Genomic DNA, 57671 nt, shown 5'->3' on the forward strand with positions numbered 1-57671 from the left:
TTACTCACCAGTTCGCCACTCGTCCCCAATCCAAAAATCATTTATGCAAGCATAAAATCAAATTGGGAGGACTCGTTCGACTTGCATGTATTAGGCACGCCGCCAGCGTTCGTCCTGAGCCAGGATCAAACTCTCATCTTATAGATGAAAAGCTTTTAACTAGCTCATCAAATTAATTGTTTTTTATAAGCGAATTGACTTCGCTGTGTTTAATTGCTTACAATCTAAATTGCAAGTTCCTTACACATCATCGATTATCAATCTTGTTCAGTTTTCAAAGATCTACTTATCAGTTAACTRCTTTTATGAAGCAGCTTTTTAATTATATCACGTCATCAACTTGACGTCAACAACTTTTTTATAATTATTTTTTAAGTTGATATGTTGTCGTTTGTCATATCAACAACGCAACATTGATTATTATGCCATTTTAATAAGTGAAAGTCAATAACTTTTTGTAATTATTTTTTAAACACTTTGTAAATTTCGTTACTAAAATGACAACAGAAATAATAATATCAATAATAGTAAGCTGCGTCAACAAAAAAAGAGAATTAATTTAAAATTAATTCTCTAAGCTGTCAATACTATTTAATTCTTGCTAAGAAATACTTTTTCTTTCCTCTTCTAACTACAACAAACTTACCATCAAAATTAGCGGTTGGATCAATTTCTGCATTAACATCATCAATCTTATCTCCATTAATTCTAATTGCACCATTCTTAACATCTTCACGTGCTTGTCTTCTGGATGACTCAATTTTAGTATCATCAGCTAACCATTCAACGATATTCTTTTTATCAGCACTAACTTCCATTGATGGCATATTTTTAAAACCAGTTTCTACTTCATCAACAGTTAAATCTTTAATGTTACCTGAGAATAACGCATTAGTAATATTTTCGGCTTCCTTAACAGCATCTTTACCATGAACAAATTCAGTAACTTCTTCAGCAAGACGACGTTGGGCTTCACGTTTCCATGGTTCATTTTTAACTTTATCTTCTAAAGCTTCAATTTCATCCCTATCTAAGAAAGTAAAGTATTTCAAATATTTAACAACGTCACGATCATCAGTATTAATCCAGAATTGGTAAAATTCATATGGAGTAGTCTTTTTAGGATCAAGCCAAACAGCTCCACCAGCGGTCTTACCAAATTTAGTACCATCAGCTTTTAACATCAACGGAATTGTTAAGCCAAATGCTTTTGCATCTGCACCTTGTGTTTTATGAATTAAATCAATACCACCAGTAATGTTACCCCATTGGTCAGCTCCACCAATTTGTAATTGAACATCATGTTTCTTGTATAAGTGTTCAAAATCCATTCCTTGGAGAATTTGGTAAGTAAATTCAGTATATGAAATACCAGTTTCAAGACGACTGGATACAATTTCCTTATTTAACATGGTATTAACATTAAATAGTTTACCGTAGTCACGTAAAAAATCTAATAGTGAGAATTTAGATAACCAATCATAATTATTAACAATGGTGAATGAACCATCTTGACCAAATAAGCTTTCCATTTGTTTGGTTAAGCATTGTTCATTGTATTTAACTTGATCCATTGTTTGTAACTTACGTTCAGCCTTTTTTCCAGATGGATCACCAATTGAACCAGTTGCTCCACCAATAATAATGTATGGATGGTAACCAGCTAATTGGAATCGTTTTAAAATCATAAATGGAATTAAATGTCCCACATGCATACTGTCACCAGTAGGATCAATTCCAGCATATAATCCAATCTTCTTTTCATTTACTTCCTTGTTTAAGCCTTCAGCATCGGTTTGTTGATTTATGGCACCACGCCATTTTAAATCATCAATAATGTTCATATTTTTCCCTCCAAATAAAAAAGTCCCTAACAATGTCTTAAGACATCATCAGGGACGAAATTGTACATTAATCCGCGTTACCACCCAGGTTATCGCTATTGTGCGATCGCTCAAAACCATTAATAACGCAATGACCCGTCAATATCAAATTGAACAGAGCTCCATAGGTGTAATTCTTTAAAATAACTGCTTAGTTCTCATCACCACTAAGTTTCTGCATTCTCAAATTATTTTAAATACTAGTAACTACTTCTTAGCTTGTTATTTATTATAATAATCAGCCTTGAAATAATTGTCAATACTATTTAATTTTACTTAGTTCTTGTTTTAATTGAGGCATAATTTTACCCATTGATTGTGCCTTCATTTGATTTTGAAAATCTTCAGCAGCTTTTTTAGATAATTTTGCTTGGGTATCTTTGCTCATTTTAGGATCATTTTTCATTGCTGTTATCATTTGATCCTTAACATAATTTTCAGCTGCACTCTTCATTTGTACCTTTGAAGCATCCGTTTGCATTGAAGCTTGTAGTTTATTAATAATCCTTGGTAATGCTTTCGCTTGATTGGTAGTTAAAGTTAACCAATCCTTAGGCACATAGAAGTAATTAACCGTTTTTACACGCGTTGGCTTTTGAGCTAAGTCGAACCAAAATTTACTAAATTTAGAATTATATTCATAACGAGTAGTTTTAGTAACTAATTTAGCTTCTTTAGCATTAGTAATGATGTGGTTAGTATTCTTATCAGTTGAAGTCGTACTTGGCTTTTTCTGATCATCATTAGTTTTATAAATAACAACATTATCTTTGCCTGAAGTACCAATTGGTTGGTAAAGAAGCATCCCCATTTTGTCACTGCTAGAAGTTAGTTCACTATTTTCAGTTGTTGTTACTTTATGCATCCCATAATGGTCATGAAAGTTTATAGTAATTAAAATTACTGAAAGTACAACTAAAACAAATGATACAACACTAGTAGTAAAATGTAGCATTCTGTTTTTAACTAATAAGGTATTGAATAGGAAGAAACAAAAAGCTGAAACAATTAATAAAATTAATATCATTAGTTATTTTCCTCCTTTATTGTCTCTAACCCAAAAGGTTGCAATAATTCCAATCACTATAAAAATTGCTGCAACCCAAAAGGCGGCATGATAACCAGTCAATGTGGCAGATAAAGCAGAATTACCATATGCCAATGGATCTAGTGTCTTCAAATGGCTAGCTGGCATATTATTTGAAGTAACATTAGATAATATTGATACTAAGACTGCTGTTGCAATGGAAGAGCCAACTTGTCTAACAGTGTTATTAACTGCAGTACCATGATTCATCATATCTGTAGATAGAGCATTCATACCATAGGTAGTAGCAGGCATCATTGCCATTGCCATTCCAAATGTTCTAACAGCATATAATATTATAATATATGAGATTGAAGTATCTTCAGTTAAAAAGGCAAATGGAATAGTTCCTAAGAATAATAGTGTAAAACCTGTTACTACTAAATTCTTAGCTCCATACTTATCAAAGATACGACCCGCAAATGGTGACACAATTCCCATCATTAAAGCACCTGGTAACAGTGTTAATCCGGAATGAAAAGCATTCATACCACGAATAATTTGTAAGTACAATGGTAAAACCATCTCAAAGCCGACTAATGCCATCATCATAATAGATGATAATAAAGTAGAAATTGTAAATCTACTATTTTTAAATACTTTAATATTTAAGAATGGTTCTTTCATCACTAATTGACGCCATACAAATAGTGCAATAAAGATAGCTCCAATAATTAATGTGCTAATAACTACATTGCTTCCCCATCCGTAAGTACCAACTTCAGAGAAACCATAAAGTGCACTACCAAATCCAATTGTCGAAAGAATTAAAGATAAAACATCAATTTTGGATTTCTTGGTAGGAAGAATAGGACGCATAAACCACAATCCTAGTATAATCACTAACGCAACAATAGGAATAATCATTCCAAATAAATCACGCCAAGTAAAATTAATTAAAATCCAACCAGATAAAGTCGGACCAATAGCTGGCGCTAACCCAATAACAATTCCTGAAAGACCCATTGCTGCTCCACGTTTTTCTGGTGGAAAAATTGATAACATAATTGTTTGTAGTAAAGGCATAGTAACTCCAACTCCAGCAGCTTGAATTAAGCGACCCGCAAGTAAAAAGCCAAAGTTACCGGCAAAGAAGGACATAATAGTCCCCACTTCAAACACCATCATCGCACCCAAGTACAACCATTTAGTATTAAATCGACTGGATAACCATGCACTAACAGGAATAGCAATCCCATTAACCATCATAAATCCAGAAGTTAACCATTGAACTGTGGAAGTATTAATATCAAAAGCCTTCATTAATGTTGGAAAAGCAGTTGATAGAATAGTTTGATTTAAAATAGTACAAAAAGTACCAACAAGCAATAATAAAACTAACATTGTTTTATTATAACTTTTACCATTTGCATCTACGTTCATATCGCAACCTCTTTTCTAATTTTAGTAAATCGACTCTTCCTAATATACAACCAACAACAACCATTGTCAACTTATTTGACAATGGCATTAAATAATATATAATTATTCTAAGTTATTTAAACATTTTTGATGTAGTTAATAGGAAGTGATATTTTGGCAAATGAAATAAAAAAGGATGAAGTAAAAGAATACTCACATCGCTTATATAAAATTATGAAAGATATTGATTTATCAGTTGGCATTGGTGGATTATCTAAAACATGTAATGTACCACAATCTAAAATTAGATATTGGGAAAAAAAAGGATATATTCAATCTATATGCGATGACAAAAATAAGAATCATCGTTATCCATATCATGCCATCATTAAAGTTGAATTAATAAAATCATTTTTAGAGTCTGGATACACTTTAAATACAGCAGCAGACAAGGCTAAAGTGTTTGATGAAACGGGAAGCATTATGAGAAAAATTATTAATGCACGGTTTAATGGATTAGAAATCATTAATAATAAGCCATGCGTTAATATGGGAAAAATAGATGGTAAAGACAATAAATCCATATATTTTTTTGAAGACAATAATCAAATCAAGGCTAAAGTTATAGAAAATAGTAAAAGAAATTAATCAAATCACCACTCCATTATTCAGTTGGGATGGTGATTTTTATTATGTGGTATTATAATCTTATAGTATTTATTATTAGTAACTTTGATATATACTAACAAGTACTTTATAATTAATTTAAATAAAGTTAATATATAGGTTGAATGTTATTAGATTGATGATAATAATGATATTCACTTAAGGAGGAAAACATATAAATGGGATTTTTAGATATAATCAACGATTTTATAATCGGCTATCCGATTGTTGTTTCAGCAATTTGGATTGTTGGTTCTATCTTTGAAAGCATGTATCGTAAGCATGAAAATTTCGTTGATATTTCTGGAAACGATTTAGTTTCTATTATAGTACCCTCTCATAATGAAAGTGATACTTTAAGAGAAGCTATTGCTTCCATCGCGGAGATCGATTATAAAAACTTTGAAGTTGTATTAGTCGATGATAAAAGTGATGATGACACTTTAGACATTATGTATGAATTGCAAAAAAAGTATAATAAACAATTCAACATTAAAATCGTTCCAATTGATGTAAACCAAGGAAAGGCTAATGCTATGAATCAGGGCTTTGCTGCTTCCGAGGGTAAATACATAATGGGGATTGATGCTGACTCATTGATTGCTAAAGATTCAGTTAACCAGATGGTTAAAACATTAGCAACTGATTCAAGCTTAGGAGCAGTTGCTGGTAAGCCAGTTGTAAGAAATAGAACTACCATTTTGGGACGTCTTCAACTGCTAGAATATATCGGTGTAATTGATATTATTAAGAAAGCACAATCATTTTTATATGGACGTATCAATACTGTTTCTGGAGTAATGGTTGGATTTAGAAGAGAAGCAATTAAAGATGTTGGTGGTTGGCACACTGATGTAATTACCGAAGACATTGATATTACTTGGAGAATGTATCGTAAACACTGGCGTGTTAGATATCAACCAGCAATGTTATGTTGGATTTTAGTTCCTGAAAACACTCGTAGCTTAATTAAGCAACGTCGTCGTTGGGCTCGTGGTGGTATGGAAGTATTAGTCAAAAACCATGATTTTCTAATTCATAGTGATATTTCTAGAAAAGCACTATTATATGAAACAATTATCAGTAATACTTGGGCCGTTTTAACTGCATTAAGTACTATCTCTTATGTATTTAATTTATTGTTAATTCATGAAGTGCAATTAGATGGTGATGTATTATTAATGCTAATTATTATCAGTATTGTACAATTTTGTATTGGATTCTTTGGTTCTCGTGCTAAAGCATATCTACAATTACGTGATTTATTACTAGTTCCTGCATACATTGTTTATTACTGGATGATTAATTTAATTTCATGTATTACTGCCCTTATTTCATTCTTCTTAGATCCAGAAAACGTGGGAACTTGGAGTAGTCCTGATCGGGGGGTTAAATAAAATGAAAAATGAAGTAGATAAATTCGTTATCAGAAAAAAAATTAGCCCTTTTAGAGCAATTTTTCATTTTTGTTTATACGCTTTCCTATGGTTTTATGTATTTTTCGTATTAATTGTTAATTTTGCATTTTTATTTGGCTATTATAGTGATGACTTTGTTAGCTTCTATCTATTATTAAACCTAAATTATGGATTATACATTAAATTAATCATAGGTGTGGTTGCATTAATTATTTTAACAGCAATTTATTCTATTTTTAGATTGCATCATTTACGGAGGTTAAATAGCAATGTCCAGAAAGACTAGAAAAATCATCGTTGCTATTGTAGCAGTGATTGTTGTGATTTTAATGTCATTTACTGTTAGAAAAGCAATTCAGTATGATAAAGGTAGTAGTGAAAATTATGCTCTTGATAAGCAAGCAGAAAAGCAAAAAAATGGAATTCTTATCTTTTGTTATCACCGTATCCTAAAAGACAACTTGGGTGTTAATATCTCAAGAACTCTTTCTACTAATTCACAATTACATGATTTCAACGTTCCAACTAATGAATTCAATGAACAAATGGAATTCTTGCATAAGAAGCATATTAAAGTAATATCAGGCCAAGAAATGGTCAAAATGACCAATTCTCACAAGCCTATTAAAGGTAAATATGCTGTTTTATCATTTGATGATATTGATCGTACAACTATTGATAATGCCATCCCAGTAATGAAAAAATATAAATTCCCATTTACTACATTTATAATTACTGGTAACACTGGAAGATATCGTGAAGGTACTCAATTAGCAACATGGAATCAAATTCATGATGCTAAAAAATATGCTGGTAATTTAATGACTATTGGATTGCATACCCATAATATGCATTATTTAACCTCTAAATTAATTCCTATCTTTAATTTACCGCAGAACTACAAACGATTTACTAAAGATTTTAAACAATCTAGAGAAGACTTATATAAACATACCGGATCATATGGAGATGCATTTGCCTATCCTTATGGTGGTGGTACTCGTCAAACCAATGATTTCTTACACACTCAACACTTAGGCTGGATTGCTACATTAGATGGTGGTGTTATCTATAACCATGGTAATGGTGACCATCTAGACTTACAATATGCTCCCAGAATGATTATTAATACTAACAGTTGGCCAAGTATTAAACATTGGTACTCAACAAAATAATTAAAATAAAAAGCAATCGGAATTTTCCGATTGCTTTTTTTGGTTTAAAATTATTTATCTAATTTTGTTTTGTTTTGTACTTCTAATTTATCATTAAAGTCATAAACAACTGGTTCACCAGTCTTCATTTCAAGATCCATGATATCATCATCAGAGATTCTTTCAATGTACTTACTCAAAGCACGTAGTGAATTACCATGAGCAGCAATAATAACATTCTTGCCATCTAATAACTTAGGAGCAATTTGATCTACCCATAAAGGAATTACACGTTCTAGGGTAACCTTTAAGTTTTCTCCACCTGGAATAATATTAGGATCTAAGTCTGCATAACGACGATCATTAACAGCTGATCCTTCATCATCAGCACTCAATAATGGAGGTAGAGTGTCATATGAACGACGCCAAATATGAACTTGTTCATCACCATATTTTTCAGCAGTTTCTTTCTTGTTTAGACCTTGAAGACGACCATAATGACGTTCATTTAATCTCCATGTCTTAGTTTCAGGAACCCATAATTGATCAGATTCTTCTAAAACATAGTGTAGAGTTTTAATTGCACGAGTTAATACTGAAGTGAAAGCATAATCAAATTCTAGACCAGCTTCTTTTACTAATTTACCAGCTTCTTTAGCTTCTTCAACACCTTTGTCACTTAAGTCAACATCTTCCCAACCAGTGAATTTGTTTGATAAGTTCCATTGACTTTGTCCATGACGGATTAATACAAGTTTTGACATAGGATTGAACCCCTTTCAAGTTATAAATATCATTTTAATTTTACACCAAATGGCAATAATTTTCAGCTTATTTCATAATTCTCTTCATTTTTAAACCTTTTTTATTATCACCTTTAACGCCAATAATTTCTAGGAAGAAAGTAAGAATTGGTACCGAGACAATTAAGCCCCAGCCACCAAAAATTTCTTCACCAATCATCAATGCACAAAATGTGTAAAAAATTGGTAATTCGGTTCTGGAAGACATTAACTTAGGATTTAAAATATATGCTTCCAAGAAATGAACAACCATAACCATAATAATTAGGTAGATAATATATTTTATACCACCTACAGAATAACCTACGATTGATAAAGGAATCAATGATATAATTACCCCCGCTACTGGGACTAAACTTAGGAAGAAAACCATAATAGCCAGGATAAATAATTGTGGCATTCCTAAAAACGCCATTATTAAAGTTGTAAAAACAGTATTGAAAATAGCAATCAAAAATTGTGCTTCTAAAACAACACCAAAGGTTTTAGTAAATGTTTTAGCAAAGTAGTAAACATCTTGAAAGAACCAATCAAATTCTGAAGTTAGAAAACGTTTACTAAATTCTGCCATGGATTTTTCTTCTAAAGTAAAGAAAAAACTTAAAATTAATGATAATAAGAAGGTTACTCCCATTTGACCAATACTAGAAACATATTGTAATAAGAAATCTAAGCCACCCTTAACTTCTGTTAAGAAATTAGAACGATGAATAAATGAACTAATCCAATCTTGAAATTGGTTAGCACCTTCCATGTTATTAGGATCATCATAAAATTCGATTATGTGTTTCGAGGCAGTTACTGCTTGATCATAAATTACTGGAGAATAAACTGCAACGGCCGTAATAATTCCACCAATAAATATAATATATATTAGTACAACCAATAACGGTGATGGAATTTTAACGTATTTTCTAATAAAGTTAACTAATTTGGTCACTAAAAGTGAAAAAATGAAAGTTAAAAGTAACATACTTATCATGCTACGCATTAAATATAAAATCGCAATTAGTACTAATAATACGCACCAACGACGTAGTTTTACATTAGCGACAAATTTTTCCCAAATTTTCATATATACCCCCTACTAACTATTTACTGGATATTTTATTATAACATTTAATTAAATGAAATTAATTAATTTCATAATAACAATCACTTACAAAAAATAGTCACTTAAGAGTATAATTGTCGATGTGATTATTATTGAAAGAAAGGACTGTTCACATGTTTGAAAAAACATTTTATAAAACATTTTTTAAGCACGGATTTAATGAACCAATCCAAGTAAACTATTGGGACGGAAAATCTGAAAAATACGGTGATGGTGAAACCAAAGCAGTTATCACTATGAAGGAACCTATCCCTATTAAAGACATCAGAAGCAATGCTTCAATTGCTTTAGGTGAAGCTTATATGGACGGAAAAATCGAAGTTGAAGGTAGTATCGAAGACTTAATTGTATCTGCATATCAAAAATCAACTAGTTTCATTCGTGATCACAAATTCATTAACTTCTTGCCTAAACAAAATCATAATGAATCCACTAGTAAGAAGGATATTCAAAGTCATTATGATATTGGAAATGACTTTTACAAGATTTGGTTAGACAAAACTATGACATATTCTTGTGCATACTTTGAAAAACCTGATGATGATTTATATGATGCACAAAGACAAAAAATGCATCACATTATCAAAAAGTTAAATCCACAACCTGGTCGCACTCTTTTAGATATTGGATGTGGTTGGGGAACTCTAATGTTAGCTGCTGCTAAATATTACGACTTAAAAGTGGTTGGAGTTACTCTAAGTCAAGAACAATGTGATTATGTAAATGCACAAATTAAGAAATTAGGCTTGGAAGATAAAGCTGAAGTTCGTTTACAAGACTACCGTCAATTAGGTGACGAACAATTCGACTACATAACATCAGTTGGAATGTTTGAACACGTTGGTAAAGAAAACTTAAATGAATACTTCTCATGTGTTGCTAAGTATCTAAAAGAACATGGAGTTGCTTTAATTCACGGAATTACTAGACAACAAGGTGGAGCATACAATGGCTGGATTAACAAATACATCTTCCCTGGTGGTTATGTTCCTGGTATGACTGAAAATCTTGATCATATTACTAATAATGGCCTTCAAATCTTTGATCTTGAATCATTACGTCGTCATTATCAATTAACCCTTGAAAACTGGGATAAGAATTTCAATGCTAATATTGATGAAGTTAAAAAAGTTATGGGTGATGATGAACGCTTCTTAAGAATGTGGGACTTATATCTTAAGACCTGTGCCGGATCATTCAAGGCTGGTAACATTGACGTTATGCAATACTTAATTTCTAAGGGACCTTCTGGACAAGAACTTCCACTAACTAGAGATTACATGTATAAATAATTTCATTTAAATTAAAAGGAGCAGTGATTTTTAATCACTGCTCCTTTATTTTTATATTATAAGTGAAAGTACAATTACTGAACCTAGTCCTAAAATAACTGACAAAGCCATCGAACGAGTCCAATATGAAATTATAAATACAAGCAAAGCAGCAATTAATTCGGCAGCTTTACCATCAACTGACAAACTGTAAGAAGATGTAATAATTAAATCCTTAACTACCAATGATGTAAATAAAGCAATTGGTACATAAGACATCCATTCATTAAACCACTTTGGTATTTTTCTTGTTCTAAAAAAAGAAAGAGGAACAAATCTTGGTATTAGAGCTACAAAAAAGCATAAAATAACTAACCAAAAGTGTTGTGTAGAATTCCACTCCATAAAATATCTCCTAATAAACTATTTATTTTCTTCTTCAAATTCTTCATCGTCTTCTTCAGGTGTCCCAGCAGGATTCTTAAAGGAATGTAAGAATATATTCTTACGATAACGTTTATAATGAGCACGAATATAAGATTCGACCATAAAACCAACAAAAGATGCTAGTAAAGTTGCAACTACTAATCCTAATGTTGATTTCATTATCATTAAGAAAATAATTGATAATCCAATAGTTAAAAGCATTACCAAAACTTTAAGCAATGATTTAATTTGCATAACAACCATATAAATGAATAAAGCAGTTAATGCAAAATGCACTACTGTTAAATTAATGCTGATAGCTGATCCTATCAAACTACCTATAATCGTACTAAGTGTCCAAACAAATAAAGCATAATGCTCAATCTGTAAAGCATCACTCGGTGTAAACTTTTTATCAGTAGACAGCTTTAAATAATTTACAGCGTAAGTTTCATCATTTAAAGAAAGTGCAAATAGAAAAGTAAATAAATTAGACTGCCCTTGCAGATATTTAGAAATACTTGATCCTAAAAGTGCATATCTTAGTTCCAAGAAAAATAACATAATTACAATTGATAATAAAGGTGAATTAATTACTAACATAGATGCTATTAAAAATTGTGCACCACCAGAAAAAACCAATAATGAAACCAGTCCCGTAAGAATGGTATTAAATCCAGCCGCATGTAGCAGAATCCCACATGCCAATCCGATTGGTACATAACTAATATTCAAAGGCATCGCAGTCTTCAAATTCGTTAACCACCTAGGCTCGTTTGGATTTGGTACTTGCTTTGTCAAAGACTATTCCCCCGTAATATAACGTTCGGTAATTTTAAATTAATTTTTCGATTGCTAGAATTTAAGTAAATAAACCTAAACTTTATTACTATTATAATACAAAACTAGGTCAATTATCTAATTTTATTTCAACTTAATTAAAAGATAAAATCAACAACCATCTAAAATAGCGACATGACGCTACGCCACATTCTTACAAAAATATTAGCTTTATCATCATCTTTACTTGCTGATAATTTAACATTGCTATCAGTAATATACTTGATGCCTTTAACTTGAGCATTGGCCACAACTTCACCTTTATCGATTGGTGCATTAAGTCCACCCTTATATTTAAGGTTACTTAGTGGTTGAATCTTTTGTAGATTAAATTTTTGATTGTTGTATAGCCAAATATCTTGTTTATCAGCAAAGGATAAGCTTAGATTTTCATCCTTGCCATTAGGGACATAAATATTTCCATCATTGCGACCTTCAGTCATTTCACTGACTGATTGGTTAGGTGCTAAATTAACATGATGGTATTTAGCATATACATATTTTAATAATTTTTGAGTTTGTACGAAACGAGAAGGATCATATTGTCCACTATGATGAACCCCCATCACAACTGTAATTACACGATGATTATCTTTCACCGCCGTTCCTGTGAAACATGCACCGGCTGTATCAGAAGTCCCAGTTTTTAAACCATCCACTTTAATGTCGGGTAAAGCTTCACTACGACCTCTAATCATCCAATTCCAGTTCAGCATAGTATTATTTTCAAATTTAGTAGTGTTAGCAGCGGTATCTTTCAAAATATGAGGATATGTTTTCAAAATATTCATTGAAATAATGGCCATATCAGTTGCTGATAATTTATTTTCAGCATTAGCATCCACGTCTTTAAAACCTAGGGAACCAACTTCACCATTAGTTAATCCACAAGCAGTATAAATTTGGGCATCATTAATACCTAAATCTTTAACTGCTTGGCGCATCTTCAAAGCAAATTTTTGGGTACTACCGGCAACTCCATAACCCATCGCCATTGCTCCAGCATTTTCAGAATAAATGGCTGCTTGATACAACTGTTTAATTGTATATTCATGACCTGCTTTTAATTCAACATTAGCATACTCAGGATTAACACTTAATGCATGCAAAGCAGGAGTAATTTTAACTTTAGTATTCCAATTAATCTTATGTGATTGAATTGCTTGTAAAGTCACATAAATACTTAATAACTTACTCATCGAAGCCGTTGGTAACGCTTGATCCGCATTCTTGGCATACAAAATTTGCCCAGTTTTTGAATCAACTGCTAGTGCTGATTTCGCCTGTAAATCTAAAGGTAAATTATTTTTAATTAAATAATCAGTTTGTTGATCTAATTGTTGACTGTTTTTATCTTGTTTACTTAAATTTTTGCTTACCTTTTGAGTTTTAATATTAGTTTTATGATTACTAGCCGTCACTGCTAATGGTGTACTAATGGTAAATACAGCCATCACAATTAAACAGACTTTTTTGAAATGCTTAAAAAACATTTTAAATGATCCTTTCGAATTAAAATATAGTTATGTAAAAATAATGTATTACATTCAAATGTTACAACAATATTTCAATTAAGTCATTAGAAAATAAAAAAAGTACTAAAATAATTTATTTTAGTACTTTCAATAATTTTAATTTAATTAGTTTTATTTATAATTAGGAGCAGCTTTAGTAATTTGTACATCATGGGGATGTGATTCTGCTAAACCAGCGTTGGTAATTTGGACAAATTGAGCATTTTCAATCATACTATCAATATCTTTGGAACCTGTGTATCCCATAGCAGATCTGAGTCCACCTGTCATTTGAAAAACAACATCCTTAGCTGAACCTTTGTATTCAACACGAGCTTCAATTCCTTCAGGAACTAATTTCTTAGCTTCGTTAACTTCACCTTGGAAGTAACGATCAGCTGAACCATGTTCCATGGCACCAATACTCCCCATACCACGGTATGCTTTGTATTTAACACCGTTTTCTTCAAAGACTTCACCAGGTGCTTCATCAGTACCTGATAACATACTACCAAGCATTACGGCATTACCACCAGCAGCAATTGCCTTAGCAACATCACCAGAGAATTTAATTCCACCATCAGCGATGATAGGTTTATGCCATCTTCTAGCAACTTTTGCTGCATCATAAACTGCAGTAATTTGAGGAACACCAACACCAGCAACTACACGAGTGGTACAAATTGAACCCGGACCAATACCAACTTTTACAACATCAACTCCAGCTTCAAATAGAGCATTAGTAGCTTCACCAGTTGCAACGTTACCAGCAATTAATGTCTTATCAGGATAAGTTTCACGGATTTCTTTAATTTTTCTAATTACACCAGCAGAATGACCATGGGCAGTATCAATGATAATTGCATCAACACCAGCTTTGAATAATGCATCTGCACGTTTGAAAGTATCAGATGTAACACCAACGGCAGCCGCACATAATAAATGATTATTAGCATCAACTGCAGCGTTTGGATATTTATCAGCTTTTTCAACTGCCTTAACTTTAGCAACTTCTTTGGCTTGGTCATCGATTAACATGTTTTTTGGCAATTGCTGTATTAGATTCAGTAACTGTATCCATACTAGCACTTAAAAATGGTACATTAAGTTTCAAATTGTCAGCTAATTGTACTGAAGTATCCACTTCATTTGGTAAAACGTGACTTTCTGCTGGAATAAGTAAAACATCATCAAAGGTAATCCCTTGTTTTGCAAATTTTGTATCCCAATTAGACATAATCAATAACCCCTCTTATTTTTTTATCTTCTAATATACAAAAAAAAACACCAAAGGTCAAATTTACCTTTAGTGTTTTTTATTTATCTACGACGATTTGCGTTAGGTGTAAAGAAATTAACCGTAATGGTATATTTTCTGTATACATAGATAGCAAAACCAATTGCAACCGCTGCAATGACAAAGTTAACGTAGAATGGAACTACTGGATTAATAGCTCTTGGAATGGACATGGATAGTGTAAATGATAATACCCAAGCAATAATAATTAATAGCATGAATAATGCACGCATCCAACCACTATAAGTATGTTGGACATTCGAATCTAACATTCTAGTTAATAGTGGCATGATAATTCCTGAAAGCATTGATAGTACGATAATTGAAACAATTCCAGCTGATTGTTCAACTTGACCACCCTTAGAAATAAGTAATGTAATTCCATAAAGGATATTAAAAATAATACCAAAGAATAACATATTATAAACAGCATTTGGCCAGAAATTGTCCATTAACTTAGTAGGTTTCTTAGGTGGATTCATAATAAAATCAATTCGTTCTTCCACCGTTCCATAAAGATTTCTAGCAGTTGCTCCGTGTTTTTGTTCAACTAATAGTTGATCTTTCATTTGACTAATAATTTCTGATTTACGATCTACACTTAAATCAGTACCTCTTAAAGCACGATTAAAACGAAACATATAGTCAGCATTACGTTTAGTTAGACCAATATTATCGAACTGCGAACGTTCTTCTTTATCTTTATCATGGTGTTTTTGTTGTACATGTGCATTTCGTTTTTCTTCCGTCATATAAAAGCTCCTGTATTAAACATTGAATCTAAAGTTAACGATGTCACCATCATTCATAACATAATCTTTACCTTCAACACGTAATTTACCATCATCTTTAACCGCTTGTTCACTCCCTAATTTATCTAGGTCATCAAAAGCCATTACTTCAGCACGAATAAATCCACGTTCAAAGTCAGAATGAATGACACCGGCAGCTTGAGGAGCTTTAGTCCCCTTCAAGTAAGTCCAAGCCTTAGTTTCCTTACCACCAGCAGTAAAGAATGTTTCTAGTCCTAGTAATTTATAAGAAGCTCGAATTAATTTATTTAACCCTGGTTCTTCAACTCCTTCAGCTTCTAGGAAAGTTTTCTTATCATCATCATCTAATTCGGCGATTTCTTCTTCAGTTTCAGCAGCAATGCCGATAGCTTGAGCACCTTCATTAGCAGCATATTCTTCGACTTGTTTAAAGTATTTAGAACTTTCAGGATCTGCCATGTCATCTTCAGCAATATTAGCTACATATAAAACTGGTTTTGATGATAATAAGAATAAACCTTTAACAATCTTTTGTTCATCTTCATCAAAATCAATTGAACGTACTGGTTTACCAGCTTCTAGGACTGGCTTAATTTTTTCTAAAACTGCTAATTCAGCTAAAGCATCTTCATCTTTACTCTTAGCAGCACGTTGAACTTTACCTAAACGCTTGTTAACAGCATCTAAGTCAGCAATACTTAATTCCAAATTGATTGTCTCAATATCATCAACTGGATCCACCTTACCAGTAACGTGGGTAATATTGTCATCATCAAAGGCACGGACAACATGTACGATAGCATCCACTTGACGAATGTTTTCTAAGAATTTATTTCCTAAACCTTCACCTTTACTAGCACCCTTAACAATTCCGGCAATATCAGTAAATTCAAAAGTAGTTGGCACAATCTTCTTAGCTGGAATAATTTCTTGAATACGGTCTAAACGACTATCTGGAACTTCAACCATCCCAACATTAGGATCAATTGTAGCAAATGGATAATTTGCCATTTCTGCTCCTGCTTTTGTAATTGCGTTAAATAGTGTTGATTTTCCAACATTAGGTAATCCGACGATTCCTGCTGTTAATGACATATCTACAATTCACTCTTTTCTAATTATTTTATTTATCTGAGTCTGCTTTTTTCAAAACTTTCTTCATTTTCTTTTCGAATTCTCGACGCGATAACATCACAACGTGTCCACAATTTTGACATTCAATCTTAATGTCAGCACCCATTCGAATGATTTTCCATTCATTGGCACCACATGGGTGTTGTTTTTTCATCTCAACAATATCATTTAGTGCATACATATAATATTACCCCTTTACTAGTCTAAATTAATATCTAAAATTTGCAAAATACGATTCAAGTCTTCATCAGAAGTGTAGTTAATTTCTAATTTACCACTGCCCTTTTTAGAACGACTGCTAGCAATATTCACGTTGGTCCCAAATTTATCTTGCAATTCATCTTCATAAGCACGTAAAAATGGTGATTGCTTAGTAGAACGACGTGGCTTACGTTTCTTTTTAGGCTTAGCAGTTAATTCATCAATCGCTTTACTTAATTGACGAACCGTTAATGTTTCATTATAAGCTCGTTTGGCTAGTTTAATTAAGTTTTGTTTATCTTTAACTGACAGTAAAGTTCTCGCTTGTCCCATTGATAGTTGATTTTTGGTCAACATCTCTTTTACTACAGTAGGTAAACCTAATAACCGTAAGTAATTAGCAATGTATGGACGTGACTTACCCAATCTTTTGGAAACTTCGGCTTGAGTAATATCTAATTTAGTCATCAAGGTATTGTAAGCTTCAGCTTCTTCAATGGGGTTCAAGTCTTCACGCTGCAAGTTTTCCAGCACTGCAATTTCCATCATTTGTTCATCAGAAGCATCCCTAATAATAGCTGGAATGGTCTGCTTATTAGCCATCCGTGAAGCACGAAAGCGACGTTCTCCTGCTAAAATTTCGTATGAATCTTCCTTGCCAGATTGTTTTCTAACAATAATTGGTTGAAAAACGCCAGACTTTTTAATGGATAAAGTTAAATCTTTTAATGCTTGCGTATCAAAATGTGTTCTAGGCTGAAATGGATTGGGGGATAACTTGGCTAAAGATAAATCAATAACTTCTTCTTGATCTTCTTCAACATCATTATCAGCAAATAATGCTTCAATGCCACGGCCTAAGCCCTTATTATTCGCCATGATTTGCTAACACTTCCTTTGCTAATTGCATGTATAATTCAGATCCTTTAGACTTTGGATCATAATCAATAATTGGTAAACCATAACTTGGTGCTTCTGATAAACGAACATTTCTGGTAATTACTGTCTGATAAACAGTGTCACCAAAGTAATTACGAACTTCAGAATTAACTTGTTGGCCTAATTTAGTTCTAACATCGTACATCGTTAGAAGCACCCCTTCAATCTTCAAATCTGGATTGAAGTGTTTTTGCACTAATTTAACAGTGTTCAATAGTTGGCTTAATCCTTCCAAAGCATAGTATTCACTTTGGACTGGGATTAATATTGAATCACTAGCAGTAAAAGCATTAATTGTAATCAATCCCAACGAAGGTGGGCAATCTACTAATATGTAGTCATAATTATCTTTAACGGCTTTTAATGCATTCAACAAACGCGTTTCACGAGCCATTTGAGGGGTTAGTTCAATATCAGCACCAGATAATTGAATGGTCGCTGGAACAACATCTAAATTATCATGCACTGAATGCAAAATGGCATCGTTAATATCTTCTTCATTTACTAAAATGTCATAGATATCCTTTTTAATAGAAGACTTTTTAATTCCTACCCCAGAAGTAGCATTTCCCTGGGCATCGGCATCAATTAATAATACTTTTTTACCATTACTAGCCAAATCGGCACCCAAATTAACGGAAGTGGTAGTTTTACCAACTCCACCTTTTTGATTGGCTAAAGAAATTACATATCCCATATTTAAACCTCCTTATAAGTTATTTTGCTGATTCACCAATTGGTTTCTTGTTTGGTGTTCCAGCTTTTCTTGGATATTGTTTAGGTGTCTTTTTAATCTTMTTTAAGATAATAATATGTCTTTTATCATCTGATACCGGCAATGAAAATTCTTCATCTGCAACCACTTGACCACCTAAAGTCTTAATTGCTTGATTACCATTCTCTAATTCAGTTTCAGCTTGCGCTGCCTTTAAGGCAATCATCTTACCGCCCACCTTAACTAAAGGTAAACATAGTTCAGATAATACACTCATCCGAGCCACTGCACGAGCAGTTGCTACATCATATTTTTCGCGATGCTTAGACTTTTTGCCACCAAATTCTTCTGCACGAGCATGATATAATTCAACACCATCTAAACCTAACGCATCAACCAAATTTTGTAAAAAAGTAATACGTTTATTTAAAGAATCGACAATTGTTACCTTTAAATTAGGAAAGATAATTTTCATTGGCAATGATGGAAAGCCAGCACCCGCTCCAACATCACATAATGATAAATGATCATTTTGTAACGACAAATCATAAAATGCCGGCGTAATGGAATCATAAAAATGTTTTAAATAAACCGCCGATTCATCTGTAATCGTTGTCAGATTAACATGTTCATTAGTTTCAATTAACATCTGGTAGTAAGTGTTGAACTGCTGCATTTGATGGTCAGATAGTTCAATCCCCATTGATGCCAGTTGTACTTTAAATTCTTCTKGATTCATTTTGATTCTCCTAATGTGAAACTATCAATTTGTTTCACGTTTATCTCTACTTTAAATGAAAAATTTATATTTTACAATATGTAAGTATACTTATTTATTATAACGAATAAGCCCCTAATTAGTCATTAAATATGCTAAAAAAAAGACAGCCAATAGCTGTCTAATTTTTTGTATTTATTTTTTACCAAACGAATAGGCCCACAATACCAGCAGACATTAGTGAAACTAAAATTCCTGATAGTACTAAGTAACCAACATTTTTGGAAATAATATCATTTGATTTTTTGTCAACGATTCCCTTAAATGCACCAATAATCATTCCAACAGTCGAAAGGTTAGCAAATGATGTTAGAAAGACAGTTAATTGAGCACGGAAATGAGGAGCGAAAGTATTGATTTTGCTGGAAACGCCACCCATAACAACAAATTCGTTGGTAACTAATTTAGTTCCCATGTATTGTGCAAATTGGAAAGCGGTATGCACATCAGAACCCATTAACCAAGCAAATGGGAACATGATGATACCTAGAATGTGTTCTAGTGATAATGAAGGATTAATCAATCCTAGAACTTTATCAATCAATGCAGCTAAAGCAACGAATGCGATAACGTTAGCAACAATGATTAAAATTAATTTACCTGCACCTAAAATTGAATCACCCAAGAATGAGAAGAAAGGTTCACGTTCAACCTTTTCACCAATTTCAGCGGCTTCTTTGTTTTCTTCATTGTTATTACTACCGCCCATTTTAGCGATAGTATCTTCTTCTGGGCTGACATTAGTAGGCATTAAAATACTACTAATGATGACAGCATTTAAAATGTTTAATGGTACGGCAGTTAAAACGAATTGACCGGGTACCATTTGTGTGTACGCACCAAGAATAGATGCAGTGACACAAGACATTGACATCATCGCAATGACGACATTACGTTGAGCAGAAATACGTTTAATTTGCAAAGTTGAAACAGCAAGTGCTTCTGTATTACCTAAGAACATCATTTCAACAGCAAAGAATGATTCAAATTTAGGTTGGCCTGTTATGTATGCCAAACCTTTTCCGACCCATTTAATAATAAATGGTAAGATTCCAATATAAGTTAAAATATCAAAGACTGGCACAATCAATAGAATTGGCATTAAAGCTGAAGTCACAAAGTCCATTTGTTTCATATGAACCCAACTTGGTAATGCGAATGCAATTCCTTGATAAGCAACTTGAACTAAAACTGCGAAGAAGTTAGCAGCAGCTTGTACTGCCGCACGACCCCAAGCAAATTGAGTCAAGCAGTAAGCAATTACCATGTTTAAAATCAAAACAGTGATTACTGAACGCCATTTGATATTCTTTTTATCTTTTGAAAATAAAAATGCAATTCCTAAAAATACTAAAATTCCTAATATGTTAACTAACAAATACATGTAAAACTAATCCTTTCTCTACTACAAAATAATTTATACGACAATAGCTTATTTTAGTTGCGCATCACCCCTTCCAATTGATTACAATTAAAGTACTTCATTTAAAAAGTTCGGTTTTAAATCACGTTTAATATCATCAATGTCAAAGTTCTGCACTAATGCATTGGAAATAGCTGCACTACTGCGTTTAATTCCCAATGATTTACCATTTCGATTTAAAGGATTATAAACAATCAAAGGTAAGTATTCACGGGTAATCGATTCATTAACACTTGGATCATTTGCAAATGTTGAAGTAATGATTAATAAATCATCTTCTGATAAATCTTCAATGATTCCAGGTAATTGTGCATCAATATTGCTTAATTGATCAGCATAGGAGTCAACATCATCTTCATCAGAAAATCTTTTCAATAGTGGCGGCTGACAGTAAATTAAGCCATCAAATTGAACATCCATTTGTGCTGATAATTCAACAAAAGCTTTGCTATCATTAGGAACTTGAAGCGAAAAATTATCGTCTTGGTTTTCTAAATAACTAGCAAAGCTTGATATCATTGATATATTTATATGTTTTTCAGACATTAAATCCATTGTAGATAACGTACGTAAGCTAGTATCAAAATCAAACATTTCGCGTAAGCCTGCACCACTACTTTTGGTATTAATGCGATTAACCATTTTACCATAAAAGGCACTAGGATTAGTCACTTGCGGAATTGCATCAATTTCATGATCCCATCTAATGTTACCTAGTCCCATTTTAATTAAGTTAGGGATTTCAAGTTTATTACCGGCATGTTCAACCACATGTCCTAACGTATCAACACCAACAGAATTAAAGCGATTAGCATCGGGAGCTTCCCCAATACCTAGGGATGCTAAATCTAAAACAATAATTCGTTTCTTATTCATGATCCATTACTTCCAATCTGTTAGTAGTTTTATTTAACTAATAATTCTAGCAGAATTCTAATGCATGTCAATAATAAAAAGCACTGCTAATATAAATTAGCTAGTGCTTTGTTAAGAAGTATTGTTGCCCCTGCCAAGGAACTATATTATAACACTATTCGTAATCATGTTATTATTTATGCAGAATCAAGAAAGGAATCTTATTATGAAAATTGCATCGATTGGCGATTCAGTCACCAAAGGATTTGATGGCTTTAAAGATATCACCGAAAACTATCCATATTATTTAAGTCAAATTATGAATTGCCCTGTTGATAATTTTGGCATTAATGGTGCCACTATTAAAGATGATTTAGCTAATGAAATCAATGGTGTGAATTGGAGCACATATCAACAATGTATATTATTTATGGGTACTAATGACTATGGTCATAATGCAGACAATCTGCAAAGTGTAATTAATACATTAAAAAATTGTCTAACTTTTATCTTAAAAACTAATCCAGATATTAAAATCACTGCTATCTTGCCATTAACACGATACGATGAACATCAAAATGCAGCTGAACAAGTTCGTTTTGCTAGCTACACATTTAATGAATTACTAGATGCCTTAGCTCAAACATATAAGAAATACAATATCCCTGTGCTAGACTGGCGTATTCTTTACCCTAATTTTATCAATGACGATAATTATCAAGTAAAATATAATGACCAGCATGTCCATCCCACTGCACAAACTTACTATCAAATTGCAAAGAAGATTGCCGAATTTATCAAAAAACAATAGCACTCTTAAGCTTTATGTGATATATTCTATAATTATCGGCTTAAGGAGGCGCCCACACTTTGCTGAGCAGTATTGACAAAGCTCCAATTAATCATAGCAATAATATTAAGTACGTTAATTTTAAAGATTTAAGATACTCACATATTATAAGAAAGGTTAAAACACACAAGCCAAAATGGAATAAAGTAATAATGCTACTGGATTTTAGTGAACATAGTAAACGCTACCCCACTTTAATTATTGAAGAAAATCAAGGGTTTTATCTGATTGAAACATCAATTAATGTCATCATTAATCAAATGCTTGAAGAAAATAATGTCACTAATAAACAACTAATAGATCATTTTTGCGAATGTCTTGGTTTAAAACATACATATCCAATCTTAACTGCACATTCGTCATTTATTGCTCTACCTAAATTTAATCGTAATAAATGTAATCATTCATGGATCAATGTTGCCTTTTTAAACCATTTACCATCATTAAAGAATCGTAAATATACTGATTTTATGCTTAAAGAAAATCAATTTATCTGCTTACCCATTAGTGAAAAATACGTTAATAATAAACTAGATGATTTAAATAAATTAATAAGTTATTTTAATGGCGAATGGTTACAACTATGCCAAATTTTAGCAATCCTTTTTAAGGATGCTCAATTATATAATGGCGAAAGAGTTACAATTAAAGATTGTTTAAATCAATGGTCATTAAAAAATAAACCTAAATTGGATGACTAAAAAAGAAGCTGCTACTTAGCAGCTTCTTTTTATTTACGATTAATTAATTTATAAGACAACATGTAAACAAAGAATATCCAGCTAAATAAACATATCCACATCATCGTCTTCCATAAATTACCAGCCAAATATTTAGTCGTTAAAGTATTATTACCATGTTTAGAATGTACAATAATTGAACCAATTTTTCCAATTTGTACACCCTTTTCCTGACCATTATAAATAACTTTAGTATTCGTATATTTTATCATTGGTAATTGAGTTAATTTGTGGTGATATGGGCTATGCCACTTCACCGTCAGTGAGCCATCCGCATTCACCGTTTTAACAAAGTGATAAGTTTTAGATGCATTTTTCTTCACTAATTGTTTATGTGATTTATGGTATGGATGCAAGTTATTATATTCAACCGGTTCTAATTTAGAACGTACTGGTAAATAATCAGGCACGGCTTTCGTAAAATCATTAATCAATCCACTTAAATTATTACCGTAAAAGTCAGCCTTAATTTGATCTGGTTTACGTTTATCATTCATGTAAACATGCGTTAAATTCACGGTCGTTTGATTATTAACTAAATGAATGGATTTTAAACTTTTAAAACCTTCTGCCCATAAGTTAATCCCTAATCCCAAAAGGATTGCTAAAATTAGACTGCTGATTTTCAACCAATGATAATCATGTTTAGCCATCTTTTGAGTCATCATAATACCAGCCACTAGCGGTAAAATCACAAATGGTAAGACTAAGAAACGTTTGGGAAATTGTAGATTGTATGCCAAATGTGGATATACTTGCATCGCTTTATCCCAGGGAAATAAATAAGTTGATAAATAAAAGAAAACTAAGCCTGTAATACTAAGCGTTTTAACCTTTATATCCCAATGCTTAAAGTGACGAACCAACATATATAAAACCCAGATAAACAACGCAAAATCGGCTGGCTTAATCAAACTGGTCCAAGAATAAATTGAAAATTTAAAAGAGAAAAAGGTCATCGATGGCACTGGATATACTGGCATCAAAAAATTATTGTGAAATAACTGTAATAATGATCCCCAAATATTAGACGTCATTAGTAAACATAAAATGGCAGCTAAACAAACTCTTTTAAAGTAAATCCATTTATAATCAGTCATAAAGAAGCCAGCAATGAACATTGGCACTAAGCTGATAAAACCAATTAAACTCGTCATTAAATGCGTTTGAATCATTAATGCCATCGCTCCAGCTAAATAAATTATACTAAAACGATGGCCTTTAAAAAATTGCGTCCCAGCTAGAATTAATAATGGCATAAAAGCAGCCCCAATTCCCGTAAACTGTTGCGTTAACAACCATGAAACGACAGGACAAGAGTACATATAAAAAATAGCTAGCAAGATGGAATAACTACGTTGCACTTGATTCTTAATCAATAATAGATACATCGACATCCCAGCAATTACCAGAATCAACAGTGTTTCTAAAACTTGGAAATGAAACCAACTACCACTCAGTAATAATAAAAGACCACTGAGATATGAAATAAATGGTCCATAAACGGCATTAATAACCCGTCCACTTTGTGAAAAACCATAATTCATTTGGAAATAACTAAAATGACCATGCTTAATTTGCATGGCAGAATCATAAAAACGGTTAAAGTGAAAAATTGAATCCATCCCTAAAAAAACAGAATGGGTATAAATTTGGCGGCTTAGTAGAACTAAGGCCATCACTAAGATTAATAAAAAAGGAGTCATCTTAGCGCGCAATAGTCGTCGAAAAAGATTTTTTATTTTATTCATTACGAACCTTCTAATTATTAAATTATGTATATTTATTATCTTAAACTTGGCGTTATCTTTTTTCAATTTGATACCCTTAAAAATATAACTACCAATAGTATTTATATATGATAACATTAATATGAAATTATATTGATAGGAGTATTTATGAATGAGTAAAAATTTAAAGCATCAAAAGTACCGTTATCATCGTCTAATAGCGGCAACCGCCATCACCCTAGGGATTTCTATTAGTGGCCTTATGTTAAATCATAATGTCCATGCGGCAATTAGTCATAATAACCAACCAGTAAAATATACTAAGCAATACGTGCAAAACGTCAATGGTTATTTAACTGCTGATACTTGGTATCAACCAAAGAAAGTCCTTAAGAACGGAACCCATTGGGTAAATTCTAAACATAATGATTATCGACCAATTTTAATGTATTGGTGGCCTAATAAGAGTATTAAGGTTAACTACATAAATTACTTTAATCAAAATGGCCTAGGTAATAAGCACCAAAAAGTCACTCAACATAGTAGTGATAAAACTTTAGAAAAAGCTACGAATAAAATTCAAAAAAAGATTGAACAAAGAATTAAGCAACAACATAGTACCAAATGGCTCAGAACTACCATGAATAAATTTATTAATCGCCAAGCCATGTGGAATATTAAAAGTGAATTTCCTACTTATGGTTGGGCTAACCTACAAGGTGGAAGCTTTAAGTTTGTTAATAATAAATTAACACCTAATGCTAATTCTAAATATCGTTACTTAGGTCGTGCTTTCACTCTACAAAAAATTGAAAATACCAAGAACTATGAATTACTTTTAGCTAACGATGTGGATAATTCTAATCCCGCCGTCCAAGCTGAAGACTTAAATAATCTTCATTACCTAATGAATACTAGTTCTATTTTGGGTAAGGGAGCCGATGGTAATTTTGATGGTGGTCGTGAAGATGCCACTGGTAGTTTGGATTATGATGTGACCCAAATTGCTGAACAATATTTCAAAGATCATTTCAATATGACCAATGATAAAAATAGTAATAATCATTTAAACTTACTTGAAGATGGAGTTAGAGGCTCTGTGAATGCCACTACTCGTGACCATTTTGGCGCCTTAACGCATGACATGAACTTAACGAATGCTTTATTGAATACGTTTACTAAACCTACTCGACAAAGAACATCCCTTCAATCATTAATTGATACAGATTGGGTAAAACGTACCAGTGATTATACTGAAAATGACAAAGTTCCTAATTATTCATTTATGAACGTTCATGACGGTGTGCAAAGTCTGGTGGGCAATGTCATTAGTAGCATCTCCAAAGAAAACCCTAATGCCCCTACTCATAAAACATTGCAAAAAGCCATTCAGATTTATGACAATGACATCAAAAAGACCAACAAAAAGTATGCTGGATATAACATTCCATCAACCTATTCACTATTGTTAACTAATAAAGATATGGTTCCACGTGTCTATTATGGTGATTTATTTGTTGATGGTGGTCAATACATGGCTAACAAAACCATTTATTATAATGCAGTTACAGAATTATTAAAGGCTAGAATGAAATACGTTGCTGGTGGTCAAGAAATCAGAATGCATGATAATGGTAAGATTATGTCATCAGTTCGTTTTGGTAAAGATAATTTCAAGCCTACTGATGAAAATAGCCGGAACTCAGGAATTGTCACCGTGACTTCTAATCAACAAAACTTAAAATTAAATAATAAATTAGTAGTTGATTTAGGTGCCGCTCATAAAAATCAACAATTCCGCCCATTGTTAATGAGTAAAGCAAGCGGTTTAAATATTTATGACAATGATAGTGATGCTAAAGATAAAACTGTTACTACCAATGATCAGGGGCAATTAATTTTAAACGCTGAACAAGTACAAGGTGTTAAAAATCCGCAAGTTTCGGGTTACCTATCTACATGGGTTCCAGTGGGTGCTAAAGATAACCAAGATGTGCGTACCCCAGCTTCTAGTGCCCCAAGTAAAGATGGTAATGTCTTCCATGCTAATTCAGCATTAGATTCCCATGTCGCATATGAAGGTTTCTCATCACTCCAACCTAATCCTACTAATAACAGTCAAAAAACGGATGTTAAGTTAGCCCAAAGTGGTGACTTCTTTAAATCATTAGGGGTTACTGACGTTGAATTTCCTGGTCATTACATGTCAGTAAAAAATGATCATTCATTTGTAGATTCATTGGAAAATAATGGTTATGCTTTTAATGATCGTTATAATTTAGGAATGAATGGTCAAAGTACTAAGTATGGTACTGTTGATCAAATGATTGATGCTAATAAAGCACTACATCAATCAGGGGTTCATACCATGGCTGATTATGTAATGAATCAATTATATGGCTTGAATGGTCATGAACTAACTGCTGTTAAACGTATTGATGGCTATGGTCGTTACATGAAGAAATCACATATAAAAAATGATTTATATTATGCTAAAACTAAGAGTTCTGGCAAAGATTATCAAGCTCAATATGGTGGTAAATTCTTAAGTGAATTGAAAGCTAAGTACCCTGACCTCTTCACACAAATCCAAACTTCCACTGGTAAACCAATTAACGCTAATGAGCATATTAAACAATGGTCAGCTAAATACTTGAATGGAACTAGTATTCAAGGTCGTGGGATGGGTTACATTTTAAAAGATGGTAAAACTAACCAATATTATAGTTTAAATCATGATAATAAACATAACCTTAAATAAATATAAAAGCCCTTCACTTCATGTGAAAGGCTTTTTTATTTAAAATTTAAATATTAACTTAGCACCTAAATAAATAATCATCAATAACCAACTGATTAAGAATACAATCATTAATAAATTAAATTGTTGATTATTAACATATTTAATGGTCATTGTGTTTTTACCGACTTTAGAGTGCGCAATAATTGCTCCAATTTCAGTGGTCTTAACATTGGCATTGGTTTTACCATTTAAAGTCACCTGAGTATTTGCATATTTAACCACTGGAACTTGGACATTTTTACTAGTCAAAGCTTTATTCTTCCAACTCACAGTCAATGAACCATCAGCATTAACTTGCTTATTAAAATCATTATTAAAGTTAGGGATGATTAATTGATAATGGGCTGTATAGTAAGGATGCAATTTCGTATAATCATCAGGTTGCAAATTAGACTTAACTGGTAAATAGTCCGGCGTGGCTTTATTAATGTCACGGATTAAATATTGCCAGTTATCACCAAAGAAATCTTGCTTAATCGTATGATGATTGTGTTTTACATACATATAAGCATGGGCAATGGGTGCCCATGGGTAGTGATTAGCCACCATCTGATTCGACTTATCAACTTTAAAGTCCATGTTGTAACCATTTATTCCCATGTTAACGCCAATTAAAGCAAACAATAAAGCATAGCGGAACAACTTAGGTTCATTAAATGCACGTAAAGTTAAAACATGATGATCCGCCGTTAAAATCTTCCCAAATACTAGTAGCAACATCACAAATGGAATCACTAAGAAACGTTTAGGAAATTGTAAATTGGAAGATAAAAATGGAAATAACTTTTGGAGCGTTTGCCATGGAAACAAAGTGGTTGAAGCTAATAAGAAGAAGGCTCCAGTAAAGGTCAACGTTCTAGTAATCAAATCAGAGCGTTTAAAATGACGTATAAAGTAGTAAATCACAAATAAAAATACTAACATTTCAACCGGTTTAACTAGACTAAACCATGAATAATGATCAAATCTAAAAGCATAATCTTCCATATTATCTACTGGGAAAACTGGCATTAAATAGTTGTTGCCAAATAGTTCCAATGCACTACCCCAAACATTTGCCGTTAAGGCTAACGTAATGATCGCCGCAATGAAAGTATGTACAATCATTTTAAATTTATGATTAGTGTGCAACAACGCAACTAAAAACAATGGAATAACGGCAATAAAGCCGATAATTGTACTCATAATATGCGTTTGAATTAATAAAGTCATTGCTAATGCCAAATAAGGAATTGATATCCGCTTTTTCTTAATAGCTTCCGTTCCAGTTAATACTAAGAGTGGTACTAACATGGCACCGACACCCGCAAATTGCTGTGTCGTAATCCAACCCATTAATTGAGATGAATACATATATAAAATACCAATCACCATGGCGTAACCACGAGATACATGATTCTTAATACATAACAAATACATGGTCAATCCCGCAATAGTTAGAAAGATAATTGCTTGTACCGACTGAAACATGTACCAATTACGACATAGAATTAATAAGGCTCCACTAAGATACGATACGACCGGTCCGTAAATGGCATTGACGACTCGACCAGTTTGATCAAAACCAAAATTGGACTGAAAATAATTAAATTTACCCGTTTTGATCTGCATGGCAGCATCGTAAAACCGATTAAAATGAAAAATGGAATCAGCACCTAATAAGACTGAATGGGTTAATAATTGCTTACTCATTAGTGCGATTGCCATTAACAAAATAACAATAAATGGGGCCAATTTAGAACCCCACCACCGTTTAAAAAAATGTTTAAAGGAATCCATAAAATAATAACCTCATTTTAAAATTTTTCTTAATTTAATTATAAGTTTGCACTTTAGCTTTTTAAACCCAAATTTAATTAAAGTTTAGTTACAATTTTACTAAATATGAAATATCCCAGAATGCTTAACCAACTCAACATACAAATAACCATCATTAATCGAGTCATGAAATCTCGTTGATATTGAATTGTGACTCGGTTTTTGCCAGCTTTGGCTTTCACAATCACGGCACCTAAATTAGTAGTATGCACTTTTTTCAACTTGGTTCCATTTAAAGTTACCTTGGTATCAGCATACTTAACTAATGGAACTTGGGTCCATTTCGCTTTTTTACTATGCCAAATCACTGAAAGCCCACCATTACGCCAAACTTTATGTTTAAAGTGAGATACTGCATTTTTACCAATATATTGATGATAGTCTAGTAAATATGGATTAAACGCATTGTATTGTTTAAAGCCTTTGATTGAGTGCTTCACTGGCACATAATCAGGAGAAGCCTTGATTACATCATGAACCAAGTAGCCCAGATGAGAACTATCAATATCCAATTTCACATTGCGATGATGTTTACGGAAGTAATAATATATCGAACTATCATGATAATTACTAATATTATGGCTGTTAGCAGTTTGATCATAACGATAGATACGTCCATTCATAGAGTAAAAGTCTAACCCTAGACTCCCCACAATAATCACGGCAACTAATAATAACCGCCACCATTGCTCACGGTGAAAGAATTGATGATTGTTAGCTTGTTCATAAGTCATAATCATCCCTAAAGCCAGTAATATCATAATAAATGGCAAAACTAAGAATCGTTTAGGAAACTGTAAGGTATAAGTTAAACTGGGCATGATTCGTTGAATAATGCCCCATGGAAAATGGCTCCACGATACTAACATAAAACCTAGTCCGGTAACCGTTAACGTCTTAGTGGTTAAACTAATTTGTTTCCATCTGTAAATCACAAAACCAATCACAAATAAAAATAAAATGGCTTCCGTAGGTTTAAAAATATTGATAATTGAATATAAATTAAAGTTGAAACCATAAGTACGCAAATGTGGTACCGGATAAACTGACAGTAACTTATTAGTAGACGAAATAAATAATAAATTATACCAAACATTAATCGTCAAAAATATGGTTATAATTGCCGCATATAAAGTATGACGAACTAATTTCCATTTATCAGTGGCCGTTACTAATCCCACCAAGAATAAGGGAATCAAGCCGAGCATTCCAATCATGCTACTCATCAAATGGGTTTGGATTAATAAGGACATGCTTAACGCTAAACCTAAGACTGAAACATCATGCTTGCGAATCGCATTCGTACCACTAATCATTAAGAGCGGTAACAACGCTGCCCCAAAGGCCGTAAATTGTTGACTAGTGACCCACTGCACAATTTGTGAAGAATACATATAAATAATGGCAATTAAAATCGCATAACCACGCGTAACATGATTCTTCATATTCAATAGATACATCGTGAGTCCAGCAATGACTAAGACGATTAAATTCAAAACAATTTGAAATTTAAACCAACTACCACATAATAATAAAATGGCACCGCCTAAATAAGCGATAATGGGTCCATATAATGCGCTTAAAATACGACCAGTCTGCATAAAGCCAAAATTAGTTTGAAAATAACTGAATTTGCCCGTTTTTAGCTGCATAGCAGTGTCATAAAAACGGTTGAAGTGAAATAGTGAGTCAGCCCCAAAGAAGAGTGTGTGCGTCCATAATTGGCGGCTGACCATTAATAACGCCATGATTAAGAAGATAATTAGTGGCGCAAATTTAAAAGATAAAAATTTATTAAAAATATTTTTTAATTTTTGCATTACATTACTCCTAAATTATGTAAATTTAATCTATCACCATCTTAGTACAATTATTGAAAATATCCACATTAATTAAAATATTTTCTAATGAAAAAGCACTTAACCAAAAATTAAAGGTAAGTGCTTTGAACTAATAATGATATTTCATTTGAACAATTTGAATTCTATCTTTTAGAACAATATATACTAGTCGATCTTTTTTATTAATTCTTCTTGACCACATTCCAGAAAGATTACTTTGTAGTGGTTCTGGTTTACCTTCACCATCAAAGGGTGTTCTTATTAATTCATTCAATAGTTTATTTATTTTTTTTGATGTTTTTCGATCATAATTTTGCCAATAAAGATATTCTTTAAAAGATTTATTAGAGAATTCTAAATTAAATCTAGCCATGCTGCATGGCCTTAAATTCTTCTGGCGTAAGCACCTTACTATCATTATCCTTTAATTGATTCAAAGATTCTGTAATTGCATCGAGATTTTTTTTATTTCCTAATAGATAATTAGTTTCCTGCCAAGAATTATATTGGTCTTCAGAAATGAGAACAACATTACGATTATTAGGACCAGTAACTAAAACCGTATCATCATATTTATTTATGTCATCTGCATACTTTTTAAAATTTTTTCTTAAATTATAAGTTGAAGTAGCATTAATAGCCATATAAACTCCTCCTTTTATTTTAATATCATTATACATACATATATTTTTTTGTACAATAATTTGTACAAAAAAAGGAATCCTATTTAAAAGGATTCCTTAATCTTAACGATAATAAACATTAATTACAGGATTGCTACCTTGAACTAATCCCGCATCGGTATAAGCAAAGTTAGCTGATCCATTATTCCCTGGTACTACTGTTAGACCATTATCAGCTAATACTTTTTGAATTTGAGCAGTCGTAACAACGCTGCCTTGCATAATATTCATATCAACTAATTCTTGTTGGGCATTTAAAATACTGTTAGTCCCATTACTATTCATATTAACCGGATTGGCTGCCCCCGTATTATCAAAAATACGTAGGTTTAGTTTCACGCTGTTAATACTTGGGTTCTTAGCAACATAAATCACGGCTTGGCCCCCATTGGTAACACTACCAGATGATGCTACCGCATTGCCATATTGATAGAAACCATACCCACTTGGTAAGTATTTAGCTACAGTACTAGTGTTGGCAGCTGGATATGGATTAGTCGTATTGGTTAAATCACTTACACCCACGGTTTGTTGACTAACCACTTGGGCGGTAGCTTGGTTAACAAACTTCAAAGTGTAACCATTGGTTTGCTTAGGTTGGTTGTTAGATGTAGTTGGGGTTTTACCATCTGTAATGTCATCGTTGTTATCAATTTTTGGTTGATCATTTTTTTGCTTGTTATTTTTCTTGGATTCTTTCTTCACTGGTGCTTTCTTAGCAGGAGCTCTCTTCTTAGTATTAGCATGCTTGCCCTTTACACTACTATGAAAGGCCCAACCATTAATCTTAGGATGTTGTTCATCAACTACATAGTAATAAACCCAACCTTGTGTGTTGGCAACTGCACTTTCAATTCTAAAAGTGTCTTTAGCATATTCTTTTTTGTTAAAGTCTAATACCTTGGAATTAATACGACTGTAATTAGGGGTGGTCCATAAGGAAGAAGTTACATGATAGCCAGTCTTATTCTTAGGCATCTTAGCATATTGTAATGGATTCTTAGCAGTAATCCCGGTTCCCTTATCAATCTTAGTTAAATCATTGGCAAAATCAGTTTTTCCAGCATAGATCCAACCACGATATTTACCACCTAAAGTAACGACTTTGGCATAGTATAAACCATTGTTAGTCTTAGCCATCTCGTAGACATAGAAAATATCCTTAGGTGAATTCGACTTAGCTAATTTCTTCATAGTGGTCTTAGATGCAACGACTTTGGCGTTGCCTAATTTACCGGGCTTGTTAAACATAGTTACAATTCCAGTCGACTTAACATAAGCATTGTCAGTAGAAACTTTTAAGGGACTGTATTCAGCAGTCACTTTGTTATTGGTTGTTTTTTTAACGTGTTTTTGTACTTGTTTAGTTTGGTGATGTGCGGCAGTGGCTTTACCTTTAGCATTCACATTTAGATTGCTTAAGGTGAGTAATGATAAAGCAGCAATTCCAACATATAATGATTTTTTCAAATTTTTATTCATTAGTATGCCTCCTAAATTTTACTAGCACAATTATATCACATAATAAAATTGGTCGTTGATATTAACGTTAATATTAAAATATTAATATTTTATACCAATATATTAATAAAATAAAAAAGCCATGGAATGTCCATGACCTTTACGAATCTAAAATATTATTTATTGCCAAATAAAGTAGTTGTTCCATTACCATTAACTGAGACATTTTGTTGTTGACCAGTTTGGTTGTTCTTAGCATTATAAATAAGGTTTAGACCTTTAATATTAGCATTGTTGCTCATTTGTTGATTACTTACATCCTTGAATGTAGCATTAGGAATTAATTGATTATTAGTATTGAATAATGCAGGGTTAGCAGCATATGTTTCAGTTAAACCGGCATTGAATGTGTAAGTAATATTACCATCGTTACTAGTTAATTGATACATTGGTTCACCATAGCCCAATAATTGTGACTTGAAATTACTGTAATTAAAAGCACTATTATCAGTACCAGTAAATAATGAGTTAAATGTGTTAGTTGAAATATTAAGTGGTTTCAAACTAGAAATAGTTGAAAGACTTTGGTTAAATGAATCAGGATGAATTAATTGAGAAGCAGTGTAATTAATTTGGTGACTTTGAGTTTGTGGTGTAACCACTACAGTGATGTTTTCACCCTTATTTATAACACTAGCACTGTTTAAATTAGAACCCTTGTCACTAATTGCACTATAATTATTATTAATCAAGTCATAACCGCTACCCTTTAGTGAATTATCAATAGCAGCAGCTACGTCACTAACATTATAAGTACCATTAGATTGTAAACTAGCTGGATTAAGGTCCTTAGTCATAACAGTTGAACCAAGATTAGAACTGCTTACATAAGTTACATGAATAGCATTAGCAGCAGTTTGAGCAGTATTTTGAGCATTCTTAACTGAATCTGGCATGTTATTACTAAAGTCTGATGACTTAATCCAGCCATTAATTAATGGATTGTTTTGATCACTAACTTTGTAATAAGTGTCACCACCATATACAGTTACTGCATCATCAACATTGAACTTATCAGCACTAAAGTTAATGCCACTAAAGTTCTTAACACTACTATCAGCACCAAACTTGTAGCCAGCTGGTAAGTTATAAACGTTGTTAGTAGTTACATAACCAACAGTATTACTTGGCTTAGCAGCTTGGGTAGTTGGGTTATCAATTTTTTGAACACCCTTAGTGTAGACATAACCACGAACCTTCTTGTCGAATGAAACTACCTTGTAGTAGTGAACACCCTTTGAAGTTCTAACTTCTTGATAAGCCATGAATAAATCATTGGATGATGTAGAGTTAGCTTTGGAACTCATATCACTCTTAGAAACCTTTAGTTTGTTATCTTTAACTCCACCTGGCTTAGTGAAAATCGCATTCTTACCAGTTGATTTATAAACTAATGATTGATCTAATGATTTAGTTACTTTGAAAGTGACTGCCTTAGCAGCTTTCTTAGCGTGTTTCTTAGTAGCCTTTTTAGCATGTTTCTTAGTTGTTTTAGTAACATGATGACTAGCAGCATTGGCAGTAGTAGCTGAAGCAGTTGAAGCACCAGCAACTGAAGCAAAAGTCAATGCAGCAAGTCCTAGATATAATGATTTTTTAAGATTTACTTGCATTTAAAATACTTCCTCCTAATAATTTAATATACAAACATGATTGTAACATTAATGTAAAGATATTCCACATATTTAAACTATTTTATATGTATAAAAAAAGAATGGAATAAATCCATTCTTTTATATAAGAAACTATTTGTTAGCTGAACTTGAGTTAGCTGAACTTGAGTTAGCTGAGCTTGAGTTAGCTGAGCTTGAGTTAGCTGAGCTTGAGTTAGCTGAGCTTGAGTTAGCTGAGCTTGAGTTAGCTGAGCTTGAGTTAGCTGARCTTGAGTTAGCTGAACTTGAAGCACTTGAGCCACCAAAGATGTTAGTGTCGTTAGAGTTTACAGTAGTTGTAGTTGTGCCATTTGGTGTAACTACATCATATACAAGATTCAAACCAGCACCATTGTTTTCTTTTTGAACATCGCTAAATGTAGCATTTGAGATAGCTTTGTTGTTTGAATCAAATAAAGCTGGGTTGGCTGCATGAGTTTCAGTAGCAGCTGCATTGAATTTGTAAGTTGTCTTACCATCAGTGTTTGAAAGTAAGTTCAATGGCTTACCTGAGTCTAATAATTGACTCTTGAAGTTAGCATAGTTAAATGCTGAGTTAGGTGTACCCTTGAATAATGAGTTATATAAACTATTATCAACGTTAACAGCCTTCAAGTTACCATTTGAAACTGGAGTAACTGTTTGTTGGTAACCGTTAGTAGAAACACCTTGAACTGTGTAAGGAATAGTATTCTTAACAGCTGGATCATCAGGATTAACTTCTACAGTAACATTAGTACCTTGTGCAGTTTCACCATTTTCCTTAAAGTCTACAGAACTACCATTAACAGTTGCATGAACATTGTTGTAATCAGTAATTGGTTGGTAACCACGACCCTTAAGTTGTTCATTAAGAGAACTTAAAACGTCAGTGTTAAGATATTTACCATCATTTTGAACCTTAGGATTTACTGAAGCTGTAAATAATGTTGAGCCTAGATTGCTTGAACTAACAAATGATGCATTAACAGCACTCTTAGCATCCATTGCTTTTTGAGCAGCAGGAGTAACATTATTACTAAAGTATACTGAGTTTACCCAACCATTAACTAATTGGTTGTTCTTGTCAGTTACATAGTAGTATGTTTGGTCATTGTTAACTTTAACTGCATCACTTACAGTGAATTGATCAGCAGCAAGATTCAAATTGTTGTAATCTTTCTTAACAGAAGTCTTGAATTGTGAACCGTAAGCTTTGTTGAAGAAACGGTTAGTGTTATTCAAGTAACCAACAGTGTTTGATGGTTTGTCAGCAGCTACAGTAGTGTTAGTCTTAGCAACACCCTTGTTGTATACAAAACCACGAACCTTCTTGTCAAATGAAACTACCTTGTAGTAGTGAACACCCTTTGAAGTAACGCCTTCTTGGTATGCCATGAATAAGTCTTTAGTGTCTTTTGAGTTAGCCTTTGAAGCCATGTCAGCCTTTGAAGCTACAACTGATCTCTTACCTACAGCCTTATTGTAAACAGCGTTCTTACCAGTTGCTTTAAAAGTAACTGTTTGGTCTAAGTCCTTGTTAGTAGTCTTGTAAGTTACTTTCTTAGCAGCAGCATGTTTCTTAGCAGCATTAGCATTTGAAGCATTAGCTGTTACACTAGCAACTGAAGCAAAACTTAAAGCAGCTAGACCTAAATATAATGATTTCTTTAAACTAGATTGCATTATATATTCCTCCAATATAATTTTATGTAATTCATCAAGCAAAAGAATTATAACATAAAACAATCACCAAACCAAAGGTTTAAAATTATTTATGTAAAATTTTTACCTAATAAACTTCATTACCAATATTATAAATAAATTCATTTCAAATATCAATTTAATTATTGCTTTGTAATCTAATTGATAAGGAGATGCAATATTCATATTATCAATAACACATTTAAAGTAAAACATCCCCGCAAATTTGTCAAAAAATACGCACAATTTTGCAAAAACGAGTACAATCTTTTTAAAGATATTTTTCAGAAAGGATAATATTATGGTTTCTTTTTCTTATCGGGCCTTCGTAACCGTTATTAATGAAGGCAGTTTTCACCATGCTGCACAAGCATTAGACGTTACGCCTTCGGCAATTTCTCATTCAATTGATAAGTTAGAAAAGCAAATGGGCTTTTCCCTCTTAATTCGTAACCGCTCTGGAGTAAATTTGACTGCTAATGGTAAGTTAGTTTTACCCATTATTCAAGAAATTTTGAATAACGAAAATCGCCTAACCCAAGAAGCAGACAATATTAAAGGCTTAACTGCTGGAACTGTTAAACTCGGTGCTTTTAGTAGTGCCTGCATTAGTTGGCTGCCAGGGATTGTGCACAAATTTCGGGAACGATATCAGAATATCAAGATTGAAGTTACACAAAGTAGTTTTAATAACATTACGACCCAAGCACACCAAGGAAATATTGATTTAGGTTTCACCTGTCAGCCCATTAATGAAAACTTAGTTAAGGTCTTATTGGTGCAAGATCAGATTTATTGTCTTACGCCGAAGGGCTTTGTCCCCCAAAATGGTCATTCCATTACCATTGAAGATACCCAAAATGAACATTTTATTTTACAGAAGTCTGATTATGATGGGGATACTAAGAAAGTCCTTGATGCATATCAGGTCCAAACAAACTCCATTCAGTTCAGTATTGATGATCAATCCATTATCGCAATGGTGGAAGCTGGACTCGGAATGGGGATTTTACCTAGGTTGGCTTTTAATAAGCAGAACTCCCATGTTACTGCCTATCCGTTTGATGAAGCTTATTATCGTTCCATCTTCTTAGTAATGAATGAAGTGCAGATGAAAACGCCGGCTACGCAAAAGATGATCAGTTGTGTGCGTGAATTCATTAATGAAACTTATCCCGATAAATTATTAAAATAATGTACAAAAACACCCTCGCCAATTAAATGACGAGGGTGTTTTGCGTATTGATATTAGTTAGTTTAATTTATTTTGCTGTTTGTTTGTCTTCGTTACGCGTATCGAAAATGGTTTCAGTATTGGTATCCACATAACGTGCTGCGACTGGCACTTGATATTGATTCATTCCATTAACTCTAAACATCTTTAATGCGCCGATACGATTCATTGCACTTAACAATGCTTCATTATCCAACTTACTGCTAACATAATTCAGACGTAGTGTTTTTACCTTTTGATCTTCACTCTTGAATACTAATTCTAATTTTTTCATTTACATTTCCTCCATTTAATTAAGCGTAGTATCTTGTTTGTGCAATTAATTCAGTTTTTTCTAAATTATCAGAAGTCAAAGTTTTTAAAATTGAACCAAATTCGGTAATTTGTGCATCTGATACATCTTCGATGACGTTGGCGAATGTACGAGCTACCGCTTTGTCATCTTCCTTTGTCACCATGTTATAAACTACCTTTGATTTATCCCAAACTTTATTCATACTTTGTTCCTCATTTCATTTTATTAGTAAGTCGTTGGCGCCAACCCTTACATCTACTAGTAACGAAACTCGATGCCAAAGTGATACCCCTTTTTTAATTTTTTATGATCTTTATTTTTTTACGCAGGCTGTTACGCCATTTATTTAGGGTTTTAGTGGAGATATTAGTCCGGCGCGAAATCTCACGCATATTATCAATGCCCTCGTAGTAACGATAGTAGATTAATTTTCGTTCTGTATCACTACTAATCTTCAGTAACTGGTTTAATAGTTCATTATTGGAGAGTTCACTTTCAAAAGAATAATTGTCAATTAATTGATTTTCCCAACTATCTTGATTATCTGCTGGCATAAATTCAATTTTTTGCGTATTACGACTTGCCTTACGTAATTGGTCTAATAAGTGCCAGTACACGCCTTGATAAAGGTATGCTAAGCGTTGCTTATCATCATCTGGTCCATTGTATTTATTATACTTTTGTGCAAAAGCAATGAAGCCTTCTTGCATTAAGTCATCGTATTGAGCTGTATTTCTTTGGATATTTAATCGTTTTAATACCCCAAATATTACGACTTTATGATCACCTTGCATTAGGTAATCAAAGCCTGATCTAAAACTGCTGTAATCGTTCATTTGAACCACTCTTTCGAATTGTATTGGTTCAAAGGCCTTCGAACAAATATAAAGATAACAAGCAATTTTGCTGGTTTCACTACCGCAGATTTTGTCATAATTACCGCAGATTTTGCATTTTGGTCATTTTTCGTCAAATAAGGGGGTATTTTCTTTGTTTTTTGCCACAAAATAGTAAAATTAAGGTGATAAAATATATAAGGAGGTTTTATGAATGCAATGGCATATTAAAACTTTTAAAGAATTAACTCGTGATGAATTGTGGGAAATCTACAATGCCCGCACTAGTACCTTTGTAGTGGAACAAAATCGTCCCTACCAAGAAGTCGACAAGTTGGATAAAAAGTCCTTACATATCTGGGCCGAAGAAGATGGGACTTTATTAGCATATGCGCGCATCTTTTATGGTCATGATCACACCAGTTTTGGCCGTGTGTTAACTACTAAAGAAGCACGTGGCAAGGGACTCGGCAAACAATTAGTACAAAAGATTTTAGACGTGATTGATCAACACTTTGATAACAATCCAACGATTGAAATTGATGCCCAAGAAGATAAGGTAGCTTTTTATGAGAAGTTTGGTTTTCATCCCGTTGGCGGTGTTTACACTTTCCATCAAACCCCACACATTAAAATGATTTTAAATCAATAAAAAAATTGCTACCCCATGGTTGGAGTAGCAATTTTATTTTGTAAATATTTATTTAAAACAAAAAGCAAGCAGTTTGCTGCCTGCTTACTCTTTGTTAATTGATTTGATTGTATTTAGTCGGAACACAAATAAATTATGTGCGGAATCCATGCTCTTATAAGCATGTTCGACTAACAATAAACTTATTTATAATGTAATGCAAATTATTACATTAGATGCTGTTGGGATTGTTAAACAATCAAAAAAATAACCGCCTTAGCTCTGACAAGCTAGCGGTTATTTACATTCTTATTTAGCTGTTAGTAGCCACCATCTTCAACGGCTCTACTGAGAAGTCCTGTTCAAGCAGGAATTCTTTTTATTTATAACTATATTATAGCATGCATTTATTTCTTTACCAGTCATTAGACATTTTTTTCGTCTTAATTTCAGTATACTTAATCAAGTAGAGAAGTTATGGCGGTGGCTACTCCAAAGGAAGTGGTGCGTATGGTTTTATAACTATTGCATTTAAACATCCTAAATAAAGGAGTTGCCAAAGTGTCTGTTGCAGACGCTTTACAATTAATGCTAATGTTTGGCACGTTTATCGTTGCACTCATTGCATTAATTGTTGAGATTGTTAAACAATCAAAAAATAACCGCCTTAGCTCTGGTCAGCTAGCGGTTATTTAGATAATCATATAATTGTTAGTAGCCACCGTCTTTAACGGCTCTACTGGGAAGTTCTGTTCAAGCAGGACATCTTTTTATTTGTAACTATATTATAACATGAATCTTTATGTACACAATCAATTATACATAAATCGGGAAAATAGGAATTGAACCTACGACCTCTTAGTCCCGAACCAAGTGCTCTACCAAGCTGAGCTATTTCCCGTATATTTTATTACAATTTTCACTATAACACATTTTATGCATAGTAAAAAAATATCTATATAAATATGAACCTAAAACCTAATTTTTTAAAAATAACTATAATTGTGAATATGACTAAAGTTAAGTTAAAGGTAGTCATTGAATATATGCATACCAAAATATGTGGGTAATATTGTTAAAAATTAATATGGTATTGGACAAAAGCTTAAAAATCTAATGTAACTCAATAAAAATCCGCAACAATGAATAGATAATGAATAGATAATGTAAAATAAAAACTAGCACATCAATCACCAAATAAATATTGGAAATTAATATACTAGAAAAATCATTTATACAAATTAATTGGTTTAAGTCATAAAAAATTATTTAACAGTATCTTTTGAATTCAAGAATTATAAATCATTGAATAATTTTTTCCACTGACCAAAAACATGATTCTCATCAAAATCTTCAGAAATGATTAAAGATTGTTTGCTAAATCTATAAAATATTTTATTATCATTTAATATTTTATAGATTTTCTTTGCCATTTTTTTCTTATCATTTGGTTTAATTAAATAACCATTTTTTCTATTTTTTATAATTTTATTAGGTCCATATTTAATATCATATGCTACTTCTGGTTTACCAAAAGATAGTCCTTCCACAAGTGATATTCCCAAGCTTTCATTTAAGGAAGTTTGAATAATAACTTTTGAATTATTAATTACTTCTTTTTTTGAAGAATCAAATTTGTAACCTGTAAAAGTTATATTGTTATCTAATTTAAGTTGTTTAATTAAATTAAATAAGTGATTTTTGTATTCATTAGATTCAAAATATCCAACAATATATAAATGAACATCCTTTAAGTATTCCTTTATATAGGATAATACATATATAATATCATCGACATTTTTATCCTTAAATATTCTACCTATATATGCAATATTATTATTTAAATCGTAATCTTCAGAATTGTATTTTGACATAATACAAAAATCACTAATAACATAAATTTTTATATTATTTTGTAGCTTATTTAAGTCATTTTTTTGATCTAAAGTAGAGACAATTATACCAGAAAATAGTTTTAAATAATCATCAAATAGTGGAACAAGGTTATCATATATATTATTGGTAATATTGTTTAAATGATTGCTATGAAGGAATTGATATTTACTAACCTTTTCATTAGTCTTAGCAACTGATTCAATTAATGAAGGACGATCATTTATAATAATGGTATTTTCGTCTGAAATTTCATTAAGAAAGAAAGTAAAAAGTTCATCTTCGGATTTAAATCTGTAATTACTTCCTTTATAATCTAGTAACTCAATCATAGTAACTTTTAAGTGTCCATCAGCTAACATATGTGTAATTTGAATAACCGGTTTACCATTTATGTCTAACAAATATTCGTGTCCTAATTCTCCGTTTGGATTAAAATACTGAGTCTTTGTCTTATATCCTCTATAATCATAAATATCTTTACTATAAACATCCATAAATTTATCATAATACTCCACTTCCCCGATTTCACCAAAGGTTTCTGGAAAAATATGAACTTTAGCTACTAAATTACCATTTCTTTCTATATTAGAAATATCATTATTTATTCCCACAATCTTATAAACATTTTTATCAATGATATTAGAATATCTTAAATATTCATGTTTTTTTTCAATATTAGTAAATCCTTGAAAATAATCATACATATTTATAACTTCTTCTTTATTGAGACCATATTTTAAAATATTGCGGATAAAAGAAGTGTCAAAATTTTTAGTAACTATTTTTGAAAGTACATCGTTTTTTCTGAACATTTTCAGTCTATTAATAGCGGATATCTCAGTTCCAGAATTAAAAGTGAAGATATTCTCATTAGTAAACAAAAACTTTTTAATCATCATTACCCCCATGTTCCATATCTTGCAATCCATTATTCAAATTATGATTATACGATTTTAGTTTTAATGGCCATTTCATGTATGCATCATCGATTAGTGTTTTCCATTTTTTCCATACATTATCTTCTGAATATCTTTTAGACAAATTGTATGATTCACTTGACATCTTTTGTAATAGGTCATGGTCTTTAAATAATTTTACAATCGATTCAGCTAATGCATTATAATCACCATATTTAACAACAAATCCATTAATTTTATTTTGTATTAACTCATTAGGACCATAATTAGTATCATATGTTATACCGACATCACCCTCTGATTGTGCTTCCATTAAGGACAAATTAAATCCTTCCATAGATGAAGCAATGGCATATATTTGTGAATTCTTATGAATAGATTTTACATCTTTAGAATATCCATGAAATTTAATAATATTACCAGCATCATTATCTTTTACTATTTTATTGATTTTATTCATATACTCTTTATCATTAACATATCCATAAACATCTAATGATATATTATCAAGAAACTTATTAGCCTTTATAACTGCCATAACGATTTGATCAATTTGCTTTTCAGGAGAAATTCTGGCAGTTACAACAATACTATTTTCTTTTCTTTTATCCATGGGTATTTCTTTGTTATTAAAATGATCATTTTTAATAATACCAACAGGTATAGTAAATATTGGAACTTCAGGTCTAAATCTATTAAAAAAATCATTTTTTTGTTTTTCAGTAGCTGTTACAACTGCATCATAACTATTAGTATTAGTTATAGAATATTCATAATTATTGTTCATAATAGATGTCATTGGTTTCTGAGCATTCCCCGACTGTGAATTATGTAAATGAAATACAGAGTATAAAGGTGAACATAATTCAGGCAAAACTTCTTCATATTTATCTGACCTGTCCATTATATAAATATTTGGTTTGTCAATTGAAAAATATTCTAAATTAATAATATTTAAAAATCCCCTTATCATGTCCGTCATACTTTCATAGAAATGGAATTGTTTATTAGAATCAATTATTCTCCATCCACTTTTTAACAGATCATTATTATTATTATATTTAAAAAAATCTTCCACAACAGGTACCCCATTTATGTCATACCATATTTCAGTGCTAATATTATTATCTGGAGTATACAATTGTGACATTGACAAGAAGCCTCTGTAATCATAGTAATTAACACGATATAAATTTCCAAAGTCATCAAACAATTCAACTGATTTTACCCTGCCACTATTTCCATGTTCATCTTTATCCTTAAAAAGATTAATTTTTCCAATTATTTTATTATTGGAAGTAACATTTATATTATTAGTATTAAAAATATTTATTTCATAATTAACATTCGAAATACCAAAATYAATATCTTTGTAAGATATAATATTGTCTTTTACAGATATCGATTTTTGAAAATAATCAAACATATTTAAAATATTAATATCTTCGATACCAGAATTAGATAAATAATGATGTAGTAATGGGTTCCAATCATGAAAAATGAATTTATAATCTTTATTAAATTTCTTAAATAACATAGCTCTTTTTACCTGGGCATGTTCAATACCAGAATTTTGAAAACTAAAATTGGCATTTAGGAAAAAAATCATAGTCATACTCCTTAAAATTAATTATTCATTATATAGGATACATTTATTTTAAAATTAATCAAAATTAATTTTAAAAAGCATTTAAAATCAAAAAAGATTTTAAATGCTTTTTAAAACTTTATTCTAATACGTAGTCACTACGTAAAATTTCTCCACGCCATAACAACAATGCATAGGCGTGCCCTTCACCATCAAAAGTAAGGCCTTCCCATTCACGACCCGAATTAAAGGCGTTGTAATGAACATCTTTACTCTTTAAAGTTCCAGCATTCAATTTATCAACTGGGACTGAAGTCACCATATCATTAGATACCATATAGATACGATCAGTTACTGGATTATAAGTTAAGTTTTGATTCCAACTACCAGCCCAATGAATGACCTGTTTAGCTGGTCTGAAACTAACTTTATCATTATTCAATAAACCAATATATAAACTATATGCCTTTTTAACACCATTAGGACCACTGTGGACACCAATATAGGCACGACCTTGCTTATCAAATGCCAATGTGTGTAACCCTAAGTTTTGACCATTGTGCATTAATTTAAAACTATATTGATGCACTGGTTGCAAGGTATCAGCATCTAATTCAGTAATTTGATTCTTGTCATCATTAGAAAAGTCACCCATCTTGTCATCTTGAGCTAAATATAAGTGATTATTAGCTGGATTGTATGACATAGTTTGACCATGACCAATATTAATTAATGGACTAGCTTCTACTGAATCAGTTACGGCTTCATATTGACCTAATAACTGGTTACCATTTTGTGCTTTGTTGATTTGATCTTGATCACTACTAATTTTTTGTTGCAAAGTAGCAATTTTAGCTTTGGATTGATCAATTTGTTTGTAAACCTTGTCACGTAACAACTTGTATTCATGGAAAGTCTTTTTAACTGCAACTCGAGCACTAATTAATTTACGTACTTTTCTTTGTTCAGCCTTACTTAACTGCTTAAAGTTAATGGACTTAGCTAAATAATCTTTAGGATTGTTAGAAATTTTATGATTTTGCTTCTTCATATCTTGTTTACGATTATTTCTAACACGGTCATTATTTTTATCTTTATCTACATTAAAGTATTTTTTAATTTCTTTAGCATATTTATGTTTATAAGCACGAGAAACCTTACGATAATTTTCAGCAGATTTATTAATTAAATCTTTACCATTTTTCACTTCAGTTTGCGCTTTTTGTAGCTGACTGGTACTCTTCTTCATATCTGCACGAGAGTCAGCAGTCGCATTGATATAATCCACAAATTGCTGATTATTTTGACGACCTTGATCGGTATATGGATTAAAGTAGCTAAAGATATTCAATAGTAAGTTTTGGTTACCGTTATCCATCATCCCCATTTTTTCTAGTGCATCTAATTTAAAACGAATAATAGCTCCTTGATTGGCACCAGTTCCCATGGATTCAAGCAAGTAAATGCTATTATTAGCCATCACAATTCCTTGATAGTTCCCATGTTCTTCTGGTGAAACGTTAAAACCAGTTGGTAAATACCACTTAGTAATTAAGCTATTCCCATTTGCTGAATCATTATAAGTATGAAATTCGTTAGTATTTCTTACATGCTTATAATGACCCCAACGTGGTTTGAACTTAGGTAATTTATTACGCATTACCTGCAAATCATTATCATTATAATTTTGCATGGCATTGCCTTGATCAGTTTGTGGAATCGGATTTTTAGGTTCATCCCAATTATGAACAAAAAAATTAGAATCAGCGTGGGCACTCATGATTGGTGTACTAACTCCGACTAAAGATAGTGCCGCCACCGCAGTCAAAGCGATTTTTGTTAACTTCTTCATACATATCCCCCTATGTAAAATGAATATATTATTCCATATTGTTAATTTAAAACTCTTACAATAAAAATAGCAAGTTTTAAGCTAAGAAATTTCTTGCATTTTGTCTTTTATTTTTCTACCATGATATAATCTAGGTGGACGTTAATAACGGATTTAGAAAAGGAAAATTTTATGAAATATAATAAGCGAAATAATCGTCATAAATTTGACGATGTTACTGTCGAAATCGGTAAGCAATTTAAAATGACCATTAAAAGAATGGGGATTAATGGTGAAGGAATCGGTTTTTACCAACACAAATTAGTTTTTGTGACGGATGCTTTTCCTGGCGAAAAAGTTGTCGCTGAAGTCACCGAAGTTTACCCTAACTATTTAAAAGCCAAAGCAGTTAAGTGGAATAAAGAATCTCCTGATCGTGTGGAACCACGTGATAGTTATGCTGGAAATGTCGGTGGTTTTGAATTAGAAAATCTATCATATCCTGCTCAACTAAGATTTAAACGAGATTTAATTCACCAAGCCTTGGAAAAATTCCAACCGATTGGTTACAAGGGCTATAAAGTGCATTCAACAATGGGAATGGAAGATCCATATGAATATCGTAATAAGGCTCAATTCCCAGTTCGTGAAAAGGATGGTAAAGTTGTCGCTGGTCTATTTAAAGCTGGTACCCATGATGTGGTGGATTTAGAAACCTGTGCTGTTCAATATCCTGAAACGATGATTGTCATGCGTAAAATTGTGGCATTTATCCAAGAACTAGGGATTCCAGTTTTTAATGAAGAAAATAGTTCAGGCATTATTAAAACTGTCGTGGTCAGAGCTGCATTAAATACTGATGACGTCCAAGTGGTCTTTGTGACTAACACCCCTAAGTTTGTTAAAAAAGGCTTTATGCTAAAGAAAATTAAAGAAGAATTGCCTCAAGTCACTTCTGTTATGCAAAATATCAACCCTGGGGACACTTCATTAATTTGGGGTGATAAAACCATCAATTTAGCTGGTAAAGATTATATTATTGAAAAAATTAAGGGCTTGAATTTTGAATTATCAGCTCGTGCTTTCTTACAATTAAATTCTATTATGATGCCTCGTTTATATGAAGTCGCAATCTCTGCGTTAGGCTTAACTGGCAATGAAAACATTGTCGATGCCTATTCAGGAATTGGGACTATTGGGTTGCCTTTAGCTAAGCATGCCAAAGAAGTTCGTGGGATGGATACCATTCCAGAGGCGGTTGATGATGCTAATAATAACGCTATTATCAACAAAATTCGTAATGCACACTACGAAGTAGGTAAAGCTGAAGACTTACTCCCTGAATGGTTAGCAGAAGGTTTTAAACCAGATGCAATCATCGTTGATCCACCCCGTACTGGACTTGATGATAAATTAATCAAGGCTATTTTAAAGAGTGCCCCTGATAAGTTTGTTTATGTATCATGTAATCCATCTACCATGGCCGCAGATTTGGTCCCATTAACCAGAAAATATAATATTGATTTTATTCAACCAATCGATATGATGCCACAAACACCTCGCTGTGAAGCAGTCGTTAAATTTACTAAGAAGTAAAATTAGAATTTTAACTAGATTAGTGTTAGTGTAGTTCTATTACTAAAAAAGAAAGTAGGTATATTATGCAAAATCCATTTGGCAACGGAATGATTCCCCTACCTTCTAACGTTATCGTTTTAAAAAAAGGTAACTCCCAAAATGTAAGGATTGGTAAAATTGGTTTTTCAATTTCTGCCTTATTATTCCATTGGTTACCATCAATTCTTAGATCTGACACATATAACTTTTTATGTATCCTAGGGGTTGATGCAATTCTTTGGATGGCAGTTAATATGTTCTTACGCCTAGGATTAGGTGTTGACCCTAGTTCTACTTTTACCTACGCTTACATCATTGGTAGTATTATTTGGGGATTAATTTACAATCGTATGTATATTGTCCATTTACTAAAAAATGGTTATAAACCAGCGGACAAACGTTCAGCTAACTTGTTGAATAAAGCTGGTTATCTTAAAAAATAAATTATAAGCCACACAGATTACTGTGTGGCTTTTTTGTGAGGAGTTTTCATTTTGCAAAATGGTGACTTATTATTTGTTAGGGCTTGCAACAATCAATTTGAAAAAAACGATTGCTGGTAGTACTAGTCTATATAATAACTATACACATGTTAGGATATTTATAGATGATAATTTTATTCACGCAAATCCCAAAAATGGTTGTGTTAAACAATCATTAGATGAATTTATTAGCGAACAAAAAGTTCCCATTGATATTTTGAATTATGAATAAACAAATTGATCTTAATTTAATTAAAAAAATTGCTGAAGCAATGATTGAGTTTTCCCTATAATAATTCTTTTCTACAATCTAACAAAGGTCTTTATTATTATAAATTAATTAATGAAATTTTTAAAGATTATCATATTTTTAAATTAAGCCCTTTAAGATTTGGATCCAATAAACAAATTAAATATTGGAAAAAATACTATAAAAAAATAGGTTTATCATTACTTCAATATGAGTTAGGTAGTAGTCATAACTTATTAGCGGGTAATGACAAATTAAAATTTGTTTGATGATTCATAAACATTTAAATATCATAAACTAATTTTAAAAAACTTTTAGGATTTTGAAGTGCCTTAAATAAAAAATTACTTCTATATAAAGAAGTAAATATAGCACAAGCTTTAGCCTGACAATTAATAGATTTTTGAGGGTTAAAATTAATATCGGTAAATGCATCATATTTTACTATTTGTTTTGATAATTCAATTTGATTATTAACATTTTGATTTAAAGCACAGCAGTAAATCCAATTGTAATAAAAATCTCTCGGGTAATTAGGAAATTTTTTATTAAATAGTTTAAAACCAATAATATAATCATTATTATTTAGAATTTTAACAGAATATTTAGCATTTTTGGAAAGTTTATTTTTTAATCTTTTATTATAAATATCATCAATAGAATTATTATTTAATATATAACTCTGTTCTCCATTTCTATAAAAATCTTTTCCGGCCTGAAATAATTGCTCCACAGTATAAAATCCCTGCTTTGTATCTAATACTAAATTAAATGCACTGGCATTAATTCCTGTTTCACTTGATGATGATGATGATACTTCTAATGAATCTATATTTTTTTTATTTCTAAAAGCACTACTAAGACTATTAATCGATTTATTTTTTTGAATATAAGAAAATCCCGGAAACCATCTAAAATTACAATATATGGTCTCTATTTTATTTTTTTTATTAACATAAAAAACAGGTCTATTCGCCATTATAATTCCATCCTTGTTCTTCAAATGTAGTTATTTTTAAATTATTAATAATAACATCATCTAACCATAATTTTAATCTTTGGATTTCCATATCAATATTTTTTTTAGGAAAAGCAATTCCTATAATATCTTTTCTTGGAATATTATTACTTATTAGTATTTCAGCTTGTACATCAGTAGGGTTATTTTTAGGAATAGATAAATTTCTATAGAGTTTCTTACCTTTACTACTGTAAATAATTTGATCAAACAAGCAATCAAAAGCATAATATCTTTTTTTCTCATTTTTACCTCTGCCAATGATATATTTACCCATTTTAGTTGCAGCATTAACAGGACAAAAATCAGTTGTATAATCTATAATTTTAGGATCAATTAATAATACTGCCCATTGTTGTAATAAATCATAAGAAGACTTATTAACTCTATTTTTAAAGTAATATTTGTTAATATTTTGTACTGAAGTGCAAACATGTGAAGTATCATTATCAAATCTGTTTTTGTCTTGTGGTATTTCATTATCAACATTATTTATTTTATCAGTACTTAAAATACCATCATTGTAGGATAAAATACCAGGTAAATTAGCTGATTTAGTAAAATGACACAACTGAGTAATATTTCTTTTTTTTATTACATCTTGATATTTTAATGTAAGTTGTTCATTAGTGTGAATCATTTTTGCCTCCAAAATCATTTATTAATTTTTCATTGGGAAAAACAAACTGCATAGGATTATTTTTATAAACCAAAACTAAAGATTTTCTTGCCCTGGTTAAAGATACATATAATCTTCTAGCAACATTCAAATGTTCTGATATTGATTCATTTTGAAATGAATCTAAATTATCTACATTAACGGTTCTATCTTCTTCATTTACAATTTCTTTCCTGTTTTCTTGATTAAAATTATATGAAATGGAGTCAATACAATAAATTATCACTTTATCATATTCCATACCCTTGACTTTATTTATAGTTAATAATGAAATATTATTAAGATAATCAAGACTAATATATTTTAATAGCTTTGCTTTAATTTCTATTATGTCCTTAGAATTCATAGTGATAATTGCAATACTATTATTATAATTATTTATATTTCTTAATATCGCCTTCGATAAAAGGTATATATTATAATCAGTATTTTTCATTCTTATAGGAATTTCACCATCAGGATTATTATATAAATGTGGCTTAACAAAATCTTTAGATGTTTTATCGAAATAATGTGTGGATAAAACAGATTTAGCTAAAGAACCTATTTGTTTATTATTTCTATAATTGATTTTTAAACTAAACTTTTTTCTAATTTTTAGCCCCATATCTTTCCAAGAAAAGTTTTGGCCAAAAATGTTTTGTGATAAGTCTCCTAATACTGTCCAATGACCATTATCACTAATAAAATGGTTTAAAACATAAAACATTGCTTTGGATACATCTTGAACTTCATCTAAAATTATAAATTTAGGCTTTTCATTATTAGGTATATTGATTTTGGAATACTGCCAATAAATTGTTCCAAAATCAAAAATCTTATTCTTTTTATGTATTTTTTTTATATAGTGTTCAAAAACCTCATACATAACATCACGTAATTCATTTTTTCGTTTAGGTTTATGATTTTTTATCATTGGTGATTGTTTACGTCCAACTCTATTAACAAATCCATACGATTCTTTATTGGTAATTAAATTGGCTTCTATCCAATTTATTTCCGCTAGGAAGAAATTATAATTGCGATTCCACAAATTACTATCTGGATATTTAATTTTAACTTCTTCAATCGACTCACCAATTAAAATATTTTGAGTCTTAGGATCAACAGATTTTAAACTAAAAGAATCTTTATTATCAAAATAATTAGGATTTTGAATCATTGTTTTAGTATAGTTGTATATAGTATCTATTTTTAAATTACTGATATCATCAATTTCTAACTGTTTGCAGTAATCTTTAAATAGCTTATTCATTTTATCAGAAACTTCTCTGTTAACGGTCAGTAATATTATAGGATCATTTGGATAACGAATTGACAAAAATATAGCTCTATATATTGCTTCTAAAGATTTACCACTACCAGCAACTCCTAAGATAACTTGATCCTCATTTTCAGGTAAATAAAGGACTTTGCATTGTTCTCCTTTTAGTTTCTGCAGCTTATTTAAAATAATATTATTACCTCCTAATAAAATAAATGGTCTGACAACAATATGTCAGGCCATTAACACTTAAAATACTTTATTATTTTAAAGAACATAATTTTCTAATTATTAAGCATCAGTAGTATTAACTAAATGATGTCTTGCAATATCAACTTTAATTTCAGCACCGGAATCTTTAGGTTCCATAGTTTCATCATAACTGAAATCAGCTTCTTTAAAGTATTTCTTCATTTCATTATTAATGGTACTTAATTCACGTGTATCTTCTTTTTGACGGGTGATTAGCAAAGTGTATTCTTTGTTGTCTTCATCAGAATTTTCGAAGTCATAAACTACATCAACTGTGTTTAAAATTTCTTGAATCAATTGACGTTCTGTCATTTCCATAATTCTATTACCTCTTTATTGCTAATTGTTAATACAATTATAGTGTAGTGCTTATTATTAAAAATGTAAAATTATGTGCATACAAAAAGAGCTAATTTCATTGTGAAATTAGCTCTTTTAAATTAGTTAAGATTATCCAACCTTTTTAACAAAGGTCTTATTACTTGTAATATATTCACCATGGCCAAGATAGAATCTCGTCAAACCATGATATCTTACAACTTTATTCACAGTAAAGATCTCACCATGATATACCTTACGAGTTACGTTGCTACGATCAAATTTCAAACCTTTATGAACTAAAGTCCCAACTGGTTTAATCACTCTAAAGCGCTTGAAGTTATGACGGTAGTAAGCATTTACAACACCGTCAGTAGTAACCAATCCAGTACCATGTTTATCAGCAATTATTCCGCCACCACGAACACGATATCTTGGCGTACCATTCTTATAGTATGCAATACCTGTAACTTTCAAAATCTTAGCCGCATATCTTGGTTTCTTAACATAACGAATTACTCGATTATGTTTAGTAAACTTGGTCTTACTATGGACAAAGATTGTACGAATATTATAGATATATCTTGGCATAACCCGCTTCATTGTACGTCTATATGCTTCCATATATGATTTTACATAGGCTGCTGAGTGGGTCTTGTTCAAACTAATTGGTGTTGCATGATGCTTTCTAGCCATTGCAGCACCTTGTTTAGCACCCCAATTATGTTGATAACGAGTTTCAGCCTTTTGACCTTGTTTAAATGCATAGACATATGCTTGTGATTTACCAACTAAATCATGTTTGTTTAAATGTTTATTAGCATTCAAAGTCCGTTTAGCTGCACGCACACCGGCTTTATATCCATTGTATCCAAACATGTAGAATGAATCATTAGCATTCTTAATGTTCTTCTTTGCACGTTTACCATATTCAGCAGCACGCATCCCTTTAATTGCATCATTACCTAAACGATAACCAGTTCTATAAGTAGATGCTTTATTCTTCATCTTATTGCCATTAAGAGCATCAGCAATCCCTTGGTTAGTAAATTGATCAACATTAGCAGATTGTTTTGCTTGTTTATTACTATTCCTATTAGGTTTAGCCGTATTAGTTGCGGGCATAACTGGTGCCGGAATATCATATTGACCTTGCTTGTAGGCGTTTTGATAAGCAATCTTGTAAGCAAAACCTTGATCCGCTTTATTGTCACTACCATTATATCCATTGTTATAACCACTATAAGTAGCATTATAAATATCCTGATATAGCTTTGGATTCATACCACTTGGCACATTATCATTTTGAGCAGGTTTACCATTTCTGGCATCATTCAAGGCTGCCTGAGTAGCTTGCTTTGCGATATTGTAGCCAGCCATATAATTGCTATCAGTATTGGTAGGCTGTTTCCCACTAGCATAATCTTGCAATCCAGCAATTGCTTGTTGAGCTTTTTCATAACCTGCTTTTTGTGCAGGGTCTAAATTACTTGAGTCAACTGCATTTGGATTTTGTAATACTTGATTATAAATAGATTGAGCAGCTTGATAACCATTATTATGAGCAAGGGCAGTCGCACCTTTGTTATTGGTTTCAGTGTTTGGTTGATCATTATTGAATTGATCAGCACCTGATTGATAAGCTTGTTTTGCTTTGTCTTTAGCAGCATTAAAGGCATCTCGATAAGCAACTGGCATATGGTCAAAACCATTTGGTAATTCACCATGATTATTATAAGCATCAACAGTACCTTGATAGGCTTGATCCAATTTATCATTTCCGGTATGTTCATTGCCTTGAGTAGCATCATCCATAGCAGCTTTAGTACCCGCTTGATTAGATTTAGCGGAGTTTTCAAATTCATAATTATAATATGGATTATCTTGTTTAGGTTGAGCAACTCCACTCATTGAATCATCATGTCCAGCTTTAGCTTGATTAAAGCCTGTATTTACAGCATCAATTTCTGCTTTAGATGGTTTAACTATATTATTTAAAATATCATCTACGCTGTTGTTTCCATTTGAATAACCATCAGCACCCATCTGAGCATATTTTTGTGCATCTTGTAATGCCTTAGCATAACTGGCTTGGTATAAATCATTACCACTATCATGCTGTTTATTAGCATTGCCATTCTTAATATCATCAAAGGCTGCTTTAGCACCATTATAAACATCAGTAGCATTAGGATTAGTCGAAGTATATGATGAATTCTGATCTTGGGCAGCCTGATAGGCTTGACTAGCATCATTCATCCCTAAATCAGATAACTTAGAAATCATATTATTAGATAGATTACTGCTACCAGTACCATTTTGATTTTTAATATTATTCATTGCAGCATCACTGATTAATTGTTTAGCTTCTTTCATAGCTTTCTTATATGCTGAATTGTAAACATCTGAACTTGAATTTGGTTGGTCATAATTACCTTTCAAAGCATTGTTGAAAGCAGTGGAAGCACCATTATAGGTTTCACTATAGTTACTACCATCTGTACTTTGAGGAGTAACTGTGGAGTTTTGTTGAGCTTTTTTATATGCATCTTGAGCAGCAGCAAATCCTTGTTCTTTAGCCATTGATGCAATGTCATTGCCGGTTGGTGCAACATTATCATTATTAAATGCTTCAGCTCCAGCTTTTAGATTATTAATAGCTTCTTGATGAGCCTTAGAATAAGCATCTTGATATACTTTACTTTGACTTTGATATTGATTAGGAGTGGTAGAGTTATTGATATTATGAATACTATCAGAATAACCAGCTAAGGTAGCAGCACGAGTAGCTTGGCTAACTGGATCATTGTTGCCATCTTGTCCTGGACTATTGTTAGTATTATCAATTGCTTTTTGATATTCCTCAGCCATTTGAACACCAGCAATATAACCTGGATTCTTATTAGCTGAATCAGCTTTTCCACTCATTTGATCTTGATATCCTTGTTTTGCTTGGTCGAATCCCTGATTATGAGCCATGCTAACTGGATCATTATGTTCACTAGTAGTACTACTATCATCACCATGGGCAAATTCATTTACTCCAGCCTGAATAGCTGATCTAGCCACTTGATTAGCATCATTATAAGCTTTTACATAGACTGGATCACTATTATTTGGTTGATTTACACCATTACCAACATCTTTAAGCCCAGCAAGAGCTCCTTGATAAGCTTTATCAACATTACTATCATTTATGTCACTATGCTTGCCATCATCATTAGTGCCATTTTGATTTACTGCAGCTTGATATCCACTATTAGCATCGCTTATACCTTGTGCATAAGCCTTTTGACCTGGTTGATTATTTTGTAATAAACCAACATCATCTGTTTTACCAGACGCACCTTGTTGTGCTAACTTTTGACCATCTTCATAAGCTTGATTATAAGCATCAATATATGCTTTTGAATGTCCATCTAAGCTTTGTTTATGCCCATTGGCACCGTCTTGGTAACCATTAATTGTAGCTTGATAACCATCTCTTTGAGCAATATCACTATTTGCTATACTATCTCCAGTACCAGTTAAAGCAAATTTCTTACCCAAATCACTATCACGAGCCATTTTAGCACCAATATTATATTCAGGAGTACCATTATTAGTTAAATCTTTATTCTTGTTTGCTTGTTGAGCATCATACCCAGATTGAGCTTGATTATATCCATAATCATGAGCTTTATTTAAAGCATCTTGATTATTTGAATCATCGTGTTCATCAGGATCACTAGCTCCTGAGTTCTTAAAGGTTCCTTGAGCGAAGTCTTGAGCACCACTTTTAGCATATTTACGAGCAGCATCACGAGCATTTTGATATGCGTTTACATAGACTGGGTCTTCGCTCTTAGGTTCATTTAAATTTTTAGCACCATCATTAAAACCAGCTTGAGCTCCTTGGTATGCTAAATCAGCGATTCCTTTTCCTTTATACTTAGAACCATCACTTGGATTACCAGCTTGAGCAGCTTGATAACCTTCTTGATAATCATTAATTCCTTGATTATATGCATCTCTGTCTAATTGATTATCAAGGTTATTTTTATCAATTTGACCTGCAGCGGCAGCTTTAGTCATTTGTGCAGCGTGATTATATGCATTGTTGTATGCATCTTGATAGGATCTGGAATTTCTAATAAAATCACTAGCGTCAGGTTTAGACTTAGGCTTTTCAGAGGAAGCATCTTTATTAGCCTCAACAGTTGCTTGATATGCTTCTTGCTTAGCTAAACTGCCTTGATATGAAGTACCTTGTTTAGGATTATCATATGCATCTGTGGTTCCAGCTTTAACATCTTTAGCCATTTGAACCCCAGCTTGATATGATGGATCATTATCATTTCCTGAAGTAGAAGGCTTGCCATCATATCCAGCTTTCATTTCATTGTATCCTTGATCGTAAGCTTTGCCTAAAGCATTGCTACCATTTTGGTTATTATTATCTTTACCATCAGCAAAATCTTTAACTGCTTGTGCGGCTTGTGAACGTGCATCATTTTGTGCTTGATTGAAGGCATTCTTATATACCGGATCATCGTTATAATTAGAATCCATAGTATTATTACCAGCATTAGCATATCCAGCCTTAGCAGCTTGATAGGCTCTGGATGCATTATCTGTTCCGCTATATTTATCATTATTAGCATCTGGATTATTTTTAGCATCATTAATCGCAGCATTCATTGCATTTTGTGCTTGATTATATGCGGCCTTTTGTCCTGGGGTTAAACGATCAGATGTGATATTACCTTTATTGATAGCATCTGCTTGTTTATTAGCATCTTGATATGCACTATCATAAGCATCACGATATGCTTGTGACTTATTATTATTATCAGCTTTCCCTGTTCCATTCATAGCGGCTTGATAAGCTGCCTTGGTAGCTTGATAAGCATCCTTTTCAGCAACATTATCGTTTTTTAGAACTGGATAATAATTAGGATCAGGATTATTAGATTGAGTTGCAGCTTGTGAACCGTTGCTTACATCATTAGCAACTTGAACTCCAGCCTTATAAGATGGATCATTAGTATATTTGTCGTTATCAAAGTGTCCTTTTCTTTGGGCATCATAACCAGCTTGAGCTTGTTGATATCCATAATTATCAGCAGCTTTTTCAGCAGCTGTCCCTTCAGTTGGATTATTAGTATTGTTACCATTTACATAACTTTGTGCACCTGTATTTGCAGCTGCTTTAGCAGCCGTTTGGGCATCGGTAAATGCTTTACTGTAAATAGGATCTGATTTTTGAGTAGGCGTCATTGTACCAGTACCGCCATTAGCATATCCAGCTTTTGCTGCTTGATAGGCTCTCGATGCATTATTTGTGCCACTATATTTACTATCGTTAACAGTTGGATTATTATCTGCAGCTGCTGATTTAGCGTTATCAATCGCTTGTTGTGCGGCTTGATAAGCTTTGTTTTGAGCAGGTGTTAGCTTGCTAGTATCTGCAGGTTCACCCTTAGCAATATCATCAGCAATTTGCTGAGCTTGTTGTTGTGCATCTTGATATGCCTTATTATATGCATCTTGATATGCTTGTGGCTTAGTGTTCAAATCACTAGGTATAGGATCACCATTCATCCCAGC

The 57671-nt window shown here is 32.1% G+C and carries 49 protein-coding genes, 1 tRNA gene, 1 rRNA gene and 1 pseudogene (1 of these 52 running past the window's edge); 14 read left to right on the plus strand and 38 right to left on the minus strand.

Translation table 11 applies throughout. The annotated features are described in order from the left end of the window. From C7N71_RS03830 to C7N71_RS03845, 4 genes are all read right to left on the minus strand, one after another. Positions 1-141: ribosomal RNA gene (locus tag C7N71_RS03830) — 16S ribosomal RNA — on the minus strand; the annotation flags it as partial. A 446-nt stretch (positions 142-587) separates the two neighbouring features. Then, entirely contained in the window at positions 588-1844 is a 1257-nt protein-coding gene (tyrS, locus tag C7N71_RS03835; RefSeq protein WP_105987820.1) for a tyrosine--tRNA ligase, read from the minus strand. A 301-nt stretch (positions 1845-2145) separates the two neighbouring features. Then, a complete protein-coding gene (locus C7N71_RS03840) occupies positions 2146-2910 on the minus strand; it encodes a DUF4811 domain-containing protein (RefSeq protein WP_105987821.1) in 765 nt (254 codons plus the stop codon). A gap of 3 nt (positions 2911-2913) precedes the next feature. Continuing rightward, entirely contained in the window at positions 2914-4353 is a 1440-nt protein-coding gene (locus tag C7N71_RS03845) for an MDR family MFS transporter (protein WP_105987822.1), read from the minus strand. A gap of 153 nt (positions 4354-4506) precedes the next feature. On the opposite strand from C7N71_RS03845, the gene C7N71_RS03850 reads away from it, so the two are divergent. The 4 genes from C7N71_RS03850 to C7N71_RS03865 all read left to right on the plus strand — a co-directional run bounded on the left by C7N71_RS03850 (position 4507) and on the right by C7N71_RS03865 (position 7591). Further along, positions 4507-4980 (plus strand): MerR family transcriptional regulator, encoded by a 474-nt coding sequence (locus C7N71_RS03850; RefSeq protein ID WP_105987823.1) that lies wholly within the window; start codon positions 4507-4509, stop codon positions 4978-4980. Between the two features lie 197 nt (positions 4981-5177). Then, the gene (locus C7N71_RS03855; protein WP_105987824.1) at positions 5178-6395 is read left to right on the plus strand and encodes a glycosyltransferase; all 1218 of its coding nucleotides are present in this window, start codon (positions 5178-5180) and stop codon (positions 6393-6395) included. Between the two features lies 1 nt (position 6396). Beyond that, positions 6397-6702, plus strand: coding sequence for a hypothetical protein (locus C7N71_RS03860; RefSeq protein ID WP_105987825.1), 306 nt, complete (start codon positions 6397-6399; stop codon positions 6700-6702). Further along, on the plus strand, positions 6686-7591 hold the full coding sequence (locus C7N71_RS03865) for a polysaccharide deacetylase family protein (protein WP_105987826.1): 906 nt from the start codon (positions 6686-6688) through the stop codon (positions 7589-7591). The genes C7N71_RS03860 and C7N71_RS03865 overlap by 17 nt, the downstream gene beginning before the upstream one ends. A 50-nt stretch (positions 7592-7641) precedes the next feature. On the opposite strand, the gene C7N71_RS03870 is transcribed toward C7N71_RS03865, so the two are convergent. Together C7N71_RS03870 and C7N71_RS03875 are read right to left on the minus strand one after the other, a co-directional pair. After that, on the minus strand, positions 7642-8334 hold the full coding sequence (locus tag C7N71_RS03870) for a 2,3-diphosphoglycerate-dependent phosphoglycerate mutase (RefSeq protein ID WP_105964094.1): 693 nt from the start codon (positions 8332-8334) through the stop codon (positions 7642-7644). Between the two features lie 67 nt (positions 8335-8401). Continuing rightward, positions 8402-9448 (minus strand): AI-2E family transporter, encoded by a 1047-nt coding sequence (locus tag C7N71_RS03875; protein WP_105987827.1) that lies wholly within the window; start codon positions 9446-9448, stop codon positions 8402-8404. A 152-nt stretch (positions 9449-9600) separates the two neighbouring features. Here C7N71_RS03875 and C7N71_RS03880 point away from each other — a divergent pair, with 152 nt between their 5' ends. Next, positions 9601-10779 (plus strand): SAM-dependent methyltransferase, encoded by a 1179-nt coding sequence (locus tag C7N71_RS03880; RefSeq protein ID WP_105987828.1) that lies wholly within the window; start codon positions 9601-9603, stop codon positions 10777-10779. 51 nt (positions 10780-10830) lie between these two features. On the opposite strand, the gene C7N71_RS03885 is transcribed toward C7N71_RS03880, so the two are convergent. The 12 genes and pseudogenes from C7N71_RS03885 to C7N71_RS03940 form a co-directional block, all read right to left on the minus strand. Then, positions 10831-11163, minus strand: a complete 333-nt coding sequence (locus C7N71_RS03885; protein ID WP_105987829.1) for an AzlD domain-containing protein — start codon at positions 11161-11163, stop codon at positions 10831-10833. 18 nt (positions 11164-11181) lie between these two features. After that, a complete protein-coding gene (locus tag C7N71_RS03890) occupies positions 11182-11925 on the minus strand; it encodes an AzlC family ABC transporter permease (protein ID WP_105988090.1) in 744 nt (247 codons plus the stop codon). A 221-nt stretch (positions 11926-12146) separates the two neighbouring features. Further along, the gene (locus C7N71_RS03895) at positions 12147-13517 is read right to left on the minus strand and encodes a D-alanyl-D-alanine carboxypeptidase family protein (protein ID WP_105987830.1); all 1371 of its coding nucleotides are present in this window, start codon (positions 13515-13517) and stop codon (positions 12147-12149) included. Between the two features lie 153 nt (positions 13518-13670). Further along, positions 13671-14775 (minus strand): annotated as a pseudogene (guaB, locus tag C7N71_RS03900) (IMP dehydrogenase). 83 nt (positions 14776-14858) lie between these two features. After that, on the minus strand, positions 14859-15587 hold the full coding sequence (locus C7N71_RS03905; protein WP_105987831.1) for a DUF1129 family protein: 729 nt from the start codon (positions 15585-15587) through the stop codon (positions 14859-14861). A 15-nt stretch (positions 15588-15602) separates the two neighbouring features. Further along, the gene (ychF, locus tag C7N71_RS03910; RefSeq protein ID WP_105987832.1) at positions 15603-16703 is read right to left on the minus strand and encodes a redox-regulated ATPase YchF; all 1101 of its coding nucleotides are present in this window, start codon (positions 16701-16703) and stop codon (positions 15603-15605) included. Positions 16704-16731: 28 nt separating this feature from the next. Continuing rightward, on the minus strand, positions 16732-16923 hold the full coding sequence (locus C7N71_RS03915) for a DUF951 domain-containing protein (protein WP_105964102.1): 192 nt from the start codon (positions 16921-16923) through the stop codon (positions 16732-16734). Positions 16924-16940: 17 nt separating this feature from the next. Beyond that, the gene (locus C7N71_RS03920) at positions 16941-17822 is read right to left on the minus strand and encodes a ParB/RepB/Spo0J family partition protein (RefSeq protein ID WP_105987833.1); all 882 of its coding nucleotides are present in this window, start codon (positions 17820-17822) and stop codon (positions 16941-16943) included. Then, a complete protein-coding gene (locus C7N71_RS03925; RefSeq protein WP_105987834.1) occupies positions 17812-18579 on the minus strand; it encodes a ParA family protein in 768 nt (255 codons plus the stop codon). The genes C7N71_RS03920 and C7N71_RS03925 overlap by 11 nt, the downstream gene beginning before the upstream one ends. Positions 18580-18598: 19 nt before the next feature. Next, positions 18599-19336: a 16S rRNA (guanine(527)-N(7))-methyltransferase RsmG gene (gene rsmG / locus C7N71_RS03930; protein ID WP_105987835.1), complete on the minus strand. Its 738-nt coding sequence runs from the start codon at positions 19334-19336 to the stop codon at positions 18599-18601. A 181-nt stretch (positions 19337-19517) separates the two neighbouring features. After that, the gene (locus C7N71_RS03935) at positions 19518-20759 is read right to left on the minus strand and encodes a NupC/NupG family nucleoside CNT transporter (protein ID WP_105987836.1); all 1242 of its coding nucleotides are present in this window, start codon (positions 20757-20759) and stop codon (positions 19518-19520) included. Between the two features lie 87 nt (positions 20760-20846). Continuing rightward, on the minus strand, positions 20847-21674 hold the full coding sequence (locus tag C7N71_RS03940) for an alkaline phosphatase family protein (RefSeq protein ID WP_105987837.1): 828 nt from the start codon (positions 21672-21674) through the stop codon (positions 20847-20849). Positions 21675-21852: 178 nt separating this feature from the next. Between C7N71_RS03940 and C7N71_RS03945 the strand changes: the two genes are divergently transcribed. Next, positions 21853-22464, plus strand: coding sequence for an SGNH/GDSL hydrolase family protein (locus tag C7N71_RS03945; protein WP_225361876.1), 612 nt, complete (start codon positions 21853-21855; stop codon positions 22462-22464). Between the two features lie 191 nt (positions 22465-22655). Beyond that, a complete protein-coding gene (locus C7N71_RS03950; RefSeq protein WP_140921703.1) occupies positions 22656-23204 on the plus strand; it encodes a competence protein ComK in 549 nt (182 codons plus the stop codon). A 29-nt stretch (positions 23205-23233) separates the two neighbouring features. On the opposite strand, the gene C7N71_RS03955 is transcribed toward C7N71_RS03950, so the two are convergent. Beyond that, entirely contained in the window at positions 23234-24994 is a 1761-nt protein-coding gene (locus C7N71_RS03955; RefSeq protein WP_105987840.1) for a glycosyltransferase family protein, read from the minus strand. A 151-nt stretch (positions 24995-25145) separates the two neighbouring features. On the opposite strand from C7N71_RS03955, the gene C7N71_RS03960 reads away from it, so the two are divergent. Then, positions 25146-27734: a glycoside hydrolase family 70 protein gene (locus C7N71_RS03960; protein ID WP_105987841.1), complete on the plus strand. Its 2589-nt coding sequence runs from the start codon at positions 25146-25148 to the stop codon at positions 27732-27734. A gap of 39 nt (positions 27735-27773) precedes the next feature. Here C7N71_RS03960 and C7N71_RS03965 read toward each other — a convergent pair whose 3' ends face one another. The 7 genes from C7N71_RS03965 to C7N71_RS08320 all read right to left on the minus strand — a co-directional run bounded on the left by C7N71_RS03965 (position 27774) and on the right by C7N71_RS08320 (position 35554). After that, a complete protein-coding gene (locus C7N71_RS03965) occupies positions 27774-29555 on the minus strand; it encodes a glycosyltransferase family protein (RefSeq protein WP_105987842.1) in 1782 nt (593 codons plus the stop codon). 77 nt (positions 29556-29632) lie between these two features. After that, the gene (locus C7N71_RS03970) at positions 29633-31414 is read right to left on the minus strand and encodes a glycosyltransferase family protein (protein ID WP_105987843.1); all 1782 of its coding nucleotides are present in this window, start codon (positions 31412-31414) and stop codon (positions 29633-29635) included. A gap of 130 nt (positions 31415-31544) precedes the next feature. Continuing rightward, positions 31545-31808, minus strand: coding sequence for a Txe/YoeB family addiction module toxin (locus C7N71_RS03975; RefSeq protein WP_105987844.1), 264 nt, complete (start codon positions 31806-31808; stop codon positions 31545-31547). Continuing rightward, complete coding sequence (locus tag C7N71_RS03980) at positions 31801-32079, minus strand: type II toxin-antitoxin system Phd/YefM family antitoxin (RefSeq protein ID WP_105987845.1); 279 nt, start codon at positions 32077-32079, stop codon at positions 31801-31803. The genes C7N71_RS03975 and C7N71_RS03980 overlap by 8 nt, the downstream gene beginning before the upstream one ends. Positions 32080-32181: 102 nt before the next feature. Next, positions 32182-33600 (minus strand): hypothetical protein, encoded by a 1419-nt coding sequence (locus tag C7N71_RS03985; RefSeq protein ID WP_105987846.1) that lies wholly within the window; start codon positions 33598-33600, stop codon positions 32182-32184. Between the two features lie 155 nt (positions 33601-33755). Further along, entirely contained in the window at positions 33756-35252 is a 1497-nt protein-coding gene (locus C7N71_RS03990) for a hypothetical protein (protein ID WP_105987847.1), read from the minus strand. A 77-nt stretch (positions 35253-35329) separates the two neighbouring features. Beyond that, positions 35330-35554, minus strand: coding sequence for a pentapeptide repeat-containing protein (locus C7N71_RS08320; RefSeq protein WP_404799021.1), 225 nt, complete (start codon positions 35552-35554; stop codon positions 35330-35332). A gap of 1721 nt (positions 35555-37275) precedes the next feature. Here C7N71_RS08320 and C7N71_RS04000 point away from each other — a divergent pair. Further along, positions 37276-38169, plus strand: a complete 894-nt coding sequence (locus C7N71_RS04000) for a LysR family transcriptional regulator (protein ID WP_105987849.1) — start codon at positions 37276-37278, stop codon at positions 38167-38169. A 67-nt stretch (positions 38170-38236) separates the two neighbouring features. Here C7N71_RS04000 and C7N71_RS04005 read toward each other — a convergent pair whose 3' ends face one another. The 3 genes from C7N71_RS04005 to C7N71_RS04015 form a co-directional block, all read right to left on the minus strand. Then, positions 38237-38482 carry a DUF2922 domain-containing protein gene (locus tag C7N71_RS04005; RefSeq protein ID WP_105987850.1) on the minus strand — a complete coding sequence of 82 codons (246 nt, stop codon included), beginning with the start codon at positions 38480-38482 and terminating at the stop codon, positions 38237-38239. A gap of 19 nt (positions 38483-38501) precedes the next feature. Next, the gene (locus C7N71_RS04010; RefSeq protein ID WP_105987851.1) at positions 38502-38705 is read right to left on the minus strand and encodes a DUF1659 domain-containing protein; all 204 of its coding nucleotides are present in this window, start codon (positions 38703-38705) and stop codon (positions 38502-38504) included. Positions 38706-38799: 94 nt separating this feature from the next. Beyond that, positions 38800-39339: an RNA polymerase sigma factor gene (locus tag C7N71_RS04015; protein WP_105987852.1), complete on the minus strand. Its 540-nt coding sequence runs from the start codon at positions 39337-39339 to the stop codon at positions 38800-38802. Positions 39340-39553: 214 nt separating this feature from the next. On the opposite strand from C7N71_RS04015, the gene C7N71_RS04020 reads away from it, so the two are divergent. Next, positions 39554-39991 (plus strand): GNAT family N-acetyltransferase, encoded by a 438-nt coding sequence (locus C7N71_RS04020; RefSeq protein WP_105987853.1) that lies wholly within the window; start codon positions 39554-39556, stop codon positions 39989-39991. A gap of 540 nt (positions 39992-40531) precedes the next feature. After that, complete coding sequence (locus C7N71_RS04025) at positions 40532-40666, plus strand: putative holin-like toxin (RefSeq protein ID WP_105987854.1); 135 nt, start codon at positions 40532-40534, stop codon at positions 40664-40666. A gap of 131 nt (positions 40667-40797) precedes the next feature. On the opposite strand, the gene C7N71_RS04030 is transcribed toward C7N71_RS04025, so the two are convergent. The 4 genes from C7N71_RS04030 to C7N71_RS04045 form a co-directional block, all read right to left on the minus strand. Continuing rightward, positions 40798-40871, minus strand: a tRNA-Pro gene (locus C7N71_RS04030). 394 nt (positions 40872-41265) lie between these two features. Next, on the minus strand, positions 41266-42762 hold the full coding sequence (locus tag C7N71_RS04035) for a glycosyltransferase (protein ID WP_157944350.1): 1497 nt from the start codon (positions 42760-42762) through the stop codon (positions 41266-41268). After that, positions 42755-44398, minus strand: a complete 1644-nt coding sequence (locus tag C7N71_RS04040; protein WP_105987856.1) for a glycosyltransferase — start codon at positions 44396-44398, stop codon at positions 42755-42757. Before C7N71_RS04040 ends, C7N71_RS04035 begins: the two co-directional genes overlap by 8 nt. 112 nt (positions 44399-44510) lie before the next feature. Further along, on the minus strand, positions 44511-46223 hold the full coding sequence (locus C7N71_RS04045; RefSeq protein ID WP_105987857.1) for a hypothetical protein: 1713 nt from the start codon (positions 46221-46223) through the stop codon (positions 44511-44513). A gap of 171 nt (positions 46224-46394) precedes the next feature. Between C7N71_RS04045 and rlmD the strand changes: the two genes are divergently transcribed. From rlmD to C7N71_RS04060, 3 genes are all read left to right on the plus strand, one after another. Then, on the plus strand, positions 46395-47798 hold the full coding sequence (rlmD, locus tag C7N71_RS04050; protein ID WP_105987858.1) for a 23S rRNA (uracil(1939)-C(5))-methyltransferase RlmD: 1404 nt from the start codon (positions 46395-46397) through the stop codon (positions 47796-47798). Between the two features lie 65 nt (positions 47799-47863). Beyond that, positions 47864-48262 (plus strand): hypothetical protein, encoded by a 399-nt coding sequence (locus C7N71_RS04055; RefSeq protein WP_105987859.1) that lies wholly within the window; start codon positions 47864-47866, stop codon positions 48260-48262. 58 nt (positions 48263-48320) lie between these two features. Further along, a complete protein-coding gene (locus C7N71_RS04060) occupies positions 48321-48533 on the plus strand; it encodes a hypothetical protein (protein WP_105987860.1) in 213 nt (70 codons plus the stop codon). 301 nt (positions 48534-48834) lie between these two features. Here the strand turns inward: C7N71_RS04060 and C7N71_RS04070 are convergent, their stop codons facing one another. From C7N71_RS04070 to C7N71_RS04090, 5 genes are all read right to left on the minus strand, one after another. Next, positions 48835-49530, minus strand: a complete 696-nt coding sequence (locus tag C7N71_RS04070; protein ID WP_105987862.1) for a DarT1-associated NADAR antitoxin family protein — start codon at positions 49528-49530, stop codon at positions 48835-48837. Then, positions 49520-50209 (minus strand): DarT ssDNA thymidine ADP-ribosyltransferase family protein, encoded by a 690-nt coding sequence (locus C7N71_RS04075; protein ID WP_157944351.1) that lies wholly within the window; start codon positions 50207-50209, stop codon positions 49520-49522. Before C7N71_RS04075 ends, C7N71_RS04070 begins: the two co-directional genes overlap by 11 nt. After that, on the minus strand, positions 50196-51743 hold the full coding sequence (locus C7N71_RS04080) for a UvrD-helicase domain-containing protein (RefSeq protein ID WP_318530533.1): 1548 nt from the start codon (positions 51741-51743) through the stop codon (positions 50196-50198). Before C7N71_RS04080 ends, C7N71_RS04075 begins: the two co-directional genes overlap by 14 nt. Positions 51744-51803: 60 nt before the next feature. Continuing rightward, positions 51804-52082 (minus strand): hypothetical protein, encoded by a 279-nt coding sequence (locus C7N71_RS04085; RefSeq protein WP_181399257.1) that lies wholly within the window; start codon positions 52080-52082, stop codon positions 51804-51806. 132 nt (positions 52083-52214) lie between these two features. Next, positions 52215-57671 carry the 3' portion of a DUF5776 domain-containing protein gene (locus tag C7N71_RS04090; protein ID WP_105987865.1) on the minus strand. 4914 nt of this gene lie beyond the right edge of the window, so the window shows 5457 of its 10371 coding nt (coding positions 4915-10371); the start codon falls outside the window, past its right edge; it ends in the stop codon at positions 52215-52217.

Origin of the sequence: Apilactobacillus timberlakei, from assembly GCF_002993965.1 — a bacterium.
GTDB lineage: Bacteria > Bacillota > Bacilli > Lactobacillales > Lactobacillaceae > Apilactobacillus > Apilactobacillus timberlakei.

Bases quoted from the DNA above. Each gene is read 5' to 3' on its own strand.
- C7N71_RS03915 (WP_105964102.1), bottom strand. From the start codon at position 16,923: ATGTATGCACTAAATGATATTGTTGAGATGAAAAAACAACACCCATGT.
- C7N71_RS04060 (WP_105987860.1), top strand. From the start codon at position 48,321: ATGGTGACTTATTATTTGTTAGGGCTTGCAACAATCAATTTGAAAAAA.
- C7N71_RS03860 (WP_105987825.1), top strand. From the start codon at position 6,397: ATGAAAAATGAAGTAGATAAATTCGTTATCAGAAAAAAAATTAGCCCT.
- C7N71_RS03990 (WP_105987847.1), bottom strand. From the start codon at position 35,252: ATGCAAGTAAATCTTAAAAAATCATTATATCTAGGACTTGCTGCATTG.
- C7N71_RS03965 (WP_105987842.1), bottom strand. From the start codon at position 29,555: ATGGATTCCTTTAAACATTTTTTTAAACGGTGGTGGGGTTCTAAATTG.
- C7N71_RS03905 (WP_105987831.1), bottom strand. From the start codon at position 15,587: ATGACGGAAGAAAAACGAAATGCACATGTACAACAAAAACACCATGAT.
- C7N71_RS04055 (WP_105987859.1), top strand. From the start codon at position 47,864: ATGCAAAATCCATTTGGCAACGGAATGATTCCCCTACCTTCTAACGTT.
- C7N71_RS03920 (WP_105987833.1), bottom strand. From the start codon at position 17,822: ATGGCGAATAATAAGGGCTTAGGCCGTGGCATTGAAGCATTATTTGCT.
- C7N71_RS03865 (WP_105987826.1), top strand. From the start codon at position 6,686: ATGTCCAGAAAGACTAGAAAAATCATCGTTGCTATTGTAGCAGTGATT.
- C7N71_RS03935 (WP_105987836.1), bottom strand. From the start codon at position 20,759: ATGTATTTGTTAGTTAACATATTAGGAATTTTAGTATTTTTAGGAATT.
- C7N71_RS03870 (WP_105964094.1), bottom strand. From the start codon at position 8,334: ATGTCAAAACTTGTATTAATCCGTCATGGACAAAGTCAATGGAACTTA.
- C7N71_RS03925 (WP_105987834.1), bottom strand. From the start codon at position 18,579: ATGGGATATGTAATTTCTTTAGCCAATCAAAAAGGTGGAGTTGGTAAA.
- C7N71_RS04070 (WP_105987862.1), bottom strand. From the start codon at position 49,530: ATGGCGAATAGACCTGTTTTTTATGTTAATAAAAAAAATAAAATAGAG.
- C7N71_RS03895 (WP_105987830.1), bottom strand. From the start codon at position 13,517: ATGTTTTTTAAGCATTTCAAAAAAGTCTGTTTAATTGTGATGGCTGTA.
- C7N71_RS04015 (WP_105987852.1), bottom strand. From the start codon at position 39,339: ATGAACGATTACAGCAGTTTTAGATCAGGCTTTGATTACCTAATGCAA.
- tyrS (WP_105987820.1), bottom strand. From the start codon at position 1,844: ATGAACATTATTGATGATTTAAAATGGCGTGGTGCCATAAATCAACAA.
- C7N71_RS03840 (WP_105987821.1), bottom strand. From the start codon at position 2,910: ATGATATTAATTTTATTAATTGTTTCAGCTTTTTGTTTCTTCCTATTC.
- C7N71_RS03890 (WP_105988090.1), bottom strand. From the start codon at position 11,925: ATGCCTTTGAATATTAGTTATGTACCAATCGGATTGGCATGTGGGATT.
- C7N71_RS03955 (WP_105987840.1), bottom strand. From the start codon at position 24,994: ATGAATAAAATAAAAAATCTTTTTCGACGACTATTGCGCGCTAAGATG.
- C7N71_RS03845 (WP_105987822.1), bottom strand. From the start codon at position 4,353: ATGAACGTAGATGCAAATGGTAAAAGTTATAATAAAACAATGTTAGTT.
- C7N71_RS03970 (WP_105987843.1), bottom strand. From the start codon at position 31,414: ATGCAAAAATTAAAAAATATTTTTAATAAATTTTTATCTTTTAAATTT.
- C7N71_RS03875 (WP_105987827.1), bottom strand. From the start codon at position 9,448: ATGAAAATTTGGGAAAAATTTGTCGCTAATGTAAAACTACGTCGTTGG.
- C7N71_RS04005 (WP_105987850.1), bottom strand. From the start codon at position 38,482: ATGAAAAAATTAGAATTAGTATTCAAGAGTGAAGATCAAAAGGTAAAA.
- C7N71_RS03945 (WP_225361876.1), top strand. From the start codon at position 21,853: ATGCAGAATCAAGAAAGGAATCTTATTATGAAAATTGCATCGATTGGC.
- C7N71_RS04085 (WP_181399257.1), bottom strand. From the start codon at position 52,082: ATGGAAATGACAGAACGTCAATTGATTCAAGAAATTTTAAACACAGTT.
- C7N71_RS03855 (WP_105987824.1), top strand. From the start codon at position 5,178: ATGGGATTTTTAGATATAATCAACGATTTTATAATCGGCTATCCGATT.
- C7N71_RS03880 (WP_105987828.1), top strand. From the start codon at position 9,601: ATGTTTGAAAAAACATTTTATAAAACATTTTTTAAGCACGGATTTAAT.
- C7N71_RS03985 (WP_105987846.1), bottom strand. From the start codon at position 33,600: ATGAATAAAAATTTGAAAAAATCATTATATGTTGGAATTGCTGCTTTA.
- C7N71_RS04010 (WP_105987851.1), bottom strand. From the start codon at position 38,705: ATGAATAAAGTTTGGGATAAATCAAAGGTAGTTTATAACATGGTGACA.
- C7N71_RS04075 (WP_157944351.1), bottom strand. From the start codon at position 50,209: ATGATTCACACTAATGAACAACTTACATTAAAATATCAAGATGTAATA.
- C7N71_RS03950 (WP_140921703.1), top strand. From the start codon at position 22,656: ATGCTACTGGATTTTAGTGAACATAGTAAACGCTACCCCACTTTAATT.
- C7N71_RS04020 (WP_105987853.1), top strand. From the start codon at position 39,554: ATGCAATGGCATATTAAAACTTTTAAAGAATTAACTCGTGATGAATTG.
- C7N71_RS03975 (WP_105987844.1), bottom strand. From the start codon at position 31,808: ATGGCTAGATTTAATTTAGAATTCTCTAATAAATCTTTTAAAGAATAT.
- C7N71_RS04045 (WP_105987857.1), bottom strand. From the start codon at position 46,223: ATGAAGAAGTTAACAAAAATCGCTTTGACTGCGGTGGCGGCACTATCT.
- C7N71_RS03885 (WP_105987829.1), bottom strand. From the start codon at position 11,163: ATGGAGTGGAATTCTACACAACACTTTTGGTTAGTTATTTTATGCTTT.
- ychF (WP_105987832.1), bottom strand. From the start codon at position 16,703: ATGTCATTAACAGCAGGAATCGTCGGATTACCTAATGTTGGAAAATCA.
- C7N71_RS03940 (WP_105987837.1), bottom strand. From the start codon at position 21,674: ATGAATAAGAAACGAATTATTGTTTTAGATTTAGCATCCCTAGGTATT.
- C7N71_RS03980 (WP_105987845.1), bottom strand. From the start codon at position 32,079: ATGGCTATTAATGCTACTTCAACTTATAATTTAAGAAAAAATTTTAAA.
- C7N71_RS03960 (WP_105987841.1), top strand. From the start codon at position 25,146: ATGAGTAAAAATTTAAAGCATCAAAAGTACCGTTATCATCGTCTAATA.
- C7N71_RS04035 (WP_157944350.1), bottom strand. From the start codon at position 42,762: ATGATTAAAAAGTTTTTGTTTACTAATGAGAATATCTTCACTTTTAAT.
- rlmD (WP_105987858.1), top strand. From the start codon at position 46,395: ATGAAATATAATAAGCGAAATAATCGTCATAAATTTGACGATGTTACT.
- C7N71_RS04000 (WP_105987849.1), top strand. From the start codon at position 37,276: ATGGTTTCTTTTTCTTATCGGGCCTTCGTAACCGTTATTAATGAAGGC.